46 protein-coding genes, 1 tRNA gene, 1 other RNA gene and 1 pseudogene are annotated in these 53382 nt (G+C 55.5%); 23 read left to right on the forward strand and 26 right to left on the reverse strand.

The features are described 5' to 3' along the window. Positions 1-696: 696 nt before the first annotated feature. The 4 genes from V8L70_RS22975 to V8L70_RS18225 form a co-directional block, all read right to left on the reverse strand. Positions 697-918, reverse strand: coding sequence for a DUF6538 domain-containing protein (locus V8L70_RS22975; protein ID WP_431313232.1), 222 nt, complete (start codon positions 916-918; stop codon positions 697-699). Between the two features lie 74 nt (positions 919-992). Next, an RNA gene (ffs, locus tag V8L70_RS18215) (signal recognition particle sRNA small type) lies at positions 993-1089 on the reverse strand. Positions 1090-1141: 52 nt separating this feature from the next. After that, a tRNA-Met gene (locus tag V8L70_RS18220) sits at positions 1142-1218 on the reverse strand. A gap of 86 nt (positions 1219-1304) precedes the next feature. Continuing rightward, a complete protein-coding gene (locus V8L70_RS18225) occupies positions 1305-2240 on the reverse strand; it encodes a choline ABC transporter substrate-binding protein (protein ID WP_008956649.1) in 936 nt (311 codons plus the stop codon). A 191-nt stretch (positions 2241-2431) separates the two neighbouring features. Here V8L70_RS18225 and betI point away from each other — a divergent pair, with 191 nt between their 5' ends. The 11 genes from betI (at position 2432) to V8L70_RS18280 (ending at position 17305) form a co-directional block, all read left to right on the forward strand. Then, positions 2432-3052, forward strand: coding sequence for a transcriptional regulator BetI (betI, locus tag V8L70_RS18230; protein ID WP_198555986.1), 621 nt, complete (start codon positions 2432-2434; stop codon positions 3050-3052). A 23-nt stretch (positions 3053-3075) separates the two neighbouring features. Beyond that, entirely contained in the window at positions 3076-4545 is a 1470-nt protein-coding gene (gene betB / locus V8L70_RS18235; protein WP_101145340.1) for a betaine-aldehyde dehydrogenase, read from the forward strand. Positions 4546-4757: 212 nt separating this feature from the next. Then, positions 4758-6431, forward strand: a complete 1674-nt coding sequence (gene betA, locus V8L70_RS18240) for a choline dehydrogenase (protein WP_101145341.1) — start codon at positions 4758-4760, stop codon at positions 6429-6431. 202 nt (positions 6432-6633) lie between these two features. Continuing rightward, positions 6634-9120 carry an acyl-CoA dehydrogenase gene (locus tag V8L70_RS18245; RefSeq protein ID WP_101145342.1) on the forward strand — a complete coding sequence of 829 codons (2487 nt, stop codon included), beginning with the start codon at positions 6634-6636 and terminating at the stop codon, positions 9118-9120. Positions 9121-9384: 264 nt separating this feature from the next. Next, entirely contained in the window at positions 9385-10482 is a 1098-nt protein-coding gene (locus tag V8L70_RS18250; protein ID WP_008956660.1) for an ABC transporter ATP-binding protein, read from the forward strand. Further along, positions 10475-11575, forward strand: coding sequence for an ABC transporter ATP-binding protein (locus V8L70_RS18255; protein WP_101145343.1), 1101 nt, complete (start codon positions 10475-10477; stop codon positions 11573-11575). Before V8L70_RS18250 ends, V8L70_RS18255 begins: the two co-directional genes overlap by 8 nt. After that, the gene (locus V8L70_RS18260) at positions 11568-12455 is read left to right on the forward strand and encodes a carbohydrate ABC transporter permease (RefSeq protein WP_101145344.1); all 888 of its coding nucleotides are present in this window, start codon (positions 11568-11570) and stop codon (positions 12453-12455) included. The genes V8L70_RS18255 and V8L70_RS18260 overlap by 8 nt, the downstream gene beginning before the upstream one ends. A 1-nt stretch (position 12456) precedes the next feature. Further along, positions 12457-13353 carry a carbohydrate ABC transporter permease gene (locus V8L70_RS18265; protein ID WP_008956663.1) on the forward strand — a complete coding sequence of 299 codons (897 nt, stop codon included), beginning with the start codon at positions 12457-12459 and terminating at the stop codon, positions 13351-13353. 12 nt (positions 13354-13365) lie between these two features. Beyond that, positions 13366-13638 (forward strand): DUF2160 domain-containing protein, encoded by a 273-nt coding sequence (locus V8L70_RS18270; protein WP_008956665.1) that lies wholly within the window; start codon positions 13366-13368, stop codon positions 13636-13638. A 118-nt stretch (positions 13639-13756) separates the two neighbouring features. Beyond that, on the forward strand, positions 13757-15508 hold the full coding sequence (locus tag V8L70_RS18275) for an ABC transporter substrate-binding protein (RefSeq protein WP_101145345.1): 1752 nt from the start codon (positions 13757-13759) through the stop codon (positions 15506-15508). A gap of 153 nt (positions 15509-15661) precedes the next feature. Next, positions 15662-17305 (forward strand): glycerol-3-phosphate dehydrogenase/oxidase, encoded by a 1644-nt coding sequence (locus V8L70_RS18280; RefSeq protein ID WP_101145346.1) that lies wholly within the window; start codon positions 15662-15664, stop codon positions 17303-17305. Between the two features lie 71 nt (positions 17306-17376). Here V8L70_RS18280 and V8L70_RS18285 read toward each other — a convergent pair whose 3' ends face one another. The 5 genes from V8L70_RS18285 to V8L70_RS18305 form a co-directional block, all read right to left on the reverse strand. Beyond that, the gene (locus tag V8L70_RS18285; protein WP_101145347.1) at positions 17377-17601 is read right to left on the reverse strand and encodes a hypothetical protein; all 225 of its coding nucleotides are present in this window, start codon (positions 17599-17601) and stop codon (positions 17377-17379) included. A 498-nt stretch (positions 17602-18099) separates the two neighbouring features. Then, the gene (gene glpK / locus V8L70_RS18290) at positions 18100-19587 is read right to left on the reverse strand and encodes a glycerol kinase GlpK (protein WP_008956669.1); all 1488 of its coding nucleotides are present in this window, start codon (positions 19585-19587) and stop codon (positions 18100-18102) included. A gap of 127 nt (positions 19588-19714) precedes the next feature. Then, positions 19715-20473 carry a DeoR/GlpR family transcriptional regulator gene (locus V8L70_RS18295; RefSeq protein WP_101145348.1) on the reverse strand — a complete coding sequence of 253 codons (759 nt, stop codon included), beginning with the start codon at positions 20471-20473 and terminating at the stop codon, positions 19715-19717. 124 nt (positions 20474-20597) lie between these two features. Continuing rightward, positions 20598-22547, reverse strand: coding sequence for an SLC13 family permease (locus tag V8L70_RS18300; protein ID WP_101145349.1), 1950 nt, complete (start codon positions 22545-22547; stop codon positions 20598-20600). A 261-nt stretch (positions 22548-22808) separates the two neighbouring features. Further along, positions 22809-23786: an NADPH:quinone reductase gene (locus tag V8L70_RS18305; RefSeq protein ID WP_101145350.1), complete on the reverse strand. Its 978-nt coding sequence runs from the start codon at positions 23784-23786 to the stop codon at positions 22809-22811. A gap of 197 nt (positions 23787-23983) precedes the next feature. Here V8L70_RS18305 and V8L70_RS18310 point away from each other — a divergent pair, with 197 nt between their 5' ends. The 3 genes from V8L70_RS18310 to V8L70_RS18320 all read left to right on the forward strand — a co-directional run bounded on the left by V8L70_RS18310 (position 23984) and on the right by V8L70_RS18320 (position 27178). Continuing rightward, on the forward strand, positions 23984-24739 hold the full coding sequence (locus V8L70_RS18310; RefSeq protein WP_101145351.1) for a glycerophosphoryl diester phosphodiesterase: 756 nt from the start codon (positions 23984-23986) through the stop codon (positions 24737-24739). Positions 24740-24786: 47 nt separating this feature from the next. Then, positions 24787-25650 carry a deoxyribonuclease IV gene (gene nfo / locus V8L70_RS18315; protein WP_101145352.1) on the forward strand — a complete coding sequence of 288 codons (864 nt, stop codon included), beginning with the start codon at positions 24787-24789 and terminating at the stop codon, positions 25648-25650. 106 nt (positions 25651-25756) lie between these two features. Further along, a complete protein-coding gene (locus tag V8L70_RS18320; RefSeq protein WP_101145353.1) occupies positions 25757-27178 on the forward strand; it encodes an amidase in 1422 nt (473 codons plus the stop codon). A 63-nt stretch (positions 27179-27241) separates the two neighbouring features. On the opposite strand, the gene V8L70_RS18325 is transcribed toward V8L70_RS18320, so the two are convergent. Further along, a complete protein-coding gene (locus V8L70_RS18325; protein WP_101145372.1) occupies positions 27242-27676 on the reverse strand; it encodes a hypothetical protein in 435 nt (144 codons plus the stop codon). 279 nt (positions 27677-27955) lie between these two features. Here V8L70_RS18325 and V8L70_RS18330 point away from each other — a divergent pair, with 279 nt between their 5' ends. Continuing rightward, complete coding sequence (locus V8L70_RS18330; protein ID WP_101145354.1) at positions 27956-29674, forward strand: proline--tRNA ligase; 1719 nt, start codon at positions 27956-27958, stop codon at positions 29672-29674. Positions 29675-29738: 64 nt separating this feature from the next. Further along, positions 29739-30281 (forward strand): transglycosylase SLT domain-containing protein, encoded by a 543-nt coding sequence (locus tag V8L70_RS18335; protein WP_431313233.1) that lies wholly within the window; start codon positions 29739-29741, stop codon positions 30279-30281. A gap of 11 nt (positions 30282-30292) precedes the next feature. On the opposite strand, the gene V8L70_RS18340 is transcribed toward V8L70_RS18335, so the two are convergent. Both V8L70_RS18340 and V8L70_RS18345 read right to left on the reverse strand, forming a co-directional pair. Next, positions 30293-31513: a PqqD family protein gene (locus V8L70_RS18340; protein WP_101145356.1), complete on the reverse strand. Its 1221-nt coding sequence runs from the start codon at positions 31511-31513 to the stop codon at positions 30293-30295. Between the two features lie 46 nt (positions 31514-31559). Beyond that, positions 31560-31832 carry a hypothetical protein gene (locus tag V8L70_RS18345; protein WP_157826454.1) on the reverse strand — a complete coding sequence of 91 codons (273 nt, stop codon included), beginning with the start codon at positions 31830-31832 and terminating at the stop codon, positions 31560-31562. A gap of 380 nt (positions 31833-32212) precedes the next feature. Here V8L70_RS18345 and V8L70_RS18350 point away from each other — a divergent pair, with 380 nt between their 5' ends. From V8L70_RS18350 to V8L70_RS18365, 4 genes are all read left to right on the forward strand, one after another. Beyond that, entirely contained in the window at positions 32213-32890 is a 678-nt protein-coding gene (locus V8L70_RS18350; protein ID WP_101145358.1) for a carboxypeptidase regulatory-like domain-containing protein, read from the forward strand. A gap of 49 nt (positions 32891-32939) precedes the next feature. Continuing rightward, complete coding sequence (locus V8L70_RS18355; RefSeq protein WP_101145359.1) at positions 32940-35294, forward strand: putative bifunctional diguanylate cyclase/phosphodiesterase; 2355 nt, start codon at positions 32940-32942, stop codon at positions 35292-35294. 12 nt (positions 35295-35306) lie between these two features. Then, positions 35307-36206, forward strand: coding sequence for a DUF3034 family protein (locus V8L70_RS18360; protein ID WP_232774542.1), 900 nt, complete (start codon positions 35307-35309; stop codon positions 36204-36206). A 63-nt stretch (positions 36207-36269) separates the two neighbouring features. Then, entirely contained in the window at positions 36270-36704 is a 435-nt protein-coding gene (locus tag V8L70_RS18365; protein WP_101145360.1) for a group I truncated hemoglobin, read from the forward strand. Here the strand turns inward: V8L70_RS18365 and V8L70_RS18370 are convergent. The 4 genes from V8L70_RS18370 to V8L70_RS18385 form a co-directional block, all read right to left on the reverse strand. Then, the gene (locus V8L70_RS18370; RefSeq protein WP_101145374.1) at positions 36688-37836 is read right to left on the reverse strand and encodes a GGDEF domain-containing protein; all 1149 of its coding nucleotides are present in this window, start codon (positions 37834-37836) and stop codon (positions 36688-36690) included. The two genes, V8L70_RS18365 and V8L70_RS18370, sit on opposite strands and share 17 nt — an antisense overlap. Further along, the gene (locus V8L70_RS18375) at positions 37833-38333 is read right to left on the reverse strand and encodes a hypothetical protein (RefSeq protein WP_101145361.1); all 501 of its coding nucleotides are present in this window, start codon (positions 38331-38333) and stop codon (positions 37833-37835) included. The genes V8L70_RS18370 and V8L70_RS18375 overlap by 4 nt, the downstream gene beginning before the upstream one ends. 221 nt (positions 38334-38554) lie before the next feature. Continuing rightward, positions 38555-38710 carry a cytochrome c oxidase subunit CcoM gene (gene ccoM, locus V8L70_RS18380; RefSeq protein WP_157826455.1) on the reverse strand — a complete coding sequence of 52 codons (156 nt, stop codon included), beginning with the start codon at positions 38708-38710 and terminating at the stop codon, positions 38555-38557. Between the two features lie 120 nt (positions 38711-38830). After that, on the reverse strand, positions 38831-39349 hold the full coding sequence (locus V8L70_RS18385) for an FKBP-type peptidyl-prolyl cis-trans isomerase (protein WP_101145362.1): 519 nt from the start codon (positions 39347-39349) through the stop codon (positions 38831-38833). A gap of 97 nt (positions 39350-39446) precedes the next feature. Here V8L70_RS18385 and V8L70_RS18390 point away from each other — a divergent pair, with 97 nt between their 5' ends. Continuing rightward, positions 39447-40808 (forward strand): AmpG family muropeptide MFS transporter, encoded by a 1362-nt coding sequence (locus V8L70_RS18390; RefSeq protein WP_101145363.1) that lies wholly within the window; start codon positions 39447-39449, stop codon positions 40806-40808. Between the two features lie 48 nt (positions 40809-40856). On the opposite strand, the gene V8L70_RS18395 is transcribed toward V8L70_RS18390, so the two are convergent. Together V8L70_RS18395 and V8L70_RS18400 are read right to left on the reverse strand one after the other, a co-directional pair. Further along, complete coding sequence (locus tag V8L70_RS18395; protein ID WP_101145364.1) at positions 40857-42674, reverse strand: SEC-C domain-containing protein; 1818 nt, start codon at positions 42672-42674, stop codon at positions 40857-40859. Positions 42675-42780: 106 nt separating this feature from the next. Beyond that, positions 42781-44022: an ABC1 kinase family protein gene (locus V8L70_RS18400; protein ID WP_101145365.1), complete on the reverse strand. Its 1242-nt coding sequence runs from the start codon at positions 44020-44022 to the stop codon at positions 42781-42783. Positions 44023-44230: 208 nt separating this feature from the next. Here V8L70_RS18400 and V8L70_RS18405 point away from each other — a divergent pair, with 208 nt between their 5' ends. Next, positions 44231-46147 (forward strand): DNA topoisomerase III, encoded by a 1917-nt coding sequence (locus tag V8L70_RS18405; protein WP_101145366.1) that lies wholly within the window; start codon positions 44231-44233, stop codon positions 46145-46147. A gap of 114 nt (positions 46148-46261) precedes the next feature. On the opposite strand, the gene V8L70_RS18410 is transcribed toward V8L70_RS18405, so the two are convergent. Further along, positions 46262-47161, reverse strand: coding sequence for a LysR substrate-binding domain-containing protein (locus tag V8L70_RS18410; RefSeq protein WP_101145367.1), 900 nt, complete (start codon positions 47159-47161; stop codon positions 46262-46264). Positions 47162-47281: 120 nt separating this feature from the next. Here V8L70_RS18410 and V8L70_RS18415 point away from each other — a divergent pair, with 120 nt between their 5' ends. After that, complete coding sequence (locus tag V8L70_RS18415; protein WP_008956695.1) at positions 47282-47983, forward strand: FMN-dependent NADH-azoreductase; 702 nt, start codon at positions 47282-47284, stop codon at positions 47981-47983. Positions 47984-48144: 161 nt separating this feature from the next. Here V8L70_RS18415 and V8L70_RS18420 read toward each other — a convergent pair whose 3' ends face one another. The 7 genes and pseudogenes from V8L70_RS18420 to V8L70_RS18450 all read right to left on the reverse strand — a co-directional run. Continuing rightward, the gene (locus V8L70_RS18420) at positions 48145-48384 is read right to left on the reverse strand and encodes a hypothetical protein (protein WP_008956696.1); all 240 of its coding nucleotides are present in this window, start codon (positions 48382-48384) and stop codon (positions 48145-48147) included. Between the two features lie 70 nt (positions 48385-48454). Further along, positions 48455-49819, reverse strand: coding sequence for a S8 family serine peptidase (locus V8L70_RS18425; protein ID WP_101145368.1), 1365 nt, complete (start codon positions 49817-49819; stop codon positions 48455-48457). Between the two features lie 105 nt (positions 49820-49924). Next, positions 49925-50731 (reverse strand): type I methionyl aminopeptidase, encoded by an 807-nt coding sequence (map, locus tag V8L70_RS18430; RefSeq protein ID WP_101145369.1) that lies wholly within the window; start codon positions 50729-50731, stop codon positions 49925-49927. Beyond that, positions 50724-50930, reverse strand: coding sequence for a ParD-like family protein (locus V8L70_RS18435; RefSeq protein ID WP_101145370.1), 207 nt, complete (start codon positions 50928-50930; stop codon positions 50724-50726). The genes map and V8L70_RS18435 overlap by 8 nt, the downstream gene beginning before the upstream one ends. A gap of 85 nt (positions 50931-51015) precedes the next feature. Beyond that, on the reverse strand, positions 51016-52386 hold the full coding sequence (locus tag V8L70_RS18440; RefSeq protein ID WP_101145371.1) for a CHAD domain-containing protein: 1371 nt from the start codon (positions 52384-52386) through the stop codon (positions 51016-51018). A 53-nt stretch (positions 52387-52439) separates the two neighbouring features. Then, positions 52440-52928: a GGDEF domain-containing protein gene (locus V8L70_RS18445; RefSeq protein ID WP_336270324.1), complete on the reverse strand. Its 489-nt coding sequence runs from the start codon at positions 52926-52928 to the stop codon at positions 52440-52442. A gap of 219 nt (positions 52929-53147) precedes the next feature. After that, positions 53148-53382: pseudogene (locus V8L70_RS18450) on the reverse strand (IS1380 family transposase); the annotation flags it as partial.

A 53382-nucleotide genomic window follows, 5' to 3' on the forward strand; every position in this document is an offset into this window, starting at 1 on the left:
CGGCGATTCCGGAAAACTGCCCAAAATCGGTCACGATAAAACGGAATGCGCGGTCACCATCATCCAGAACAGACGGTCACGTTCAAACGGAATGGGCGGTCACGATAGGGCGGAATACGCATGTAGAATCCCAAACAGAGAAGCCAGCGTTTAAATGGTATGTTCTCTCCCTGAACAGCCTTAAATAGTCTTTCAAGCTCAGTTTGAGTGAACACAGAGCGAAAGCTGTTCAACTTACGGCGCTTTTTCAACTTCATTCCGCTGAATGGATTTCTCTCAATACACTCTCCCCTGATAGCATACTCGAAGAGAGTTGATAGATACTTGATGTAATTGTTGTAGGTAGTTATCGAGATTGTCTTGTCAGCCTCTTCAATTACTTCATCGAGAGTCTTGTTGTGTAGAAGGCTTGTGACCCATTGGAGGGAGCTGTAATGCTGTCTCTCTGAAGCTCTTGGCATGGCTCAAGGAGACTTCTGAGATTGGTCTATTACCAATGATGCGAACAAGCAGACTTGCACAGCTTTTTTGTCATCAATCGTCTTCTCTGAGACGCCTTCTAGCCTCTGGCTCTTACTATAGGCATTCATCAGGCCAGTGATAGAGGGAGTGTCTCTGGTAGGCATCTGGAACAGTCCAGCATTCCCGCCAGCATCAGCAATAGGCGATATAAGTTCAGACGTGAGGGTTCTGAGGTCAGGACGGGTTCCAGCGTATGCAGCTTCTATCTATAAGCCTACAAGCGTTCACCACAAGCGGGTTTGCTTTCAGGATTGCTTCTCGTTTGCTTCTAGTTCTCAACGAACGCCGTACCTCACGCTTCCCAACTATGGGCTGCAACGGGGCAGGAACTACGATACGAAAATAGAAGACGCCTTGGCGGGTCTGGATGACGTAAGGAGGGAGGTTGCTAGGCATTTTGTATCACCGGATTGTGTTAATTGACGAATCCAGTGGTAGAAAAACCCTTAAAATTAAAAGCTTGGAGGCGACCCCAAAAGCCACATCCCGGCACACGCAGCCACCACTACCGTTGCTCCCTTCCGGGCCTGGCGGGGTTCGCAGTTTAGCGTTGCGGGAGGACCTAAGGGGCCACCATAACGGCACACTCGGTTGTTAAGTAAGTGTGCTAATGCTGATGTGGTGGCTACGCCCTGATTTGAACAGGGGACCCCATCATTATGAGTGATGTGCTCTAACCAGCTGAGCTACGTAGCCTTTCCTCATCAACGGGTGCAGATTATGCCTACCTTAACGATGAAAGGCAAGCCGGATTCCGGCTTGCCGCTATCACCAAAATTGACTTATTGAATAGCAGTACGCACGGCCTCAGCACCAGGCTCGCCGTTGCGTGTGGTCACGCCGTCTAACCACTCGTCCAGCACGCCATCATTGGCCTTCAAGTAATCACGCGCGGCATCACGAGGGTCTTCGCCATCATCCATGATCGCGCTCATTAGCTGGTTTTCCATTTCCAGGGTAAACGTCATGTTGCGCAATAGCGTGCCCACATTGGGGCACTCCTCCACAAAGCCCGCACGGGTATTGGTGTGCACCGTGGCGCCGCCCAGATCTGGGCCAAAATAGTCATCGGCATCAGAAAGGTAGGCCATCTCAAAGTTGGAGTTCATGGGATGCGGCTCCCAGCCCAAAAACACCATCCACTGCTCGTTGGGTACTCGGGCGCGCAGTTCTGCCAGCATTCCCGCTTCGCTGGAATCTATTACCTGCCAATCGCCAAGGCCATAAGCGTCATCATCGATCATCTGCTCAATCATCTCGTTGCCATCGTTACCCGCCTCGATGCCGTGCAAGCTGCGATCAAACTGGTCGGCATGCTCCGCTAAATCGTTAACCGAGGTCACGCCAGCGTCGTAAACATACTGGGGCACTGCAAGGGTGTACTTCGCCCCTTCCAGGTTAGCCACCAGGCGCTCAACCTCACCACGCTCGATATAGGGGTCGCTGATGGAAGCCATTGAGGGCATCCAATTACCCAGAAAGACATCAAAATCATTGTTGCGCATGCCTGCGTAGGCGATCGGCACGGAAACCGTATCCACGCTTGGCTCGTAACCAAGCCCTTCAAGTACTTCACTGGCTAGCGCCGTCGTCGCGGTGATGTCCGTCCAGCCCACTTCTGCAAAGCGCACGCTGCTGCACTCGTCGGCGTAAGCCACCGCTGGTAGGCCTGCTGCCAGCAATAAAGCACCTGCGTAGCGTGAAGAAGTTCTGCTCATGATCGTGGTTCCCCTTAAACGTCTGCTGCGAACACTCATTGATGGCAGAGGTCGCATCCAGTGTAAATGTCGGCGCCTTTTTATTGATTGAACGTTCAATAAAAAAATGCCATCATGGTTAGGTAATCATGCCTGCGCCTGGGTTTCAAGCATCTACCCAAGTTAGGCATTCAACGAATTAGGAGAACGCTGTGCCAAAGGTGGGAATGGAACCGATACGCCGCCAGCAGTTGATCAACGCGACCATGGTAGCCATTGATGAAGTCGGTCTGGCAGAAGCCACCGTCATGCGTATTGCACGTCATGCGGGCGTTTCAGCGGGTATTATCAGTCACTATTTTGGCGGCAAGGATGGCCTGCTTGAGGCCACCATGCGGCAAATCTTGACCGACCTTACCAAGGCCGTGGCAGTGCGCCGCCATGCGCTGGAAGACAACGCCCCGCGTGCTCATATCGGCGCCATTATCGAGGGCAACTTTGACCGCACCCAGGTCACCGGCCCAGCCGCCAAGACTTGGTTAGCCTTCTGGGCCAGCAGCATGCATAAACCCATGCTACAGCGGTTGCAAAACGTCAATGATCGCCGCCTTTACAGCAATTTATGTCACCAGTTTAAACGCGTCATGCCCCCTACCGAGGCCCGTAACGCGGCCCGCGGCTTGGCGGCCATGATTGATGGCTTATGGCTGCGCGGCGCCCTGACGCCTGAAGGTCTTGACGCGGCAGAAGCTCGCCACCTTGCGCACACCTATCTCGACCAGCTTTTTGCTCATCATGGATGCACTACGAAAGCATCCAATATTTATAGTTAATTAACTTATTCATGGAGACCGACATGGCCGCTCAAAACATACAGCCACTCTATATTGATGGTCGCCAGGTAGACGCCACATCAGGCGACACCTTCACAGTCACCAACCCTTTTGATGGCAGCTTGCTGGCCACGATTGGTCAGGCAAGCCAAGCGGATGTCGACACGGCTGTAGAAGCCGCTCTGCGGGGCCAGCGTGAATGGGCTGCAATGACCGGCATGGAACGCTCGCGCATCTTATTGCGCGCTGTTGCGATATTAAGAGAGCGCAATGACGAGCTTGCCGAGCTTGAAACCCGCAATACCGGCAAGCCGATCAGCGAAACGGCTAGCGTCGATATCGTCACCGGCGCAGATGCGCTCGAGTACTACGCTGGCTTGGCGCCTGCAATTCAAGGCAGCCAGATTCCCCTACGCGACAGCTCTTTTGTGTATACCCGCCGCGAGCCGCTCGGCGTGATTGGCGCGATTGGTGCTTGGAACTACCCGATTCAGATTGCCTGCTGGAAAGCGGCTCCCGCACTCGCGGCAGGCAATGCAGTAGTGTTCAAGCCCAGTGAAGTTACCCCGCTCACTGTGATGAAGCTGGCGGAAATCTTCACCGAAGCCGGTCTGCCCAACGGCGTTTTCAACGTGGTGCAGGGCGATGGCCGCGTAGGTGCCATGCTCACCGAGCATCCTGGCATCGCCAAGGTATCGTTCACCGGCGAAGCAGGCACCGGCAAGAAAGTCATGGCCGCCGCCGCTAGCTCGACGCTAAAAGACGTCACCATGGAACTGGGTGGCAAATCGCCGCTGTTGGTTTTTGCGGATGCCGACCTTGATCGCGCTGCAGACGCCGCCATGATGGCCAACTTCTACTCCAGCGGCCAAATCTGTACCAACGGCACGCGGGTATTTGTTGAGCGCAGCGTTAAAGACGCCTTTGAAGCCAAGCTGGTAGAGCGCGTCAAGCGAATCAAAGCAGGCGACCCCATGGATCCCAGCGTTAACTTTGGCCCCTTGGTCAGCTTCGAGCATCAGGAGAAAGTGCTCTCCTATATTGCCCTGGGCAAAGAGCAAGGCGCTCGCCTGCTCGTGGGTGGCGACGATTGGAATACCGGCAGCTATGCAGAGGGCGCCTGGGCCGCACCGACGATCTTCACCGACTGCACCGACGAAATGCGCATTGTGCGCGAAGAGATCTTCGGCCCGGTGATGTCGGTACTCGCCTTTAATGACGAAGCGGAAGTCATTCGACGCGCCAACGACACCCCCTATGGCCTGGCCGCGGGTGTCTTCAGCGAAAGTTTGAACCGCGCCCACCGTGTCATTCACCAGTTGGAAGCGGGTATCTGCTGGATCAACACTTGGGGTGAGTCACCATCGGAGATGCCGGTAGGCGGCTATAAAGAGTCGGGTATTGGTCGCGAAAATGGTGTTGAGACGCTCAATCACTACACCCAGACCAAGTCGGTACAAATCGAGATGGGGCCGTTTGAGTCAGTGTTTTAGTCCCTGAATTAACACTCTCAAACACTGCGGCACAGGTAGGCGTGAAAGCGAAGCGTCTTTTTCAGGGCCGGAAAGAGCTCCATGCAATTCCGGCATTCCCGCCATCCATGGCGGTCAGATGAGAAAGCCGAGCGCCCATGGATGGGTTCACAGCGTTTTCGTGTCACACCTACCTGTGCCAACTCATTACCATCTTGATGAGGGAAGCATTGATGCCTCAACCACGCGAATTTGATTACATCATTATCGGCGCCGGCTCCGCGGGCAACGTGCTCGCTACTCGCCTCACCGAAGACAGCAGCGTCAGCGTACTGCTGCTAGAAGCGGGTGGGCCGGACTACCGCTTCGATTTCCGCACTCAAATGCCGGCGGCCCTCGCCTTCCCGCTTCAGGGTAAGCGCTACAACTGGGCCTTCGAGACCGACCCCGAGCCGTATATGGATAACCGCCGCATGGAGTGTGGCCGCGGCAAAGGCCTGGGCGGCTCCTCGCTGATCAATGGCATGTGCTATATCCGCGGCAATGCACTCGATTACGACAACTGGGCCAAACAGCCCGGCCTGGAAGATTGGGACTACCTGAGCTGCCTGCCCTACTTCAAAAAGTGCGAAACCCGCGACATTGGGCCCAATAGCTATCACGGCGGCGATGGACCGGTGAGCGTGACCACGCCAAAGTCCACTAACAACCCGCTCTATCGCACCTTTATTGAAGCTGGTAAACAGGCAGGCTACCCAGAGACTGAAGACGTCAACGGCTACCAGCAAGAGGGCTTCGGCCCCATGGACCGTTTCGTCACGCCCAAAGGCCGCCGCGCGTCCACGGCCCGGGGCTACCTGGACATTGCCAAGAAGCGCCATAACCTTACTATCGAAACACATGCCGTTACCGATGTGATTGAGTTTGAAGGTAAACGCGCCGTTGGTGTTCGCTATGAACAAAAAGGGGAAAAACAGCAGGCCTACGTACGCCGCGAAGTGTTGCTATGCGGTGGCGCTATCGCCTCGCCGCAGATTCTGCAGCGTTCAGGCATTGGCAATCCAGAACTGCTGAACGAACTGAATATCGAGACGGTTCACGCCCTGCCCGGCGTGGGTGAGAATCTCCAGGATCACCTGGAAATGTACATCCAGTACGAGTGCAAAGAGCCCATCTCACTTTACCCGGCCTTGAAGTGGTACAACCAGCCTAAGATTGGCGCCGAATGGCTATTCAATGGCACCGGCGTTGGCGCCAGTAATCAGTTTGAATCCTGTGGCTTTATTCGCAGCCGGGATGAAGAGGAGTGGCCCAATCTGCAGTACCACTTCCTGCCCATCGCCATCAGCTACAACGGCAAGAGCGCGGTGCAGGCCCACGGTTTCCAGGCCCACGTCGGCTCGATGCGCTCTGAAAGTCGCGGCCGTATCCGCCTGACGTCAAAAGATCCACATGCGGCGCCCAGCATCCTGTTTAACTACATGGCCAAAGAGAAAGACTGGCAAGAGTTCCGTGATGCTATCCGCCTCACTCGTGACATCATCGCCCAGCCAGCCTTTGAGAAGTACCGCGGTCGTGAAATAGCGCCCGGACCGGACGTGCAGTCCGACGCCGAACTCGACGCCTTCGTCAAAGAGCATGCCGAAACCGCCTATCACCCCTGCGGCAGTTGCCGAATGGGCGAAGGCGAGATGGCGGTCACCGACGGCCAGGGGCGCGTGCATGGTATTGAAGGTCTGCGCGTGGTCGACGCCTCGCTCTTCCCGGTGATTCCTACCGGCAACCTGAATGCCCCCACCATCATGCTGGCGGAAAAGATCGCCGACCGCATCAAGGGTAATGAGCCGCTGCCCCGGGCGAGTGTGGACTACTATGTCGCCAACGGCGCGCCTGCCAAACGCGCCTGAACATTCCGTCTATTCGCCACTCAAAATGCCATGGCTTCACGTCATGGCATTTTTTTATATCTAACAAGGCATCCGGGTGTAAACATACCTAAAGGCTTGCATAAAACCGCGCCTATCTGCCAATATTCAAACAAGTGTTCGATTAACGCGCTCATTAACAACAGCAGGCTGTCGTTATAGGCCTGAAACAGAGAGAACTATTATGCTCACCCTACTCCTTATCGTGCTCGCCGTTGGTGGCCTGCTCGTGGTCATGCGTCGCGAAGCAGGCGCCCCCGCGGCGCTTGTGGTGCTTGGCGTATTGGGCCTTGTCGGCCTGCTGTTAGACGCTGAAGTGATCGGCGTTCTGCTATTGATTGGCGCCGCCGCTGTCGCCGTGGCAGGCCTGCCCGCCTTGCGTCGCAAATGGCTGACACCGCGCCTCTTCACCACCTTTAAAAAAGTGGCGCCCAAAGTGTCCGCCACCGAGCGCACGGCCCTGGAAGCGGGCAGCGTTTCTTGGGACGGTGAGCTATTTTCGGGCAAACCCCAGTGGGAAAAGCTGCTCGCCTTTAAAGACGAAGGCTTGCGCGACGATGAAAAAGCTTTCTTAGCCAATCAGTGTGCCAAAGCCGCTGGCATGTGCAACGCCTGGGATATCGCCCAAGAGCGCGCAGACCTGCCCCAGCAGCTGTGGGACTACCTGAAAAAAGAGGGCTTCTTCGGCATGATTATTCCGAAGGAGTACGGCGGCCTGGGCTTCTCGGCCAAAGCGCAGTCCATGGTGCTGCAAAAGCTCTCCGCCAACGAAACCCTGATGGTCACCGTGGGCGTACCTAACTCCTTGGGGCCTGGCGAGCTGTTGCTTAAATACGGTACTCAAGAGCAGAAAGATCACTACCTGCCACGCTTATCCGATGGCCGTGAGATTCCCTGCTTTGGCCTCACCGGCCCTCGTGCAGGTTCTGATGCCACGTCACTGCCCGATACCGGCGTTGTATGTAAGCAGACTATTAATGGCGAAGAAGTGCTTGGCCTGCGCCTTAACTTCGAAAAACGCTGGATCACGCTGGCGCCCATCGCCACAGTCGTCGGTCTTGCCTTCCGTCTCTTTGACCCTGAAAAGCTGCTGGGTGATGAAGAAGATCGCGGCATTACGCTGGCACTGATCCCCCGCGATACCGACGGCATGGAAATCGGTCGTCGTCACCACCCTATCGGCAGCCCGTTTATGAACGGCCCGATTATCGGTAAAGATGTCTTTGTACCGCTGGATACCATCATTGGTGGCCCGGACATGATCGGCCAGGGCTGGCGGATGCTGGTCGAGTGTCTCTCGATCGGCCGCTGCATCACGCTGCCCTCGGGCGCTACCGGCACCGCGCGTTATGCCCTGGGCTGGAGCGGTGGTTTCACTCGCGTACGTCGCCAGTTCAACGTACCGGTGGCCGAAATGGAAGGTGTGCAAGAGCCTCTTGCCCGCATGGCGGCATTGGCCTATATCTCCCAGGCCACCGTGTATCAAACTGCCAATATGATCGATCACGGCGAAAAGCCTGCGGTGCCCTCAGCCATTCTGAAAAGCCAGTTGACCGAATTCCAGCGCGTGCTGCTTAGTGATGCCATGGATGTTCACGGTGGCAAGGCGGTGACACTAGGCCCGCGCAACTACCTCGGTATCGGCTATAGCGCCAACCCGGTAGCAATTACCGTGGAAGGCGCCAATATCATGACCCGCAACCTGATGATATTTGGTCAGGGCGCGATCCGTTGCCACCCTTACGTGCTTGAAGAGCTGGCCGCAAAAGACGCCAATGACATGAAGGCGTTCGATAAAGCCTTCTTTGGTCATGCAGGCTTGATCTTTGGTAACGCCGCGCGCGCCTTTACCCTCGGCTTTGGCATCGGCAAATCCAGCGTTCCCTTTGATGGCCCAGCCACCATCTATGCTCAGGATATTGCCCGCCTTTCCGCTGGCTTTGGCCTATGTGCCGACGCAGCCATGGCAAGCCTGGGTTCAGCGCTGAAGAAACGCGAAATGATCTCCGCCCGGCTGGGGGATGTGCTTTCTAACCTCTACCTGACCTCCATGGTGCTCAAGCAGTGGCAAGCGGGCAGTAAAGTAGAAGGCGAAGAAGCGCTGCTGCACTACAGCTGTCGTTTCCTGCTTCAGCGTGCAGAACAGGCGTTCGTTGAGATTTTCGATAATCTACCCAACCGCGCCCTGGGTAAAACCCTCAACGCCGTAGTGATGCCGACCGGCCGCCGCTGGAACAAACCCCACGATGATTTGGCTCGCGATATCGCTAAGCGTGTTTCTACACACAGCGCCTTGCGTACCAAGCTGCTGGAAAACACCTGGGATGCGGATGACGGTGAGCAACGTAACCCGCTGGCGCGCTACAACGCTTTGCTGGTCGATTATGACCGCGCCGAAGCAATCTACCGCACGGTGAACAAAGCCTATGCCAAGGGCGAGCTACCGCAAACAGCACTGCATCCGGAGGCACGTGTAGAGGCCGGCTTGGAAAAAGGCCTTATCAATGAAGAAGATGCCGACTTCATGCGCATCTTTGAGGCCGAGGTTCTGGAAATGCTCACCGTGGATGATTTCGCCTATGATGCCTTCGCCAAGAACAAGTCCACGCTGATCGATCACAACGGCAAACCTGTGCCTGCGCCGAAACAGGCGGAAGAAAATATTAAGTAACACCTTCTTTTCAAGGAGTTACCTCAACATCAGCCGACTACTGCGCGCCAGTAGTCGGCTTTTTTGTTTTCGCTTTCTACGCCTAAATGCCTAGTCCTATCGCCCAAAAACGCGTTGCAAGTTCGCAAGTGATCAACTAGCCTTTCGTAAACGAAAGCAATTAATCTTATTTAACTGTATTGTTAACAGCATTCTCCGAGAGCGATCCCCCAACCGCTTCTCAAAATAGCTTTCTCCAATAACAATGACGCTAGCGAGATCGGCATGTCCTTACATTTGCAAAATATCGATCACATCGTTAACGGTGTGCCTCATATCAGTGGAATAGACCTAGCGCTTGAGCCAGGCTCATTCAATGTATTGCTAGGGCGGACGCTGGCCGGAAAAACCACTCTAATGCGTCTTATGGCGGGACTTGAGCCCCCTACCCGCGGAAAAATCATCATGGATGGCAAGGACGTCACCAACGTCTCCGTGCGCAAGCGCAATGTTTCCATGGTGTATCAGCAGTTTATCAACTACCCCAGCCTCACCGTTTACGACAACATTGCGTCGCCGCTGAAACTGGCCAAACACCCAAAAAGCGAGATTGATAAGCGAGTAGGCGAAATTGCTGAAATGCTGCATATCGAGCACCTGCTTAACCGCTACCCGCAAGAGCTTTCCGGCGGCCAACAGCAGCGCACCGCCATGGGGCGGGCCTTGATCAAAGATGCCGACTTAATTCTGTTTGATGAACCGCTGGTCAACCTGGATTACAAACTCCGCGAAGAGCTGCGCGACGAGCTTCGTGATCTCTTCAAAGCGCGCAACTGCATCGCGGTGTATGCCACTACCGAGCCCAACGAAGCGCTGGCGCTGGGTGGAAACACCGCCGTCCTGCATGAAGGCAGATTGCTTCAGTATGGCCCTACCGAACAGGTTTACCGGGAGCCAAACGGCCGCTTCAGCGCTGAAATGTTCTCCGAGCCGCCAATTAACATTGTTCCCGGTCGGCTTACCGATACCGAAATCACTTTCGATCAAACGTTACACTTTCCCTGCGATGACAAGTTAAAGCGCTTGGAGCCAGGTGACTATGATTTTGGTGTCCGCGCTTCGCACCTCACCTTGCAGCCACAACGCGCCGATGACCTGACGCTGGACGTCCATGTGGATGTAGCAGAAATCAGCGGCTCTGAAACCTTCCTGCATGTTCACCACGAACGTTTCCCCTTAGTGCTGCACCTAGCGGGCATTCACCAGTTTAGTGTTAATGAACCCCTGAAAGTTTACTTCCCCACCCATCAACTTTACGCCTTCGACAAACAGGGACATACAGTCCATATTCCTGCGCGTCAGGGAGGAGCTGCCCATGGCTGAGATCACTTTAAAAGGTCTGGCGCACTCCTATGAAAAAACGCCCAAGGGTGCAGCGGATTACGCTATTCGGCAGATGGATCACGTGTGGCATCAAGGCGGTGCCTATGCGCTTTTGGGGCCATCGGGTTGCGGTAAATCAACGCTACTCAATATCATTTCCGGTCTGCTTGAACCCTCAGAGGGTGACGTACTTTTTGACGGCCAGCGAGTTAACGAACTCCCCCCTGAAGAGCGCAATATTGCCCAGGTTTTTCAGTTCCCGGTGATCTACGACACCATGACGGTGTTCGACAATCTCGCCTTTCCCCTGCGCAATATGAATACCCCCGAGTATCGGGTGAAACCCAAGGTGCTTGAAGTTGCCGACATTCTGGAACTGACGCCGCTGCTGAACCGCAAGGCGAAGAACCTGACCGCCGATGAAAAGCAGAAAGTTTCCATGGGGCGTGGGCTGGTACGCGATGACGTGACGGCCATCCTGTTTGATGAGCCGCTGACGGTGATCGACCCACAGTTAAAGTGGAAGCTGCGCCGCAAGCTCAAGGAGATTCACGAACGCTTCAATATCACCATGATCTACGTGACCCACGACCAGTTGGAGGCGTCTACCTTCGCGGACAAGATCGCCGTGATGTACGACGGTCAAGTGGTTCAGTTCGGCACGCCCCGGGAGCTGTTTGAACGCCCGGCCCACACCTTTGTGGGGTATTTTATCGGCAGCCCCGGCATGAACTTCATGGCCATCGAGTATCGAGATGAGCACGTCATGTTCGGGAATCAATCACTGCCGGTCAGCGAGTCGGTAAAACGTGTGATTGCGACTGCCAGTTCCCGCAATATCAAACTGGGTATCCGTCCCGAATTTATTGCCATAACCACCAGCCCGACCGCCGACAGCGTACCGATTGAGGTCGTCAGCGTTCAGGATTTGGGCACTTACTCCCTGCTGACCTATAAGCTCAACGCACAAACCTTCAAGGCACGCCTTCCCGAAGGGCACTCACCCGTGGGGGAAGCGGCGTTTGCTGAGTTCGATACAGCAAAACTCGCCCTCTATATCGATGAATACCTCGTGGAGACCGGCCATGAATAACAAGGTACCCAACAACAAAGCGTGGCTGCTGGTGCTTCCCATGCTGGTATTGGTGGCGTTCTCCGCCATCATTCCACTGATGACCGTCGTCAACTACTCGGTGCAGGATGTGCTCGGCCCTAACGCCAGCTTTTTCACTGGCACCGAGTGGTTTAAAACCATGCTCAACGATGAGGCGCTACAAGCGGCGTTTCTGCGCCAGATTTCGTTCTCATTGATTATTCTGGCTATTCAGATTCCGCTGGGAATAGGGATCGCCCTGATCATGCCCAAACGGGGCTGGCAGGCCTCCGCCGTGTTGATATTGATCACGCTGCCGCTGCTGATTCCCTGGAACGTGGTGGGCAGCATCTGGCAAATCTTTACCCGTGGTGATATTGGCTTAATGGGCTGGGGGCTGCGCGAACTGGGCATCAGTTACAACATCACCGGTGACGCCAGCGATGCCTGGGTAACTATCGTGCTGATGGATGTATGGCACTGGACCCCGCTGGTGGCCATGCTTTGCTACAGCGGCCTGCGCTCGATTCCTGAAGCTTACTATCAGGCTGCACGTATCGACCGTGCCTCCAAGTGGGCAGTGTTCCGCTACATCCAGTTGCCCAAGCTCACCAACGTGCTCGTTATCGCCGTCCTGCTGCGCTTCATGCACTCGTTCATGATTTACGCCGAGCCCTTCGTGTTGACCGGCGGCGGCCCTGGCAGCTCGACAACCTTCCTGAGTCAGTCGTTGGCCACTATGGCGATCGGCCAGCAGGACCTGGGGCCTTCTGCCGCGTTCTCGCTGATCTACTTCCTTGTCATTCTGCTGGTGAGCTGGGTGTTCTACACCACCATCATGCACATGCAGAAAGACAAGCCCCCGCATGGAGGTGCCTAACATGAGCTACCAACTCGAAAACACCCAGCGCGGTGAAAAGTACAACACGATTTTTAGCAAAGTTTCACCTGCCAAGCGGCGTAACCGCACTGCTCGGGCGCATTGGCGCTCACGTATCCTGCTGGGCCTTTATCTGGCGCTGATGATCCTGCCCATTTACTGGCTGATCAACATGTCGCTGCAGACCAACAGCGAAATTCTTGGCTCGATGACGTTGTGGCCGCAAAACCTGACCTTTGACAACTATATTGGCATCTTCACCAACTCAAGCTGGTACATGGGCTACGTCAACTCAATGCTCTACGTGGCCATGAATATGCTGATCACCATTTGCGTCGCGCTACCGGCCGCTTACGCCTTTAGCCGCTACACCTTTATCGGCGACAAGCACCTGTTCTTCTGGCTGCTGACCAACTTGATGGCTCCCCCCGCCGTCTTCCTGCTGCCCTACTTCCAGCTTTACTACTCGGTAGGCCTTTTCGACACCCACATTGCCGTCGCGCTGGCCCACTGTCTTTTTAATATCCCGCTGGCGATCTGGATTCTGGAAGGCTTCATGAGCAGCGTGCCCAAGGAGATCGACGAAACGGCCTATATCGACGGCTATAGCTTTCCGCGCTTCTTCGTCAAGATTTTCATTCCGATGATCCGTTCGGGCATTGGCGTCACGCTGTTCTTCCTGTTCATGTTCTCTTGGGTGGAACTGCTCCTGGCACGCACGCTAACCGCCACCGATGCCCAACCAATCGGCATGATTATGACGCGCACCTCGACAGCCTCCGGAATTGACTGGGGCACCCTGGCCGCCGCCGGTGTGCTGACCATTATTCCCGGCATTCTGGTGGTCTATTTCGTCCGTAATCATATTGCCAAGGGCTTTGCCCTGGGCCGTACCTGAGGAGAGCGCACCATGTCTTGGATGGTATGGACCATGCCCACCGCCATATTCTTTTCATCAATCGCTGCCATGCTGGCGGGGATGACGATATGGGAGATCCTGTCTCCCACCATAGAGCGCAAAGGGTTTTTACCCATTGCCACCACTCGCGGAGACCGGCTGTTTATCGGCCTGCTCTCGGCGGCCTTTATCCACCTGGGAGTGATTGGTTTCACTTCATTATCCATCTGGATTGCACTAGCGGTATCAGCCGTATGGCTACTGGTTTTAATGCGCTGGGGCTAGCCCTTGAGACAGCCTCTTGAGATAGCCCTTAACAAGTTGTTGAAAAAGCACTTCAGCGTTTATTCGGTATCAAGGACGGCCAAGCCATCAAGGAAGAACACAACAAAACGAGGTCACCATGCAAAAGCACTACAACAAATTCAAACTGACAACCCTCGCCGCCAGCTTGCTGTTGGCATCGGGTACGCTGTCAGCGCAGGAAGAGGATGCCCGCGCCATTGCTGAACGCTTGGTCGATGAGCACTTCCAGAACTCGACGCTAAGCCGTGAAGAGCAGATCGAAGAACTGATGTGGTTTGCCAAGGCTGCCGAGCCTTTCCGTGACATGGACATTCAAACCGTGGCGGAAGGCCTCACTACCCACGTTTATGAAAGCGAAGTGTTAGCGGAAGCCTTTAGTGAGCTGACCGGCATTAACCTGACCCACAACATCATTGGTGAAGGCGATGTCGTGGATACCATGCAGAACCAGATGCAGTCGGGCAACAGCATCTATGACGGCTTCGTCAATGATACCGACTCCATTGGCACGCATATCCGCTATGGCACCACCATCAACCTCTCTGAAGCGATGGAGAACGAGTGGGCCGACTACACCCTGCCCACGCTGGACCTGGATGACTTCATCGGTCTGCAATATGGTACCGGCCCAGATGGCAGCATCTACCAACTACCGACCCAGCAGTTCGCCAACCTTTACTGGTTCCGCCATGACTGGTTCACCGACCCCGACCTGATGGCCCAGTTTAAGGAAATCTACGGCTACGAACTCGGCGTACCGACCAACTGGACCGCTTACGAAGATATCGCCAAGTTCTTCACCGAGGACGTGGGTGAGATAGACGGCACCAAGATTTATGGCCACATGGATTACGGTCGTCGTGATCCGTCACTAGGTTGGCGTTTCCACGACTCCTGGCTCTCCATGGCGGGCATGGGCAGCCAAGGGGTTCCCTTCGGCAACCCAGTGGATGACTGGGGTATCCGCGTCAATGAAGATAGCCAGCCGGTAGGCGCCAGCGTCAGCCGTGGCGGTGCTACCAACTCGCCGGCCTCCGTGTTTGCGATGCAGAAAGCCGTCGACTGGCTACGCGATTACGCACCTGAAGAAGCGCAGGGCATGACTTTTGGTGAAGCAGGCCCCGTGCCCGCGCAAGGCCATATTGCCCAGCAAATCTTCTGGTACACCGCGTTCACAGCTGACATGACCGACCCCGCCGTTGCGGTGACCGATGATGAAGGCAACCCGCTGTGGCGCATGGCTCCTTCCCCCACCGGCCCCTACTGGGAAGAGGGTATGAAGGTTGGCTACCAGGACGTAGGAGCATGGACATTCTTTGACTCAACGCCCGAAGACCGCCGCACCGCCGCCTGGCTGTTTGCCCAGTTCACCGTGGCAAAAACCACCTCGCTGGAAAAACTCATGCATGGTTTAACGCCGATTCGTGAGTCTGACATCTTCTCTGAGCAGATGACCGAAATGGCACCCAAGCTGGGTGGCCTGGTGGAGTTCTACCGCAGCCCCAACGAATCCAACTGGACACCGACCGGTACGAACGTACCTGACTATCCGCGCATGGCACCACTGTGGTGGCAGAACCTTGCACCGGTCATGAGTGGTGAAGTCACACCCCAGGAAGGTCTCGACAAGCTAGCGGCAGACCTGGACAGCACCATGAACCGTTTGGCCCGCGCTAACGTCTTCGACAGCTACGCGCCTGTACTTAACGAAGAGCAGGACCCACAGGTCTGGCTGGATCAGGAAGGCGCCCCGAAAGCCAAGCTGGATAACGAAATGCCGCAAGGCACCACCGTTCCTTACGATGAAATGATGGAAGCCTGGATGGCCGCCGGTACGCGCCAAGAATAACTAAGCTTAATAACTAAGTTTAGGAAAACTACGCGTCAAAGCTTGCAGGGCGGGCGACTGCCCGCCCTGCCAAGGGTTTCATTGGCGGTATGCCAGAGCAAAAGAGAGAACACCCACTGCAACCGGGCTATTGATTGGTTAATTGGATCCGCTATGAAACTGCGAAATAGAAACATTGAAAAGTTACCTAACGAAACCTTTGATGCTCTGATTATCGGCGGCGGCATCAATGGCGCGGCCACCGCAGCAGCGCTGGCTGGTAAAGGCGCAAAAGTTGCACTAATTGACCGCGGCGACTTCGCCGGCAGTACCAGCATGCACTCCTCCAACCTGGTATGGGGAGGCATCAAATACATGGAAAGCAAGGATTTTGCCCTGGTTCGCAAACTATGCAAAAGCCGCAATCACTTGATCAAGAGTTACCCTTCCACGGTGCAGGAAATTCGCTTCCTGACCACTATTTCAAAAGGTTTCCGCCACTCTCCACGCTACCTGTGGGCGGGCACCTGGCTTTACTGGCTGATGGGCAACGGCTTCACCAAACTGCCGCGCCTGCTCTCGCCAAATAAAATCAAGCAGGAGGAGCCCATCATTGATATTGAGGGGGCCGTTGGCGGTTTCGAGTATTCTGACGCCTACCTGCACGATAATGACGCTCGATTTGTCTTCAACTTTGTTCGCCAAGCGCTTAACTATGGGGCGATTGCCGCCAACTACGTCGAATCACTTGGCGCCGAGCGCCAGGATGGCCTATGGGTGACCAAGGCACGCAACGTGATGGATGGCAGCACCTTCGATATACGCGCCAAGGTACTCATTAACGCGGCCGGCCCGTGGGTGGATCAGCATAATGAGCTGACCGGCCAAAAAACCACTCACCACCACCTCTACTCCAAAGGCATTCACCTCATCGTTCCGCAATTAACGGATTCCCAGCGGGTGCTGGCGTTTTTTGCTGACGATGGCAGATTATTCTTTGTCATTCCCATGGGTAACCGTACCTGCATCGGCACCACGGATACGCATATGGAGCATCCGGAGGTGGAGGTCACCGCTGACGATATCGCCTTTGTGCTGGAAAATATCAACAAGCGTTTGACCCTGGCCAAGCCATTGAGCCAAGACGATATTATTTCTACCCGCTGCGGCGTACGGCCGTTAGCGATCAAAGATGATCAAGGCAACGATCGAGACTTCCTGCAGCTATCGCGCAAGCATGTAGTCGACACCAATGCCGAAAGCGCGCATATCAGTATCTTTGGCGGCAAGCTGACCGATTGCTTGAATGTGGGTGATGAAATTGCCGAAGAGATCAGCCAGTTGGGCGTTTCCCTCACAGACCCTAAATTCCACTGGTACGGCGAACCACCCAACCCCGTCAAGCAGCAGTTTATGGATCAGGCCAAGCGCATGAACCTGGATGCCATGACCGCCCAGACCTCATCTGAGCTGCTCTCCACACGGCTCTGGCGGCGTTATGCCGACCAAGCTATTCAGATGTTGGAGAAAATCCGCCAGGATCCTGCCCAGGGTGAAATTCTAATCGAGGGCACCGAGTATATTCGCTGTGAGCTTGAGCATGCCCGCGATCACGAAATGATCACTCAGCTTGAAGACTTTCTACGCCGTCGTGCCAAGGTCTCGCTGGTTGTTCCCCATGAGCAGTTGCGCCATTCAAACGGTCTGAAAGAAGCCTGCCGGGTATTATTTGGCGACGATGCAGATGAACGTTTTAACAGTTACTTTGAACAACACCGGGACACATCGCTGCCTTTTACACCCGTAGCCAATGCTTAATCGTTGATAAAACTAAAAAGCCCCCTTATATCAATAAGGGGGCTAAGGGTTATTTAAGCAATTGTTCTATTTTACTCTTCATCTTCAATACGAAGTTGAGAGTCTCCCGCGAGCACTTCATCCCAGGCTTCTTCCAGTGTGTAGCCTGAACGACTATCCACCGTGTCGATAACCTCAACCGCATGTTGCAGTGACTCACGATTACCCTTCAGCGCCACCACTAACCTGGCGAGATCTTGCTTGCTGAAGGAGCTGGCGATGCTATTGGCTTGTTGGCTCAGTTCGATGCAGTTCATTAGTACTACCTCATGGTATGGTCATCCGCTGCCTAACCGCCAATCGGTTTAAAAGCAGCCATCTTAATTAACGACGTATGGTGACGTTGCTACTCATGCTGGGCCGGATAAGTGCCCAGTTCGGTAACTGCGAAACGGTCACAAGCGTTACAAGACCTTCGCCCTTTAGCGCTAGGGTAATACTGAAGCGCTATCGTTCTGTAGCAGGGATTAGTTCAGTGATTCGGGATAACGAGTCACCTTCCTGATCCATGACCTCACTATGGGCTACAGCAGGAAAGCTCACAATGCGTCATTGGCCGCAGGCATGGTTGTAACTCGACTACATAAACGCTCAATAAGCGTTAATGGTGTTAAAGACTTTCATGAGGGGCGCTAAAAGCGAAGAAAGGCGGCCAATTGCTTAATTGGCCGCCGCATTATAAAGAATCGAAAGAGTGAATAGATAGTGTGCTTAAGTAGGAAGGCTGCACTTATTAGTTGAATTCAGGTCATTATCTAAGGCGTGGAGCGGACTCTCGACACCGCATCCAACCAACCCTGGTAAAGCTGCTCACGTGTAGCTTCTTCCATGGTGGGCATAAAGCTCTTCTCGCAGCGCCACAGTTGTTCGATCTCTTCCAGGGTTTGATACCAGCCCAGACGCAGACCCGCTAAATAAGCAGCCCCCAGCGCAGTGGTTTCCAATATGGTGGGGCGATCCACCTGCACGCCCAGCATATCGGCAAGAAACTGCATCACCCAGCTGTTTTTCACCATACCACCGTCAACCCGTAAATTGCCCGGCGGCGCCTCCATATCGTCATTCATGCAGTGCTGCAGGTCACGGGTTTGGTAGCACACCGCCTGGAGCCCCGCGGCGACTATTTCAGCAATACCGGTATCGCGGGTTAAACCAAAAATCGCGCCACGTGCTTTTGGGTCCCAGTGCGGCGCCCCTAAACCGGTAAAAGCGGGCACCAGATAAACGCTATGCCCGCTACGGGTCTTCTGAGCCAGCGCTTCGGTTTCCGAGGCATCGGCAAACAGATTCAGACCATCGCGCAACCACTGCACCGTCGCCCCGGCCACGAAAATACTGCCTTCCATCGCATAGGTCGGCTTACCGTTAAGCCGGTAGCCAATCGTGGTCAACAAACGATTACGCGAAAGCGAGGGCGTCTCACCGGTGTTCACAATCATAAAGCAGCCGGTACCGTAGGTACTCTTGCCCATCCCCGGCTGAAAGCACGCCTGCCCGACCAACGCAGCCTGCTGGTCGCCTGCTACCCCTGCGATGGGAAGCGGTGCGCCTAGCCAGTGCGCCTCGGTAGTACCGAAATCATCGCTGGAATCTTTCACTTCGGGCAGTAAATTGGCGGGTATATCGAATAGTGCCAGTAGCTCGTCATCCCACTCTTGGGTATGGATATTGAACAGCGCGGTTCGAGACGCGTTGGTAGCATCGGTGACGTGCTGCTGGCCGCCGGTCAACCGCCAGATTAGAAAGCTGTCGACGGTGCCGAAGGCCAGTTCCCCCCGTTCGGCGCGCTCACGTGCGCTCTCGACATTCTCCAGCAGCCAGGCAAGCTTGGTCGCCGAGAAATAAGGATCAATCAGCAGGCCGGTCTTGGCTTGAACGATCTCGGTATGCCCTTTATCCCGCAGCGACTGGCACAAATCCGACGTGCGGCGATCCTGCCAGACAATGGCGTTATACAGCGGCTTGCCGGTTTTTCGATCCCACAGGATGGTGGTTTCACGCTGGTTGGTAATGCCTATACCGGCAATCTGGTCTGGCGTAATCTCGGCACTGGCCATCACTTCTCGGCAGGTGGCCACTACCGTTTCCCAGATATCTTCGGGGTTGTGCTCAATCCAGCCGTCATGAGGGAAGTGCTGGGTGAATTCCTGCTGAGCGACGGCCGCCACCTGACCTTCGCGGTCAAAGAGAATAGCGCGCGAGCTGGTGGTACCCTGATCAATGGCGAGTATATAAGAGGACATGTCGAGTTCGCTTTGTTGTATTGTCTTTCGATTTTGTTGACTTGCTTTCGCTTTATTATGTTTTAAGGCTACTCCAGCCGCTCTAAATGCTCAAGGATGAAACTGCGACAAAGACGGCTAGGCTAGGCTAGGCGATATGCAGCGCTACATCGTGCTGGGTCAGCAAGCGCTGGATCGCTTCCGGCGGTTTGCGATCGGTGAAGAGCGCATCCAACTGGTCCAGATTGCCCTGCCGCACCACCGGGTTACGGTGAAATTTGGAGTAGTCTGCCGCTAGGTAGATGCGCCGCGAATTGGCAATAATCGCTTGGGCGACACGTACTTCCTGGTAGTCAAATTCCAGCAGTGAGCCATCCTCGTCAATGCCACTGATGCCGATGATGCCGTAATCCACCTTGAACTGATTGATAAAGTCGATGGTGGCTTCGCCGATAATCCCGCCATCGCGAGAGCGCACCTGCCCCCCGGCGATGATTACGGTAAAATCCTCTTTATGCTGAAGAATGGCCGCCACATTCAGGTTGTTAGTAATGATCTCGAGACCCTGATGCTCCAGCAACGCGTGGGCAATCACTTCATTGCTGGTACCGATGTTGATGAACAGCGATGAGTGGTTGGGTATGTGTTGCGCCAAGCAGCGGGCAATGCGCTCCTTCTCTTCCAGGTGAAGCGTCTTGCGCGTGCTGTAGGCGGTATTCACCGTGCTGGATTCGATGCCTACACCGCCATGCACACGGCGCACACGGCCTTCATCAGCCAGGGTATTCAAATCCCGCCGAATGGTCTGCGGTGTCACCGCAAAGTGGTCGGTGAGCTGTTCGATACTCATGTAGCCGTGCTGACGAACTAGCTCGACAATGGCATCCTGACGAAATTGTTGGTTCATAAGCCCGGCCTGTTCGATTTTCTTGGTTTCTGAACGTAATAGGTTAGCAAAATTTTCGAAACCTAATAGCCTTCATCCCCTCTTCGCTACCATCACACCGACAGGCCGGACCGTTAGACGTTTTTTAAAGCGGCCATACCAGCAGAATAAGCGGGATAGCGGCAGCCAATACTACCAGTGAAAGCGGTAGCCCCAGTTTCCAGTAATCGCCGAACCGATAGCCGCCAGGGCCCAGCACCAGTGTATTCGACTGATGGCCGATGGGAGTTAAAAACGCACAGGAAGCACTTACGGCCACCACCATCAAGAACGGATCGAGCGAGACATCGAACCCATTGGCCAGGCTGACTGCAATCGGCGCCATCAGCAGCGCAGCCGCCGCGTTGTTGACCACATTCGAGAGCAGCATAGAGAGCAGGAACAGCCCCACCATGGTGACCACCACCGGCCAGTCGCTGCCAAAGCGCAGCAGTGCATCGGCAATCAGGTCGGCGCCGCCACTGGTTTCAAGCGCCTCCCCCACGGGTATCATTGCGGCCAACAGCACGATCACAGGGCCGTCGATGGCTTGATACCCTTCGCGCAACGGCAATACGCCAATCAGTAGCGAAATCAAAGCAGCGGTACTCATGGCGACTGCCGCAGGCAGCAGATCGAACAGCATGGCAATAATTGCTAAGGCAAAAATGGCGATCGACATTGCCAGCTTGCGCGGCTGCCCCAGATGCAATTCCCGGCTCGCTAACGGCAGGCAACCGAGGGAGGCCAGACTGTCGGACATTTCATTCTCACTGCCCTGCAGCAGCAACACATCGCCGTTCTTAAAGCGGATATCACGCAGACGCTGCTTCAAGCGCCCACCGTCACGGGCCACGGCCACCAAGTGCAGGCCAAACTGGTGATTCAGGCGTAACTGGCGCACGCTGCGGTTAATCATCATGGAATCATTGCGTACCACGGCTTCAATTAGCTGCAAGCCTTCGGTATCCACCGGCTGCCGGTCCTGTGCCGCATCTTTCGCTTCACCCATGCCAGCTTTCTCGCCCTCTTCGCCGCTTGCGGTGTGCTCAGGGCCGTCCGCCTCCTCTTCCAGTTCGGCTATCGCACTAAGCCCTACCTTATCTTCCAGCATCTGGAGTTCATCGGGTCCTGCTTCCAACAGCAGGATATCGCCCTCTTCCAAGGCGCCGTGGAAGTTATAGCCAGCACGACGGTTATCATCGCGAACGACCGCTAACACGGGGATGGTTTCGTCCAGCTCATCGCGCAATTGCTGTAACGTTAAGCCTTTGGCTTTCGACTCTTCACCTACTTTCAATTCCACCAAATAGTTGGCGGTATCGAACATTTCATCGGTAGAGGCTTGGCCGCTGCGCTTCGGCGTCAAGCGCCAGCCCACCAACACAATAAACACAAGCCCCACCAGCGCCACCGCAATCCCGACAGGCGAAAAGCTAAACATGCTAAACGCTTCACCCGTCACATCGCGCCGGTAACTAGAGATAATGATATTGGGTGGCGTGCCAATTAAGGTTGTCAGGCCGCCCAGCAGAGACCCGAACGCCAGCGGCATCAGCAGTAAAGAGGGCGAGGTATTATGTTCACGAGCCAACCGCATCGCCACCGGTAACAGCAGTGCGAGAGCGCCCACATTGTTCATAATGCCCGATAACAACACGACGGTACCCACCAGCACTAATAGCTGAAGCAGCAGGTTTTCACCCACTTTTACCACTTGATTGGAAATAATATCGACCACACCGGAGCGTTCAAAGCCCCGGCTAAGTACTAGCACGGCGGCCACTGTAATAACCGCCGGATGGCCGAAACCCATAAAGGCATTCTCGGCAGGCACTAGCCCGAGCATGACCGATCCCAGCAACGCCGCCAACGCGACTAGATCGTAGCGAAAGCGCCCCCATATGAACGCAACCAGCGTCAGGCCAAGCACGATAAAGACCAACGTACTTGGCGAAAGCGCCAACCACTCAAGCCCTAGCGCTTCAAGATTAAGACTCTCAACTCCTGAGCCCTCAGCACCTGAGCTCTCAACACTCATGTCCTCAGCCGACATCCTTTTCCTACTCCCTTGCCACCGTTTGATAGCGGCAGCATACGATTGATGCACTCCACGCCACAGGCATGGCTATTCCCCACGCACATTAGACGTTTACTATACACAGATATAGTCCCTGCATACGCACCGCCCGTTGAATAGCCGACCGTGGCATTCGGCCCTGAGCAGCTTGCCAATAACGTGGCAAGCGATGAGAGCCGAATGCGTCAGCTGAGTGTGTATGTAGGTGCGTATGTAGGGTATTTATGTAGGTAGGAATTAGGGCAAGAGAATAGTCGAGCCGGTAGTTTTACGGCTCTGTAGGGCGTCCTGGGCCTTACCCGCTTCTGCCAGCGGATAGCGGTTGGCGATGTCAATCTTGACCTTTCCGCTCTCGAGCATGGCGAAGAACTCCTGGCACATCATCTCCAGACGCTCGCGCGTGTCGGCGTAACCGTTAAGGCTGGGGCGGGTCACGTAAAGCGCGCCCTTCTGGTTGAGGATGCCGATATTAACACCATCCACCGGGCCAGAAGCGTTGCCGAAGCTCACCATCAAGCCGCGCGTCTTCAGGCAATCCAGCGACATCTCCCAGGTATCCTTGCCTACCGAGTCATACACCACATCGCACATCTCGCCGTTAGTCAGCTCGCGCACCCGCTCGACCACGTTCTCTTCGCTGTAATTGATCGTCGCCCAGGCACCATTGGCCATAGCCAGATCCGCTTTTTCCTGGGAACTGACAGTACCAATTAGCTTGACGCCTAATGACTTCGCCCACTGGCAGGCAATCGACCCTACCCCACCGGCAGCCGCATGGAACAGAATGGTTTCGCCGCCTTTCAGCTCATAGGTCTGGCGCAGCAGGTATTGCACGGTCAGGCCCTTGAGCATACTGGCCGCTGCCGTCTCGAAATCGACAAAATCGGGGAGCTTAACCACTTTCGCCGCAAGCAACGTATGCAGTTCTGCATAAGCGCCCAAAGGCCCTTGGGCATAAGCGACGCGATCACCGACGCTTAAGTGCGTCACGCCAGCGCCGACAGCATCGACTACACCAGCGCCTTCGGTGCCAAGGCCAGAAGGCATCGCGGGGGCAGGATAAAGCCCGGTACGAAAATAGATATCAATAAAATTGAGGCCAACGGCTTTATTGGCAATACGCACTTCGCCCTGGCCGGGTTCAGCGGGGGTCACGTCGACCAGTTCAAGCACCTCGGAACCGCCGGTCTGGGCAAATTGGATACGCTTAGACATTAGGGTTTCCTTTCATTGTTGGGTTTGTACAAGATAGTCAAGACAACAGGTGCCGCTATACAAGCGCGTCGCGTGCTATAAATCAAGCTAGTACGCTATCACCGGTTGCGGCTGAACACTGGCGCGATGAAATCCTGTTGTCATGCACTCATGTTAGAATCAATACTCCTTTATCGTCCAAGACTTAGAGCGCTGTCATGACGCATCCCGCTATTCAAGTTCCCTCGCTGATTGCCCACCGCGGCTACTCTGCCGCTGCTCCCGAAAACACCTTGACCGCAGTGCGCGCCGCCCATCAGGCGGGCGCCACCTGGGTAGAGCTGGATCTGCAATTGCTCGGTGATGGCACCCCGGTCATCTGGCACGACGCCGACGTGTCACGCTGCTCAAATGGCCGCGGTAGCCTGGCCTCAATGAGCTGGGCAACAGCGCAAACGCTGGATGCGGGCAGCTGGTTTGGTGATCGCTTTGCAGGTGAAAAAATGCCCAGCTTGGGAGAGATGCTGGCGCTGCTTAACGAGCTGGAAATGGGCGTCAACATGGAGATCAAGGTTAACAAAGGGCGCGATCCCATCGCGCTGGTTGAGCGCGCCCTACCTGAGATGCTGGATACCCTGCCTTCCGAACGGCTGATCATCTCCTCCTTCAATACCGAGGCCCTGACCCACTGCCGCCAGTTAGCGGGCAAGGAGCGTCTGGCGCTGGGCGTGCTGTACAATGGCGTACCCAAAACTTGGCGAGCACAGTGCGAAGCCATTGAAGCTTTTAGTGTGCATCCGTCCTGGTCACGCCTGAAGCGCGCCCAGGTTGAGGCCATGCAAAAGGACGGCTATCAGGTCCTGTGCTATACCGCCAATGACCCCAGTGCCTTCCATAGCCGCTGGGCGTGGGGTGTCGCCGGTGTGATTACCGACGAACCCGCCGTGTTCAAGCGCTTTCTAGATAGCCATTGATCCATTCAGATACTTGAATACGTTCAAACAATGACAAGGAGTCCGTTGTGAAATACCTGGGAGCCCACGTGAGCGCAGCTGGCGGCGCAGACCAAGCCGTTCACCGGGCGGTAGAGATCGGTGCCGATGCCTTTGCGCTGTTCACCAAAAACCAGCGCCAATGGAAAGGCAAGCCGCTCACCGATGACGCGATTCAAGCCTTTCGTGACGCCTGTGCTAAACACGATTTTTCACCTGGGCAAATTTTACCCCACGACAGCTACCTGATTAATCTGGGTCACCCGGAGCAGGAAGGCTTAGCCAAATCACGGGAGGCCTTTTTAGATGAAATGCAGCGCTGCGAGCAGCTCGGCCTCACGCTGCTCAACTTCCACCCAGGCAGCCATCTAAACAAGATCAGCGAAAGCGACTGTTTAAAGCGTATTGCCGAGTCCGTTAATGAGGCGCTTACACATACCCAAGGTGTCACGGCAGTGATTGAAAACACCGCTGGGCAAGGCACCAACCTGGGCTGGCGCTTCGAGCATCTGACCGAGATCATTGACCATGTAGACGATAAAACCCGGGTAGGCGTATGTATTGATACCTGCCATGCATTTGCCGCTGGCTATGACCTGCGCAGTGCAGAAGCCACACAGGCAACGCTCGATGAGCTGGGTAAAGTGGTGGGGTTCAACTACCTGCGAGGCATGCATTTGAACGATGCCAAAAGCGGATTCGCCAGCCGTGTGGACCGCCATCATAGCCTGGGCAAAGGCAATATCGGGCTACCCGCCTTTACCACCATCATGCAGGATGCCCGGATTGACGGTATCCCCTTGATACTGGAAACCATCGAGCCAGCTATATGGGCCGAGGAGATCAGTTGGCTGCGCGCCCAGGCGCCCGAAGAAGCCACGCCGAGCCATTAAACTCTGCACGGCTGCGGCTTCTGCATGGCGCGGCTTTTGCACCCCAGGCAATGCTTGCCTACCCTTAGACTCCTTTCCCAAGCCCAGCCGACGTAAGGAGTATGCAATGAGCGGTACCGATCTTGGCAGCCTGGATGCCCAAACCTTAGCTCACTTGTTCGAAAGCCGTGAGGCTTCACCCCTCGAGGCGACCCGAGCCGCCCTTGAGCGGATTGAGCGCTTCAATCCGGACGTGAACGCTTATGTTCACGTGGATACCGAAGGCGCCGAATCAGCGGCAAAAGCCTCGGCAAGGCGCTGGGGGCAAGGTAAACCGCTCAGCCCCATCGATGGGGTGCCGGTATCGCTGAAAGACCTGACTCAAGTGGCAGGCATGCCATGTCGGGAAGGGTCACTGACCTCCTCCGACGCGCCATGCGATACAGATGCGCCTCCGGCCCGCATGTTGCGCGAAGCAGGGGCGGTGATACTGGGCAAAACCAATACGCCCGAATTCGGCTGGAAAGCAGTCACCGACAACCGCGTCTTTGGCGCCACGACCAACCCCTGGAATACCCGTTTGACCCCTGGCGGCTCCTCCGGCGGAGCCGCTGCAGCCGCAGCTCTCAATATGGGCGTGCTTCACCAGGGCGGCGATTCAGGTGGCTCGATCCGTATTCCTGCGGCGTTTACGGGGGTATTTGGCTTCAAGCCCACCTACGGCTGGACACCTCAATGGCCGCCCGCAAAAGAGCCCAGCCTTTCACACCTGGGACCACTGACGCGCACCGTGCGCGACGCGGTCAGCATGCTAAATGTAATAGGCCGCTACGATTACCGTGACCCTTACGCCACGCGCGGCCAACCCGATTGCTGGGGGGTCGACCTGGAAAAAGGATTAACCGGCTTGCGAATTGGCTACTCCGCAGATCTTGGCTACGCCACGGTAGACCCGCAAATTGCTGAGCGCGTGCATGAAGCGGCGACTCGATTAGAAGCCTTGGGAGCTGAAATCGTCGAGGTAAACCCAGGCTTCTCATCGCCACTGGAGACCTTTCGTAAGCTGTGGTTCACCGCCTCGCTAGAGCAGTGGTCGCAAACGGGGCAACACCAGCGCACGCTCTTGGATCCCGGCATGGTAGCCAATGCCCGCGAAGCGGAGCCCTGGAAAGCCGTTGAGCTGTTTCGTGCCCTGGCCGACCGTGCAGCATTAACGCAGCATCTGGAACACTTCAATCAAGAGTACCATCTGCTGATGACGCCCTCAGTGGCGGTCAGTCCGTTTGAAATCAACCATGAAGTTCCCCCCGGCAGTGATATGCAGGACTGGGAAGAGTGGGCGCCGTTTAGCTACCCTTTTAACCTCAGCCAGCAACCCGCCGCATCAATACCCTGCGGATTTACCGATAACGGCTTGCCGGTGGGGTTTCAACTCGCTGGCGGTAAATTTGATGACATTCGCGTTCTGCGCGCCTGCCACGCTTACATGGAAGCACATCCACCGCGCTTTCCCAGTGCTCCCAATCCCGCCAGCATGCGTAACGCATAGTCAACATGAAAAAACCCAGCCAAGCGTAACGCCAGGCTGGGTTTTGCAATTAATGGATAGTCGTTACATCGTAGACAGCTTTTCTTCGTCCAGTACGCCCGACATGCGCACCATTGCGAGCGCTTCATCAAGGCTATCCATTTCTTCGATCATGACCAATTCGCTCTCCAGGCTCACCGGCTGGCCAGCCTTTTCAGACAGCAGTTTTTCCAGGGAGGCTACATCCATAGCGTCGTCTAACTGGTGAACATCCACTGAGGCGCTGTTGCGGCCGGGTAGGTAGATGGTGCCATTAGAGAAATCCACGGCGTAAGCAATTACCCCAGGAACGATAAAGAACAGTAACCCCACCCCATTGGCAATGGCGACCACCGGATCAATATCACCGCTCATTTGGCCTTTGCGCTCAGGATGAAAAAGTGTACCGCAACCACTCAGTGACACAATGGAGACGCCAACCACGGCGCCTGTCAACCAGCGACGAACGGCTTGATGCATGAAGGTTTCCTCAATCAAAAAAGTAACGGTAGTCGGTGTAACATGTTGTGATGAAGCCATTTCTAGCGGCTCATTGCTACCGACCAGCACGCCCTAAAACCTGCTTAGTCTAGCACACCCGACCAAAAGCACAGGGTTGAGATGATCATGCGGATTTTGCCGCTTTAAGCGCTAGGCCGTACAATGCCTACATTCAACGTAAACGGGGCCACTGCCCCGCTTCCAGGCACACTTTCTTCTAAACGCTATTTTTCTAAGCTCTAAGGAATGCTCACGCCCATGCGCGCCAGCCAATTATTGATTGCCACTCTGAAAGAGACCCCGGCCGACGCCGAAGTCATTAGCCACCAGCTAATGCTCCGCGCCGGGATGATTCGCCGTTTAACCTCAGGGCTCTATACATGGCTTCCGCTAGGCCTGCGCACACTGCGTAAAGTGGAAGCCATTGTGCGCGAAGAGATGAACCGCGCCGGTGCCCAGGAGGTTCTCATGCCGGCCGTGCAACCGGCTGAGCTGTGGCAGGAGTCCGGCCGTTGGGAGCAGTATGGCCCTGAGCTACTACGCCTGAAAGATCGCCACGACCGCGATTACTGCGTTGGCCCAACCCACGAAGAGGTCATTACCGACCTGGTGCGTAAAGAGATCGCCAGCTACAAGCAGTTACCAATCAATTTTTATCAGATCCAGACCAAGTTTCGCGACGAGATTCGTCCGCGTTTTGGCGTGATGCGCTCACGTGAGTTCATCATGAAGGACGCATACTCCTTTCACCTTGATGAAGCCTCGCTGAAGCAGACCTACCAGGATATGTACGATGCCTACACACGCATTTTCACGCGTTTAGGCCTCGACTTCCGCCCGGTGATCGCAGACAACGGCTCCATTGGCGGTACGGGCTCCCACGAATTCCACGTACTGGCGGGCTCCGGCGAAGATGACATCGTGTTCTCTAACGCCTCCGACTACGCGGCCAATATGGAAAAAGCCGAAGCTCTGCCTGCTCCTCTGGGCAGCGACATACAGCGCGAAGCACCTACCCAAGAGATGCATCTGGTAGATACACCTAACGCCAAAACCATCGCCGCCCTGGTTGAGCAGTTTGATCTGCCGATCGAGAAAACGGTCAAGACCCTGATTGTACGTGCAACTGAAGGTGGCCTGATTGCCCTATTGGTGCGCGGCGATCATGAGCTGAACGAGGTAAAAGCCGAGAACCTTCCCCAAGTGGCGGCGCCGCTGACCATGGGCAGCGAAGAGGAAATTCGCGCAGCAGCCGGCGCAGGCTTTGGCTCGCTTGGCCCGGTGAACCTTGATATGCCCATTATTGCCGACCGCAGCGTTGCCCTGATGAGCGACTTTGGCGCGGGTGCCAATATTGAAGGCAAACACTATTTCGGGATTAACTGGGAGCGTGATGTGGCCCTGCCCGAAGTAGCGGATCTTCGCAATGTGGTGGAAGGCGACCCCTCTCCAGATGGCCAGGGCACGCTCTCTATCAAGCGCGGTATCGAAGTTGGTCACGTTTTCCAGCTTGGCCAGAAGTACTCCCAGGCCATGAACGCCAACGTGCTGGGCGACAACGGCAAGACCAGCCACCCGTGGATGGGGTGCTACGGCATCGGCGTGACCCGCGTGGTCGCCGCCGCTATTGAGCAGAACCACGACGAATCGGGGATTATCTGGCCTAACGCTATCGCACCGTTTCAAGTGGCGCTGGTGCCGATGAATGCGCACAAGTCTCAGCGTGTACGTGAAGAGTCCGAGCGCCTTTACCAAGCGCTGAGCGCTGCGGGTCTCGACGTATTGCTGGATGACCGTGACACTCGCCCTGGCGTTAAATTTGCCGACCTGGAACTGATGGGCGTACCCCATCGCTTGGTGATTGGTGATCGCGGCCTGGATAATGGCGAGTTGGAATACAAAGGCCGCCGGGATAGCGAAGCAACCATGGTGCCCGCCGACAAGATCGTCGACTTCCTGCGTGAGAAGGCGCGCTAACCCCGCCAAGGCAGCCACCGCGTCTCGTGGATTGTTTAGCGCTACGCGGTGGCTAACCCTTAAGGTGGCGCTGGGCCTACTCCTGCTCAGCACCGCAGGGCCTGCAGCAGCACAGCCACTGCCGCCGACCCTGCGCCCTACCCTTGAAGCCGCCAATCAGTATCACCAAACGCCTCAGCAACAGTGGGCAGCGCGCCAGTGGCGAGCACGCATGGACGCGCCGCTGGCGCGTTTTATCAATGACGCCGCCCAGCGACGAAGCCTGCTTACGCGTATCTATCAAGAAGCCAGGCTGGCAGCCTTACCGCCAGAGCTGGTATTAGCCTTGATTCAGGTGGAAAGCGCCTTCAAAGCCGATGCAATCTCTTCGGCAGGTGCCGTCGGCTTGATGCAAATCATGCCCTTCTGGGTCAGCGAACTGGGGCTTCCGATAGACGATTTGACGCAGCCTTCGCGTAATCTGCGCTATGGCTGTACGATTTTGGCGCACTACTTAGCTATTGAAAATGGCGATTTTACCCGTGCGCTAGCGCGTTATAACGGCAGCTTAGGGAAAACCTGGTACCCGGAGCGAGTCATGCATGCTTGGCGAGATACGTGGCGCTAGCCTAGATCGCGTTAAGAGGCGCTTGCAACGGGCTCAATTAAGCCAACGGCTAAGAACTGCCCCAGCAACTCAGCCATGTCGCTACGTACTTGCTCAAGAGAGACCGGCATAAAAAATGCCACCAGCGTTTGGCTTAGCTCCTCGATGGTCAGTGCTTCATGCTGCAGTAATGCCCATGCCGCTCGGCTAGTTACGTTCATACGATGGATCTCGCCCCCCTCCTCCACGATCACGAATAGCTCATCGCCGAGAGGATACTCATGCGCCGTTGGACGCGCTCGCCACTGGCGCAGATCGTTTCGATCAAGCGCCGCAGCCTCAGGCATTGCCGCGGCCTGTGAAGGCGATGTGTAAGTAGCCGGCTGGGCGTGAAGCGCCTCTTTTAGTTCGCGCCCTACAAAAGCGGCCGCTTCGTATGCATCTGAATAGCGCAGCAGGAAACAGGGCATGCGCTGTACCAGAGGCCAGAATTTATCAATCAGTTCCTGGTCGGAAAGCGTGTCGGCAAAATTCTGCTTTAACAGTTGCCACAACCCTTCTCCATGTTGCAGCGACGTAAGCTGGGGACGAGCAACACTGTTATCCCGGTCAATCAATATAATGGCACCGACCGGGCACTGCTCTCCGTGGCGAGCCAGCAATGTTTCGTCCAACGCGACATAGCCATAGCGATCATCGCTCGGCCCTCGGTGCCGATGAATAAAGTCCTGTAACTCGTCCGCAATCGTGGTGGGAAGCGGTAAACGCAAACGTGGCGCGACACCCAGCGAAACCCCCTTTCCTTGAGGCGTCAGCGCCACGACATCATCCCCAAAAACACGGTATCCAGCGGCTGCAAACGCACACGTCAGCGTACTTTTACCGGCACGGTGAGACTCAGGAAAAATGACTAATTGACCGTCTATCTCAGCCGCACCGCAGTGCAATCCAATATAGGCTGGATGCTGGCGCAAATAGGCCCCAGACATATCTGCAATAACGCTGCACGCCGTGCTGACTGGCGTTTCCAGCCACATCCCCTTGGGCAATGCCGGTGCCTGCTGCCAAAACCCCTCTTCCTGCTGCCAAACACAAATATCTGGCTTGTTTGGCTGTAACGGACATGGGGTAAGCGGCCAGCCTGGCATGGCAGCTTGAAGAACCGGCAGCAGTGGCTGAGCATTCACCAGGCGAATACACGGCCCCAGACCGGTGAGCGCGTAATCAACAGCTTCGGCGTCAGACGTCATCATCGGTTTCACCAGCCGCGTGGGAGTAGGCGGCTGATACGCAGCTCAATCACACCATCACGTTCCCAACGAGGACGTTCGTCATATCGCTGGGGACGCGAATAACCGTTGCGAGAATAACCAGGCTGTGAATAGTCTGGCCGGTCGTAGCTTGGCCTGGAATAGTTCGGCCGGTCATAGTGAGGTCTGGAATAGTTCGGCCGTGAATAATGGGGTCTTGAATGGTCAGGCCGTGAAAAGCTGGGCTTTGAGTGGCGACGCCCCGAATGATGTTGATGTTGATGCTGATGGCGGCCCTTAGGGCGAGAGCGCCCGCGTTCATGTGCTTCAGCCTGCCCCGTTGAAAGCAGTGTAGGAGCCACGTAAAGCGCCGCTGCGCCAAGCCCTAGACTAGCCAAGACCTGTCGGCGTGAACGCCGCTGTTTTAGCATTGTGGTGACTTCATCCTGAGTGCTCATATCACTTCTCCGCAGTTATCGAACACCGTTTTCTCAGTATTCACTTTAACCACCGCTTCAACAGAGCGCCACTAATCGGGGCTGTTTTCCCTATTGTTTACTCTTTTTTGCAAGAGTTGGCTTACCGTTAAGCCGAAAGCATGACTTTCTTGCATAATCCTTTCACTATTAGCCTCAACGCAGCATCAGAAAAACACGCTGCCAATGACATATATTACCCCTCAACGTGAGATGCCGACTTCCAATGCCAATACAACGTCGCCTTTATGTTGGTTTTATCAGCACATTCACTGCTGCGCTCGTTGGGCTGGCGATAACTCTCTTTAGCACGACCGCTAACGCTGCACAGATCACCGTCAACAGCGACGAAGGCTTACCCCTTGAGGATGCCGTTGTGGAGGTCTACTACGACTCAGCATCTGCCAATCAGCCACAAGAACAGAATATCTATCAGCGCGATGCGACCTTTCATCCCAGGGTGCTAACCGTGCCCACCGGCAGTTATGTGGCATTTCCCAATCAGGACACTACACGCCACCACGTTTACTCTTTTTCACCGGCGAAAACGTTTGATTTGAATCTGTACCTACAGGAAACACCCCCACCCGTTCATTTTGATCAGGCAGGGGTCGTCGTATTGGGATGCAATATCCATGACCATATGCAGGCCTTTATAGTAGTCAGCGATGCGCCCTATGCGGCAATAACGAATGCCGACGGCACGCTGACCCTACCCGCTTTACCGCCAGGCCAGCATCGTGTACGTGTTTGGCATCCTCGCCTTGATGACAGCCAACAACGGTGGTGGGAAGGCACGATTACCGACACGGATCAGTTGGACGTCCGTTTAGAGCTCAACGCGTTGCCGCCGCCCGAGCCAATGCTGTCTCCTCTTCAGCAGCGGTTTAAAGATGCCAGTTAAGCACTTTCCAGTGTTTAAAATACGCTGATCCGCCATTTTCGAGGTTGCTATGCGCTTTCGAACACGCCTCATGCTAGTACTGCTAACGGTGGTGATTGTTTCGCAATTTGCCACCGGCGTGGCGTTTCTTCGCGCTACGCAAAATGACATCCTCGCCAAAGGGTCCCAGCGTTTAGAGGTAGGCGCCAACGTATTGCAGCAATTGCTGGATTCACGCGGCGAACAGTTAAGAGATAACGTCGCGATCCTGGCCGATGATTTCGGCTTCAAGAGCGCCGTTTCCACCCAGGATACCGAGACGCTCTACTCCGTGCTGGCCAATCACGGTGATCGCGCCAAAGCCGACATGGTGCTTTTAAGTAGCCTTGATGGCCATATTTTGGCAAGCAGCCATCATGTACAAAATAGCCCGATGCCTTTCCCGCAGCTCTTGGCGCGCGCGCGCCAGGAGGGCACCGCAGTTAGCGTCGTGATTGCCGAGGGTCAGCCGTATGAGTTCGCCCTGCTGCCTGTGCGTGCGCCGAATCTGATTGGTTGGGTGGGGATGGGCTTTTTAATCAACGAAGCAGTGACCGAGGAGATTAATGCGCTAACCGGGCTTGAAATAAGCGTGGTCAACTATCGCGATAACGGCGAGATAAGCTACCTCGCAAGCTCCCACCAAGAGCAATTAGCACGGCAGTTAATGAGCGGCAGCGGTGACGAACTCATGAAAGGGGAATATTCATCCACTAGCCAAATGACGCCCGATGCTGAGTATTTTTCCTATGCCAGCCCGCTCTATGCTGATGACACCAATCAAACCTACGCATTACTGCAACTTTCGCGCAACGAGCTACTGGGGGCTTACCGCTCACTGCAATGGCAGCTACTCGGTATTGTCGCGTTAATCCTGCTTTTTACCCTATTAGTGGCCATGTGGAGCGCGCGAAGCATGAGCAAACCGCTCATAGAGCTGGCCAATGCGGCGCGGCGTATCGGCCAGGGTGAGCGTATTACTCGCTTATCAATTGGCCAAGAGCGTAGTGAAACGGGCTTATTGGCATCAACACTGCTCTCTATGCAGGAAGATATTATTCAGCGGGAGGCCGTACTTCATCATCAATCCCGCCACGACTTACTCACCGATTTACCCAATCGCATTAGCGCTCAGGAAGATATTTGTCTCTCAATCCAACGGGGCGAGCCCTTCACGCTACTGCGCCTAGCGATCAATAATTTTCGCGATATTAATGACACCTTTGGCTACGCGCTTGGGGATCATCTATTGGCCACTCTGGCCAATCGTTTGCAACATTTGCCTGCGCCAGAGAACAAAGCGTATCGGCTAGATGGCGATGAACTGTTACTGCTCGTCAAACAACCCAGTAGCAGCATTGCATGGCGGACACAGCTGTTTGGCATTCTAAGCCAACCCATTGACCTGGATAAATCGCCCATCACCCCCTCGCTTTCAGCGGGTGAAACGAACTACCCCGAGCATGGCGACAGCCCTCAGCTATTATTGCGCCGTGCTGATATAGCGTTAGACATGGCACGCCGCCATCGGCATGCGCATCAATACTACCTGGAGGGGCAAGATGAACATCATTTGCGCCAGCTCACGCTCATTCGTGATCTGCAGGAAGCAGTGGGTAATGGGGAACTGTGGATGGCGTATCAACCCAAGGTGGATATTCATACGGGGTTAGTCCATCAATGTGAGGCGCTGATGCGCTGGCGTCATCCCTCACTGGGCTTTGTGCCGCCCGATGAATTTATTGGGCTGGCCGAACGCTCGGGCAATATCCGCATGCTTAGTCAATGGATGCTAACCCACGTTTGTGCGCAGATCCAAGCTTGGCAGCAGCGAGGCTATCACTTGTCAGTAGCCGTTAATCTCTCCGCCAGCGATGTTATGGATCCGCAGTTAGCGACACACCTAGCGGATCTCCTCAAGCGTTATCAGCTCACCCCCGACCAGTTGAGTTTAGAAGTAACCGAAAGTGCGGTAATGCAGGATGTGGATGCGGCCATGACCACCCTGCTAGAACTCACCCAACTAGGGTTGCGTATCGCCATTGATGATTACGGCACCGGTTACTCCTCACTGGCACAAATTAAGCGCCTGCCCGTGGATGAGCTGAAAATCGACAAATCGTTTGTGCTGGCACTCGACACCCAGCAGGACGACTTCACCATTGTTCGCTCGACTATCGAGATGGGCCACAGTTTAGGCCTGCGTTTGGTTGCAGAAGGGGTTGAGAATCGAGCCAGTGCTGAACTACTTAGCACGCTCGGCTGTGACTATCTCCAAGGCTATTGGATTGCCAAGTCGATGCCCGCTGAAGAGCTCACCGGCTGGTTGGATAATTTCGCCCCGCTGGTGCTTCCCCTCCCTGCCCTATCGCCCATGAGAATCTAAATAGAGAACCCCATGACGTTACGCTACACCGTGCCAATGCATTTAGCTTCGCTCAGCACCTTATCGAAGGCCTTACTTTGTCGTTTCTTTGTTGCCTGCTTCATCTTTAGTCTGGCGATAGCCGTCATGCCTAGCCATGCTGGCAGCCGTATTTTAGGTACCGGCGGGGTGAGTGCCATTGAAGGCGCAGCGGGGGGAGGTTTATCCCCCTGGGCGGTACTTGCCAGCACAGCAAGCGAGCACGAAGTAGGCGTTACCGCCGCCGCTACCCGCGCCTGGGTGGATGATTACCGGCTGACGGTAACCGGCGCCAGTCTGAATATTTACGATCGAGCTGAAGTCTCTGTCGCGCGTCAAACGCTTGATTTAGACACGCTGGGCGGCGAACTGGGCCAAGATATTTACGGCGCTAAAGTACGTTTACTGGGCGATGTGCTTTATCACCCCTGGGGTATTTGGAGCGTTGGGTTACAGCACAAACGGCTCGTGGACGGCACCACCCCCACCGCCCTGGGTGCCGACGAAACGCACGGTACCGATATTTATCTCAGCGCCAGCAAACTGCTGTTTAGTGCAGTTGCGGGCCGCAACGTGCTGCTCAACGCAACACTGCGCAATACCGATGCCAACCAGGGAGGCCTACTCGGTTTTGGTGGCAACCAAGATGGCCGCTCGTGGCTAGCCGAGGGTAGCGTGGGGCTGTTTGTCACTCCCCGCTGGATTATTGGCGCTGAGTATCGTCAGAAACCCGATAACCTAAGCGAGGCGAGAGAGGATGACTGGCAAAGTCTTTACAGTGCCTACTTCTTCAATAAGCATCTATCGCTCACAGGTGCTTGGCTGGATTTAGGCGACATTGCTGGCCTGCCTTCCCAGCGCGGCGGGTACCTTTCACTCCAGGCCGCTTTTTAAGTTCACTGCTTTAATTTTACTGCTTTAAGTTCACTGCGAGAGCTCATCCAAAAGGACATAACAATGCGCCGCTATTTAATGGCTTTGATGTTGACGACCATCGCCCTCTCTCTGGCCAGCTGTGCACACAATCGCAACCAAGCGACGCTCTACGAGCGCCTGGGAGGGCAGCCTACGATCGACGCAGTGGTTGAAAACCTCTTATACCGGATTGCGGATGATGCCGAGGTGGTGGTGTTTTTTGCAAACACGAATATCGATTTATTTGCTGAATCGCTGGCTAGTCAGCTATGCGATATCAGCGACGGCCCCTGCCGCTACGAAGGCCCGCCGATGGATCGTGCCCACCAGCATATGGGAGTGACGAACGTACATTTTAATCGTGTAGTGGAGCACCTCGACGCGGCGATGGAGGAGGAAGATGTTACTCTTGGCGCACGCAATGAACTGCTGGGGAGGCTCGCGCCCCTGTATGCAGAAATTATGCGTCTTCAGTAACCTGCCAACCATCACGTCCTGCTGCTTTCACCCGGTAGAGCGCTTTATCGGCGGCTTCGTAGGCGTAGGCAAACGTTGCTTCGTCGGCCATAAAACGGCTCCCACCGACACTGAAGGTAACGCCTTTTTTATCTGGATGGGCGGGGTGCGCAAAGTCAGCTGCGCGAATCCCTTCAATTAACTGACAGCAGTAGCTCTTTAGCGTTTCAGTATCGGGGCAGCGAAGGAGTGCCGCAAACTCATCGCCTCCCAAGCGGTAGAGCTGCGCTTCATCATTAAGCGTTTCACCAATCAAGGTGGCCAGCTGGCGCAGCAGGGTATCGCCTTGCGGGTGCCCGTAGGCATCGTTGTACTGTTTAAAAAAGTCGATATCGATCAGAATCAGCCCCAGCGACTGATGCTGCTTTGCCAACACATCTTGATGCAAAGCGCTGCGATTGCCGATTCCAGTAAGTGGGTCACGCATCGCGCGCTGCATCCACTCGAAAGTCTCTTGCGTTGCATGATCGGTGCGCCGTAACTGGCGCTCATGAAGCCACCAAAACACCAGCCCCATCACGAAGATCAATAGGCTGGAATACGTCAGTACTTGGTTATGTTGGCGAGTGCTTACGGAGAAATCATTGATCGCCGCACCACGCTGGTCTAACTGATCCATCTCAATGTGGGTAAGGCACTGTATTGGCCCAAACAACTCGCCTACCGCGCCGACTCGATCAATTTCGGCCACCTCTAACCGTGCTAATACACGGTTTAAAATTCTCAGGCTTGGCTCCGTGCACTCATACTGATGCCGATAAACATGCATATCGGATAAGCCGTAAGAGAGCTCAATGTCGGTGATAGCCGCAGCGAAAGCTTCCTGCTCAGGCTGGTCGGCTAGCAGCTCGGATTGGGCATTTTGTAAGTAAACCCGCGAACGGGTGGCCAGTTGCTGACCGGTCAAATTGCCCGTCTGGCTAAAATAGGCCTGTATTTCTGGGTAAACCCAGCGCGACTCATAAACAATCAGCACCATCAGCGCCAAAAAGCTCATCACGCTCAGCGACAGCCATGTGACATAGCGAGGCTGGCGAGCTAAAGGGCGTGGTTGAATGGATGGCGCCACCGCAGGCTTGGCTTTGGATATCACCACTTCGCCTCTATGCTACGAATCATCCAGATCCAGTCATTGAAATCCCGCAGGTTCGCGACATCGCGGCCACTATAGTCTCGCTCTACCAGCCGCACGGGACCTCGTGTACGAATGGTTAACGGGGCACCATCTTCTGAGGTAATTAAATACCAGGTGGGGTCGTCCCACCCTTCAAGGGTCACTTCGTAGTCATCCCAGGCGGTGAAGTGCAGCGCTGGCGGTACTTCACCAAACTGATCAATCAAAAAATCTTGAAACGCTACGCCCTGCATTTCTACATCGCGCCCCTGGTAAGGGTCGTAAAGTGTAAAAGTGGTATCAGATATAGCGTGTAAATCACTTAAAGCGATCTTCTGGGTGACATCGCCATTGATAATATCCAATGCTTGTGCAAAGGCAGACGCGGGCAATAAGGTGCTAGTGCTAATTAACACGCACGCTAATAGACCACGTGCACGAACCCATGGGCTGCGTTGTAAGACAACTGCGTTCATGGCAAAGCTTCCTGATGTGTTAATCCTTTCAACGAACTTTACCAGAGCCCGCCTAGCTTTGCTTTTCAACGCAGGCCATATAATTTCAACTCACGATGAATATGAAATATGGAATATGGAATATGAAACATAAAAAAGCCAGCCCACTGTGGGCTGGCAACAAGAGGCTCACTACGCTAGTAAACCCCCTCCCCTGACAACGTTGACGCAAGGCAGGTCGGCTATTTTTTGCGCTCATCCTTACGCAGATGATCGCGAATCACGAAGCCGACCCAACCCACCATAAAAGCGATAACCAAAGCGACGGTGACCAAACCGAAAACAACTGTGTCATCCCAATACATGGTGAATCCTCCCGCCGTGATGTATGCGTTCATACTAGTCACTCATCGGTGGGAGAATGCTGACCTAGGTCAAGTTGCGAGTGGCGGGAGTAAGCGGTTGAACAGGAAATTGATACTAGTCAATTTTTGGGCGTTCATAGCAGCGCAACCACGCTATAGAACTTTACGGTCTTCAACTTTGCTGTGCTCAGTGCCCGGCGGTAACGGGTGACCTTTGGCAAGCTCTGCGCGGGTGGCGTCGCGTACGTCCAGAATCGTTACCTGATAGTTAAGCGTGCGCCCGGCAAGCGGGTGGTTGGTATCCACAGTGACACGGTCGCCCTCCACTTCCAGCACGGTGACGATTTGCGGGCCGGCTTCGCCTTCGGTTTGAAAACGGCTGCCGGGGGTCAATTCCGCATTGCCAAAGGAGGCAAGGCTGACCTCCTGGATCAACGCCTCGTTTCGCACTCCGTAGGCATCGGCAGGCATCAGTTGAACGCTTAGCACGGCGCCCACCGCTTGGCCCGCTAGGGCACTTTCAAGCCCCGGCACAATATTGTCGTGGCCGTGAAGATACTCCAGCGGCTTATTGCGCGCCTGGGAGTCATCCAATACCTGCTTGCTGCCATCGTTGAGCACGTCGCTAAGAACATAGTGCAAGGTAACTACCTGATGCGCCGTAATCGACATGGAAAACTCCTCTCCGGTAAGCTGTCGGCTTTGTAATCGAACACTGCGTCAGTTTATCACTTGGTCATTGCTAACGTCTTTCCAGGAGTAGCGCTTAATGTTAAGCCCCACCCCCCAGCGCAGTTGGCTTGCTGCGCTGGCGATTTATTGTCGTGCGCCCGTTATCACCATGCTGTTTCTGGGGTTTTCCGCAGGCCTACCCTTTCTGTTGGTGTTCTCGACGCTCTCCGCCTGGCTACGCAGCGATGGCGTGGAAGTTGCGGCGATCGGCTTTTTTGCCTGGATCGGCATGCTCTACTCGATCAAGTTTTTCTGGGCACCGGTGGTTGACCGGCTGGCACTGCCGCTACTGACTCGCGCCTTCGGCCAGCGCCGCGGCTGGATGCTGTTAGCACAAAGCATGATTGCCGCCGGACTGGTGGGACTCGCCGGTTTGAGCCCGGTCGGCAATCTCGGCTGGGTGGCCGTCTTTGCGCTGCTGGTTGCCTTTGGCTCAGCAACGCAAGATATTGCCATCGACGCCTACCGAATCGAATCCGCGGATGACAACGTCCAGGCAGCCATGGCCTCGACGTATATTATTGGCTATCGCGGGGGCCTGCTTGCTGCTGGCGCTGGGGCGCTGTATATCGCGGCGTCTACGTCTTGGGATGTTGCCTATCTCAGCATGGCGGCACTGATGAGCATTGGCGTGCTGACCGTATTGCTGCGCCCGGAACCCAAACGCGCATCACTTTCCATTCAGCTTATTCACGAACCCAAGGTACGTGCATTCATTCGCGCCAGCCGCGGCAAACCCAAATTTTTACGCCGTATGGGCGCCTGGAGCATTGGCGCGTTAGTCTGCCCCTTTACCGACTTTTTTAGCCGCTATGGGGTAAAAGCGCTATGGATTTTGGTGTTTATTGCAGTGTTTAGAATCAGCGATTTGGCCATGGCCTCTATGGCCAATCCGCTCTATATCGATTTGGGCTTTTCGCTAGCGGAAATTGCTAACGTGACCAATATATTTGGTATCGCGATGAGCATTACTGGCGGGATTTTAGGCGGACTGCTGGTGGTGCGTTACGGCATCGGCCCGCTGCTTATCTTCGGGGCGGGGTTGGTCATGGTGACCAACCTGCTGTTTGCGGCGCTTGCGGTGGTGGGTAATCAACTACCTATGTTGGTCGTCACGATTATCGGCGACAACCTCGCCAACGGGTTGGCCAGTGCGGTGTTTATCGCCTTTCTTTCCAGCCTCACTTCACGCGCTTATACCGCGACGCAGTATGCGCTTTTCTCATCGCTTATGACGCTACCGGGGAAATTCTTGAGCGGTTTTGGCGGGCTCGTGGTTACTGCCGAGGGCTACCCGAGCTTCTTTGTCATCGCCACTCTACTCGGCGTGCCCGCCATTGTGCTTGCCATCTGGATCAACCGCGACAAGCAGTTAGTGCCTACCCCCAAGCCTGCTTAAACAGGCTTGAAGGCCAGGCTTGAAGGATTAGACGAGTGAATATTTGGGCTAGCGGTGTGATTCAAGCCAATCCAGGGCGCCCGGCGTCGTGCGCCACTGGTCGCGCATCAGCGTGCGGTACTGCCATGCTTCGGCCCGGGAGCCGGGGTCAACCTGGCCATCTGGGTGGGGCATGGAAGGCCGCGGGTTCTCGGCGCAAATCAGCTCTAGCGCATAGCGATTATGACCAAGCACATCACTAAGCGCCGTTTCAGCGGCTTCGCGCTGCTCTAAGCGATAGAGCGCCAAGGTCTTGCCCATCAGCAGCCCAAGTACCAGCGAGCCGTCGTCGTCATTATCTTCGGCCAGCGCCAGCGCTTCTTCGTTACGGTCGTCGCGCAGCAGTTGATCTAACACCAACTCACGCAGCCCCAAGCTATCTTCCTGGTCGATCAGCAATAGCTCTTCGGCCAGCTCGCGAGAGTGCTGGCGCGCGCCACGCTCCATACCGACCACCAGCGCCAGGCCGGTGCGCAGTAGCATGGCATTGTCAGCATCATCCCAACACAGGTTGCCGTCACCCTCGGCGCGGGCCTGTTCCATCCAGCGTGAAAGACGCAGTGCCAACGGCTCCAGCAGGCTAGGTGCCATCCACGGCAGGCTGCCAAAACGGCTGGTGAGTGCCAACGTTAAATCTTGCACCACCTGCGGGGCATCCAGCCATTCTGGATGTGCGCACAGCGCCGACATCCATTCAACCGCATTGCCCCAGGGGTCATCGCGGAAACCCAGCGCCACATCCTCATCCACCAGCACCTGAAACTGCTCATGCCAGGCGGCAAATAGCGTCGCTTCGCGGGCGCTGGTGTTATACAGCAACCGACCACTTTCAGAGTCAGCCTGAATATCGATTTTCGGCGCAGTAGGCAACGCTGCCAGCAACGCCTGAAGCGACACCAGCGGTGTGGCCAAGTCTTCTTCTGCACTGAGCAGTTGGTCGGCAAGCGTAGCCCCGGGGTTTTCCGCAAGAGCAGCCAGGAAATCCAGTTGGTCTTCGTCCAGTTCGCCCTGACGAACTAGGCGGCGATACCAGAAGTTGGCACGCTCCTTGGCTTCCTGCTCGTGGCCTTCATGTAGCAGCAGCATGGCTTCGATGTAAGCCAAGGTAGGCGAATCGGGCAGCGCCTGTTGGGCTTTTACAAAGGCACCCCGGGCGCTGTCTAAATCATCATTATCCAGGTGCATAAGACACAAGCGTTCGAGAGCGACGCCGCGCAGGAACAGCGGGCCACGCTCCATGACATCGTCGAGCAGATCGGCACGCTTGCGGGTAAAACCACGCTCTTGATAAATATCCAGCAGGATTTCAAACGCGGGTTCAGCCTGCTCGGGCAGCCGTGACCAGTCGCTGCCGTCAAACAGTGACTCTAGAATCTGCATGGCGCGACCGGTCTGGCCGCTTTCAGCCGCAATAAGGCCCGCTTCCAGCAGCGCTTGCGCCGGTGCCTGCTGGCTATCCAGCGCCGCTTTCAGGGTAGCGCCCTTCCACTCACGCAGCGAGAGCATCCACATCATCTGATCGGGGATGTCGGTGGGAAACTCGACTTTGTAGCAGCACTGCTTGAATTTGCGTCCGGAGTCGCACCAGCACGGCTCGTTGCGCCCCGGCGTGGCAAGTGGCTCGCAGGCAAAATTAAGCCGCTCCAGCGGCGTTTGCGACCACAGCACCGGCGCCAATGCCTGAGCCATGGCCACATCGCCTTCAAATGAGTCCGCCCCTTTGGCGCGTACCCAGGTCATGAAGTCCGGATAGTGTTCTTGTTGCCTGATTGCCGAGAGTGCCCCGGAGGCAAATCCCAGCAGCTGATCGACCCATACCGCCAGCATTGCCGTCTCCACTGTGTTTTACGATGACCCGTAATCGATGTCTAAAATGAAAGCGGCATAGTTTATCACGAAGGCCGTCGCCCCCGCAGCGGCAATCGGTTTATCGTTAATGGGCCCGTTGTAACAATGGGGTCGTACGCTCATTCATATCCAACCGAGCGCCTAAACGCACAAGATTCCAGTAGTGACCATTGAGCGCGCGTGAAAGCAGCAGTGTATCTGCAGGTGGCTGCAGGCGGTCCATGGCCGCCCAGACCTTTGGCGTGAGCTCGCGTAAACGACGGTGAACACGCACGTCGCTGAAATCCTGTTCACCCGGCGCGAACAGCGGCGCGATACACTCCGCCGATTCGCGATAGAGCGCTAACGGCGCGCCCTGCCCCTGGCGACCCCCCATCTGCATCAGCGCCTCATCCATGCCCATGGGGTCATGCTTTAGCGTAGCATCAAGCAGTTGCATCATTGCTTTGATGCGCGTCTCCGGCACGGCGATCACCGCGCCTAAATCGTAAATCACCAGTCGCCCTTGGGCATCGGCAGCGAAGTTACCCGCATGGGGGTCAGCGTGCAGTTCGCCGTAGGTAAATAGCTCCTGGGTAATCCAATCGGCTAATGTTTGGGCAATGCCCTGGCGCGTCGCATCATCGGCGTCCGCCAGCTCTCGCAATGGCGTCCCGTCGACAAAGCGCATTGCCAACACATGTTGGCCGGAGAGCGCTGGCAAAGGCTCGGGAATCACCAGTCGGGGATCGTCTTGATAGCGTTCACGGTAGCGGGCCAACGCGGCAGCTTCGGCGTAATAATCCAACTCCCCACGCAGGCTTTCAGCGAGCTCATCAAACAGCGCATCCAGCCGCGCCTGAGGCACTTTAAACCAGCGGCCTAACCGCTTAATGCGCCGCACCTGAATCAAATCGCTCTCCAGCACCTCGGCAAGGCCAGGGTACTGCACCTTGAGCACAATCGTTTCGCCTTCGTGGGTAGTCGCCCGATGCACCTGCCCCATGGAAGCGCTGGCAAAGGGTCGCTCCTCGATCTCACTGAAATAGTGGTCGATGTCACCGTACTGCAGTACCAACGCTTCACGGATACGCGGCCACGGCATGGGTTCGGCCTGGCGCTGCAGGCGAGCTAGCTCCTCCGCAAGATCCGGGGGCAGCAGGTCATCCCATTGAGACATGATTTGCGCAAGCTTCATGGCCGGCCCTTTCAATTCGGAAAGCCCTTCGAACAACGCTTCTCCCAGGGCGCGCCAATCCGCCTGACCGCCCAAGCGGGTTTTCAGCAACGCCCCACCAGTACGTGCGCCCAAGCCCATCAAGCGCCGTGTTCTACCTTGTTCACGCATTGGTCATGCCCTCACGTCACTGTCTCTATAGCTAACGACAGTGCCAGCAAATAAAATTATCTATACACAATTTATACAAGTTAACAGCATTGACCACTTCTCGCATCACACTACGTATCTCAACCACACAAACCAATCCCGGTCACTAACGATGAAGGCGTCTGCTACCATAGGCGCCATCAAAGGATACGATAAAGGCTTCGCTGCTATGCGCCTGATAATTGCCGAAAAACCCAGCCTCGCCCAAGCCATTGCTGAGGCATTACCGGGCACTAGCCGACGCCAGGATGGCGCAGTGGTGTGTGGTGACACCACCGTCACTTGGTGCCTGGGGCATTTATTAGAGCAAGCGCCGCCGGAGGCCTACGATCCCGCCGATAAACAGTGGCGTTTAGATCGTCTCCCGATTGTGCCGCACCAGTGGAAATTGATGCCTCGTTCAAAAGCACGCGGCCAACTGGCGGTGATTCGCAAACTGATCAAACAGGCCACCGATGTCGTGCACGCTGGCGACCCGGACCGAGAGGGCCAGCTATTGGTGCAGGAAGTGATCGAGTACATGAAGTATCGCGGCCCGGTACAACGCCTGCTGATTAGCGACCTGAACAAGCCTGCCGTCAGCCGAGCGCTTGCCAAGCTACGCTCCAACGTTGAGTACCAGCCGCTCTTTCTAGCAGCCCAGGCGCGTTCCCGTGCCGACTGGCTGTATGGCATCAATCTAACCCGTGCCTGGACACTCACCGGCCGCCAAGCGGGGCACGACGGCGTGCTTTCCGTAGGCCGTGTGCAAACCCCGGTGCTGGGGCTGATCGTGCGCCGCGACAACGCCATCCGCGACTTTGTACCCCACCCGTTCTATCCACTATGGGTGGATCTCAACGTCGCCCAGGGTCAACTGCGCGCCTGGTGGGCCCCCAAAGAGCATGAGCCTCTCGATGATCAAGGGCGCTTGGTTGATCGCACGCCCGCGGATGCCCGAGCAGCACAGTTACCCGGCGCATCAGGGCAACTGACCAAACTCGACCAGCAGGAGAAACGCCAGTCACCGCCGCTGCCCTATTCACTCTCTGCCCTTCAGGTAGACGCCGCCCGCCGCCATGGACTTTCCGCGCAGATGGTGTTGGATATTTGTCAGCGACTTTATGAGCGCCATAAACTGATTACCTACCCCCGCTCCGATTGCCGCTACCTGCCGGAAGAGCATCTTCAGCTTGCCCAACGCAGCCTGACCAGCGCCTGCCAAAACGATCAAGCACTACAGCAGTGGCTTAATGGGGCGGACTTCACATTGCGCTCCAAAGCGTGGAACGATAAGCAGGTGGGCGCGCACCATGCGATCGCACCCACCGGCAAACTGGCAGATTTCAGTCAGCTTTCCGACACCGAAGGCCATGTTTTTAGATTGATCGTGCGCAACGTGATGGCACAGTTCTATCGCCCGCTGCGCACTTTTGAAGTCAAAGCGGAGTTTACGCTACTGAATGAAGCCTTCCGTGCCCGCGGCCAAAGCATTCTCGACCTCGGCTGGAAACCGCTCTTCACCACCCGCGATGAAACCCCACCGCTGCCCCCTCTCACCCAAGGGGAGCCCAGCCAAGCGCTAGGTGCAGGGGTTGAAGAGAAGGAAACCCGCCCGCCAGAACCGTTCACCGATGCCAGCCTGATCAAGGCCATGATGAACATTGGCCGTTACGTGGATGATCCGGACGTACGCCGCACACTCCGCGACACCGACGGCCTAGGTACAGAAGCCACCCGGGCGGGCATTATCGAAACCCTGGTACAGCGCGGCTACTTAGCTCGCCAGCAAAAAGCCCTGCGCGCCACCAAGCTTGGCACTGCCTTGATCACCGCCCTGCCCAGCGCCGTGAGCACGCCTGAACGAACCGCCCTTTGGGAACAGCGCCTACGGGCGATTTCCGAACAACAGGACGACCCTGGCGCGTTTCAGCAAGCGCTGCTGGATGATCTACGCGGCCTGCTCACCCACAGCGACGCGGCCAAGTTAAGGCAGAGCCTGCAGACCGCCCAGGGGGAAACCAGCACGCCAGCGAAGCGCACGGGTAAGACAAGCAAGCGTTATACCAAAAAGAGAAGTACCGTCAGTAGAAAGAAGACGAGTTAACAACATTGGGTGAAATGATCCGCTGTTCAATCGTTATGCACTCGATAGGCAGAAAGGTGGCCCGGATAGATAACCCACTCAAGATAACGGTATAAACTGGATTCAAATATAAGTTTACTGTTTTGATTTAACTCCCGGTACCGCCATCACCCACTCCCGGATAGCCAGAAGGGTCGGATCGTTGCGGCGGCTTTCTGGGTAGACCAGGAAAAAGGCGCGGTCATTTAGTTCGGGGCCAAAGGGTTGCACCAGACGGCCTTCGGCCAGCTCATCCTCAATCAGTTGTCGGCTCATCAGCATCACACCCTGACCACCAACAGCCGCCGAGATAGCGTGGCTTTCATCAGAAAAAGCCAATCCTGCGTCGATACTCAATCCCGGTATCTGCGCTACTTTTTGATAGCCAACCCAATCCATTGGCGAAATCAATATGCCCTGAGGACGAAAGTGAATCAGCGGATACTTCGTGAAATCGCCTGCAACGTGCTTCACAAGTTGCGGGCTGCAGGTTGGAATCAACGTGGTATCAAACAGTTTTTCAGCCACTAACCCAGGCCAGCGTCCATCGCCATGGCGAATGGCGAGATCGGCAGTAACGCCATCCAGCGCAACAGGCTCATGGGAGGCATGAATGCGCAGGTCAATGTCGGGATGGGCGTCACGCAGCAGGCAAACCCAAGGCAGTAGCCAGCGCACTGCCACGACTGGGGTGGTCGTAAGGGTAATGCCACGGCGTTCCGGCATGGCACTCAGGCGCTCGATGGTATGACTAATATTGTCGAACGAAGCTTCCAACACCTGCTGCAGCTCCCGCCCGCGCGGAGTAAGTTCAAGTTGCCTGGGCTTGCGAATAAACAGCGCAATGCCCAGCGCCTCCTCAAGCCCACGAATTTGATGGCTAATGGCAGTAGGTGTCACCGAGAGCTCTAGCGCCGCCTGCTTGGCACTTTGATGGCGGGCAGCCGCTTCAAAGGCGCGAAGTGCTGACAGTGAGGGTAATCGTCGAGTGCTCATGAATGAGTTTTGCTCATCTATTACAGCAAGAAAAGATCGTTTGTTTGGGCCACTGATCAAGGCCTACGCTAAGTCTGTCGTTAATCATAGATGAGTTTAGCTCATAACTGGAGTTTCTCCATGTCTCATATCCTGCACATAGACGCTAGCGCACGCCCCGGAATTGCGGGAAAAGATGAGCACGGCTCCCACAGCCGCCACCTGTCTCAGCGATTCATAAACCACTGGCAATCCAGTCGTCCGAAAGACACCGTCACCTACCGGGATATCGGCCAACACCCACCCTCTTTTATCAACCATGACTGGATTGCGTCTGCGTTTACGCCTGAGGAACATCTAGAGCCTTGGATGAAAAATGCGCTGGCAGAAAGCGATCAGTTGGTAGATGAACTGATTGCCTCAGATATTCTCGTTATCGGTACCCCACTCTACAACTTCGGCATGCCAGCCGCTCTTAAAGCGTGGATCGATCTAGTAGTGCGCGCTGGCCGAACAGTGGATATTGACGAGAGCAACCCGACCGACCCTTACATTCCAAAACTGGATGACCGCCCAAGGCAAGCGATTGTTCTTACGGCTAGAGGTGGCGTCAATATGGCCCCCGGTGAAGAAATGGCCCATATGAACCATCTTGAACCACACTTGGCCACCGCGCTGGCGTTTATCGGTATCACTCGCGTTCACTACATCGCGATCGAAGGACAGGAAGCGGGTGGGGAGGTGTTGGATAAATCGATTGCTGAGGCTCTGCGCGATGTTGAAACTCTGGTTGCTGACTTACAGAAGGAAATGGTGGCTAATGCAATAGCCGAATCAGCCTAGTAATTGAATTCAACAGCCTCTTGTTTGGTGCGGAGATCGCTAGCCTAGGATATCCGCACCTACTCTCAAGAGTGCGCCAGTCTTTCCCCTATCACCACCTAAGGTTGCGACTAATCTCCTCTTTTTGGCAGCTCCACTTCTATGTTGAAAGGTGAATAAGCTTACCAAGTCTCATCCGCCCCCGGCGGCCCTACATCAATCTGCATATCGGGCGCAATATCCACCACGCCCTGTATATGCTTCAGCCGTTCCGCCGTGACATCGTCTGCGGAGCCGGTTATACAGCCGATCTCTTCGAGGATATCCTTGATGGTCAGTCCTTCCTCACTGAGGCGTGTAGCCATTTCATTTATCGGTTGATCGCTGGAAATAGTGATCACCCATAGCGCTACCGTTGGCATCTGGCATTATCTCCGAAGTGAGTGCACCGGGCGGCCTGAAAGAAGTGGCTGCCCAGCACGCCGCCTATCGTTAGGGCGCTTGCACCAATCCTGCTCCCACGCTGGATTCCGGTAATGGCAGTTCCTGCACCGAAGCTATCAGCTGCTGCCACAGTTTCCTTCCCCGCAATGTGTCATCAGACTGTGCCCAAAGGGCTGCGCAGCCTGCCACGTGTGGTGCCGCCATGCTGGTGCCACTGATCGACTTATGCCGAGTAGGCCGTGGCCATGAGGAGAAGATATCGCGCCCAGGCGCAGCAATCTCAATCTTGCCATGATTGGAAAAGCTGGAGGGCTTTAGGTTCGGATCGAGAGACGCGACTGACATCACGGTAGGCGAGTTGGCAGGTGCGCCGGTATTGGTCGCAGAATTCCCCGCCGCGGCGATAATGAGGCACCCATTACGCAGCGCCGCTTCACCCGCATGGGTGTAGGCGGCCTGCACCGGGCTCTGGCTACCAAGCGACATCGAGATCACCTCACACCGGTTGGCGATAGCCCAGTTCAAGCCAGCCAGCACGCCCGCCCCGGTACTGCTGCCCGAGTTAGTCAGCACCTTCCCGACGAAGACCTCCGCTTCATATGCGATACTGTAACGCTGCGTGCTTTCACTTGGCGCCTCGGGTCCACAGGCCGTGCCGATACAATGCGTACCGTGACCATTCATATCTTGCACCGGCTCCCCGACAAATGAGCGGGTAACGAACTCCCTTCCAACGAAATCCGGGTGGCCAAGATCCATTCCGGTATCCAGCACGGCCACCTTAATACCTGCACCACTCCAACTACTTTGCGGCACCCTGCACCGGGTTAGCCCCCATGTCGACTGCTGAGCGTCAGACTCAAGCTCCTCATCGGCATCATACTTATCAAGGTCGACACCCAGGTCGCGCGCGATGGTGCTCGTTGCCCGCAAGAAGCCGCGAAGGTATTCCGAGTTTTTAGAACCAGTGTTTTTAAAATCAGAGCTTTTAAAACCAGAGCTCTCGGAAAACGCAAAGTACTCCGGCTCAATGATTTCGATAGGACTATCCGCTGACACCTTATCCAACACACTCATGCCATGTTGCTCCAAGGCATCACCACCCACCAGTGCCACGCCTAGCTCGGGAAACACCATCGCTTCGGCATCCCCAGCGTCTTCCAGGCTGACGGCCTGATCGGTAAAGTCACGGGCATCGGCCACCCGAAAGTTCTGGGCTTTTAACGACTTGATACCCTCTTCCATCCATCCGTCACGAAAGCTGATAAGAAAGCGCCCTGTTTCCAGACAGCTGCCTCCCCGCTCCAGGGCCGCCAACAGAAGTTTTTCGGTGCTACACGATACGGTGGCAAGCGCCCCGTTTTCTCCAGTGGGTGTGTTACCGTTTCCGCGGCCTGTCGGTTTTTTAGCCATCGCTGACCTCCATTTCGTCTGGCTTTCAAACGTTACTGCTCAAGTGCTTACCCATAGAAAGCAAAGTCTCTCCATGCAGAAAGTCGTGCTTTCAGCTTAACGCACCTAATGATCTTCGCCAGATTGATTGAGTTCATCGGGAAGACGCTCTTCAGCCCGAAGGGTGAGCACTTCAAAACCGGAAGCAGTGACGGCAATCGTGTGCTCCCACTGGGCTGACAATGTCTTGTCACTGGTCACCACCGTCCAACCATCCCGCTTGGTTTTGATCTTGGCCCTGCCCTGATTAATCATGGGCTCGATGGTAAACACCATGCCCTCTTTTAACGCCAAGCCTCTGCCTTTCTTTCCGTAATGCAGCACCTCCGGCTCTTCATGCATTTCCCGGCCAATGCCGTGGCCGCAATACTCACGAACCACAGAGTAGCCATGCTGTTCGGCATGTTGCTGAATCGCATAACCCACATCGCCCAAGGTGGCACCGGGCTTGACCGCTTGAATCCCTTGCCACATGGCTTCATAGGTTTTATCGACCAGTCGCTTGGCATAGGGAGTGACATCACCAATCAGGTACATCTTGCTGGAGTCAGCAATAAAGCCGTCTTTCTCCAGGGTAATGTCGACATTGACGATATCGCCTGATTTGAGCGTTTGCTTGTCGGATGGAATGCCATGGCACACTACGTGGTTCACTGAGGCATTCAATACGTATTGGTAATCGTATTGCCCCTTACTGGCCGGACGAGCCTCCAGTTGATCGACGATATAGCGCTCGGCCCAATCGTTAATATCCATGGTGGATACGCCGGGCGCAATACGTTGGTCAAGTTGGCTGAACACCAATCCGAGTAGCCGACCGGCTTCCCGCATTAAGCGCAACTCCTCCTCGTTTTTGAGCGTTACCTCACTCACCGACCACCTTCCTTACTTCAACGTCGGCTTGTTTCATTTGCTCACGCATAATCTCAGAGAAAGTCATGCTCGGATTGGCCTCAGCGAGCATACCTACTTTTATCCAGTACTCCGCCTGGGCATTGATAGAACGCACCATCACCGAGCTCGCTTTGCGAATATCTTCGTGCAGCTGATCATTGATTTTTACGATACCCATCACACCACCCAGTATATGAAACGAATATAAATCATATACGGATGATATATCGCGTAACGACTGGCGGCAAGGCTACCTTGTTACGTTAAGCTGTAACGTTTGAGAAAGGTTTCAACGCCAATACTTTCTTGCGCAGCGCCAGCTTCGGCTTCTCTAACGAAGCGCGCCACTGGGTACACTCCTGCTGTTGTTGCGGGTCGTTATCGGGGCTTGCGCTAAACGCATCCAGCCAAGCCTGACGGGTACACAGGTCTTGATAGTCGCCGAGCAGGCCCTGGCGGTGCTTTAATTCAGTCAGGAACGGCTCAGGAGTCTCTGGGTTTAAATCAGCCAGGTAACGAATCCGCTTCACGCCCTTGCGCAGTTCATGGAACTCGGCGTCGTGAGCGTCCAATGAGAGTGCCGCCAGATCCTCATCGTGGCGTGTGATGCGCTCATCCAGTACCGCCTTGATGCGTTTTAGCGTGAGTTTTGACAGCGCCTTTCCAACATCATCGGAAGCGATAAAACTCTGCCAGCCCTCAAGCTCTTCAGCGTACGCCGGTGCATTTAACTGCTGGCACAGCGTCTGGTGCCGTTCCCGCTGGCTAGCCTGCAGCCACTGCGTTAACCCCTTTCGAGTAACCGACGAGGGCGGCGGTGATGTCTTGCCCATATCCTCCAGAAACACATCAATATCACGGAGATCACTGGTGGCCTGGGCGCGATGCTTGAGCCGCTTAAGCATCTTCTTAAAACCAGGCACTTGGGCAATGGCGTGCACGGATTCACCCACTGCCCGGCTGCGGCGCAGATTCACCCGGTACTGGTGCAGAAACTCAGGATCAACACCTGCGATGACGCCAGGCTCCAAGGCTCGAATCATCTGATACTGGTGCTCCAGCATGGCGCCTATTCGGCTGGCAGTGTCGCTTTTGTGTTTGGGTGGTTGGGGGGCAAGGCGCTTGAAAAGTGGGTAACTGACCGCTTCCGGGGTCAGGCATCCCGTCAATTTGGCTCCGCCCTGCTCCACGCTTTTCCAGGCAGTGCCAGACAGCGTGAAATGCAGCACGCTACCGGTGGGCAGCGAATGCGACGCTGTCTTATCGAGCCAACGGGCCAGGTCATGCAGCGCCGGGTTATGCCCAACCACCAGCACCCTTTCGGCTTCATCCGGTAACGCTTTGAGCCATGCCTGCAGCCCGGCGCCATCGAAAGTGTAAAGGTCTTCATCGAAGTGAACCTGATCGACCAGAGTATGTTCAGGCAGTTGCACCGCGATCTCGTCGAAGGTTTCCCGCGTGCGAGCTGCTGTACTGACGTAAATCTCCCCTTCGAACGCTTGCCAGCGCTGCAGCACAGGCGCCATCGCCGCTGCCTGACGCTTACCCCGCTTTCGCAACGGCCGTTGGTGGTCGGTCATATCGCCACTGGGCTGTTTGGCCTTGGCGTGCCGCATTAGGTATAAGTGCCGCATGGGTTCGCTCACAAGTAAAGGGTGTTGAACGAAGTTTAGTACACGCGCATCAACTATTGAGTAAGATTAAAGGCGCCCCCGCCTTTGCCCTCTTTTATACCATCGCGACACACCACGACTTTGTTCCTGCCGCCGCGCTTGCCAGCATAAAGCATCTTATCCGCCCGCGTGATGAGAGAGTCTAGATCGACCTCATTACTATTCGTTGCAGCTACCCCGATGGTGACACTTGGGCTCAGCTCGCTCATTTCTTCCTTTAACGGCAACTCAGCGACCTTCTTTTTCAAGCACTCAGCGATGATTTGCGCATCGTTTGGGTTAGTGTTCGGCAGGGCCACTACAAACTCTTCACCACCAAATCGCCCTATTACATCCGATGGACGCAGAGACTCTGCGCAAACCTTAGCGATTTTGGACAGCACCCAATCCCCATGGCTATGCCCCCAGGTATCGTTAATATTTTTGAAATGGTCCACATCAATCATAAAAAGGCTAAACGGCATCTTTTCGGACTGGGAGTGCTGTAACCCCGCCTTATTCACGAGGGCGCTGATTGAGCGGTCTGAAGGTACTGGCTGTTGGCATTGCTTATCAGGATTCGCCTCTTCAGCGCGAGTGGCTGTTGAGTAATGCCAGAACGCAGCCCTTTTCCTACTTACTTATAGCTCTTTGGAATCAATGGCGGCCGTCCAAGCAGCCGTGATCGCCGACCGCCGCTCCGGTCGCTCGCTTTCTGATGCTGTGGTGGTCTCGCAGGAGCGTCAGCTCAGTGCGGTCAGCTTCGGCAACCCCTTCAGCAGCGTCGGCCACCACTTGTCGGCGGCGGCACCCAGATGAACGGTGATTCGCCGAGCGTGCAGCCTCAGCGTGGCGGTGACCTTCAGCACCTGCTCGCGCATCCGGCTGAGGCTCCAGCCTTGCCGGGTCTGCCGCTCCAGCAGGCAGCGCAGGCCATGCAGGACCTGGTAGGCGTAGAGGCTGAGCAGCAGGCTCACC

The organism is Vreelandella arctica, assembly GCF_037070215.1.
GTDB lineage: Bacteria > Pseudomonadota > Gammaproteobacteria > Pseudomonadales > Halomonadaceae > Vreelandella > Vreelandella arctica.

What these genes read in the sequence shown, in the direction of transcription:
- betA (WP_101145341.1), top strand. Translation starts at nt 4,758, where the DNA reads ATGCCTCAACCACGCGAATTTGATTACATCATTATCGGCGCCGGCTCC.
- V8L70_RS18305 (WP_101145350.1), bottom strand. Translation starts at nt 23,786, where the DNA reads ATGTCTAAGCGTATCCAATTTGCCCAGACCGGCGGTTCCGAGGTGCTT.
- V8L70_RS18225 (WP_008956649.1), bottom strand. Translation starts at nt 2,240, where the DNA reads ATGAGCAGAACTTCTTCACGCTACGCAGGTGCTTTATTGCTGGCAGCA.
- V8L70_RS18395 (WP_101145364.1), bottom strand. Translation starts at nt 42,674, where the DNA reads ATGCTGGCGGTATGGGTCGATCAGCTGCTGGGATTTGCCTCCGGGGCA.
- V8L70_RS18275 (WP_101145345.1), top strand. Translation starts at nt 13,757, where the DNA reads ATGCAAAAGCACTACAACAAATTCAAACTGACAACCCTCGCCGCCAGC.
- V8L70_RS18340 (WP_101145356.1), bottom strand. Translation starts at nt 31,513, where the DNA reads ATGATGACGTCTGACGCCGAAGCTGTTGATTACGCGCTCACCGGTCTG.
- V8L70_RS18400 (WP_101145365.1), bottom strand. Translation starts at nt 44,022, where the DNA reads ATGCGTGAACAAGGTAGAACACGGCGCTTGATGGGCTTGGGCGCACGT.
- ccoM (WP_157826455.1), bottom strand. Translation starts at nt 38,710, where the DNA reads ATGAACGCATACATCACGGCGGGAGGATTCACCATGTATTGGGATGAC.
- V8L70_RS18250 (WP_008956660.1), top strand. Translation starts at nt 9,385, where the DNA reads ATGTCCTTACATTTGCAAAATATCGATCACATCGTTAACGGTGTGCCT.
- V8L70_RS18435 (WP_101145370.1), bottom strand. Translation starts at nt 50,930, where the DNA reads ATGGGTATCGTAAAAATCAATGATCAGCTGCACGAAGATATTCGCAAA.
- V8L70_RS18390 (WP_101145363.1), top strand. Translation starts at nt 39,447, where the DNA reads ATGTTAAGCCCCACCCCCCAGCGCAGTTGGCTTGCTGCGCTGGCGATT.
- V8L70_RS18285 (WP_101145347.1), bottom strand. Translation starts at nt 17,601, where the DNA reads ATGAACTGCATCGAACTGAGCCAACAAGCCAATAGCATCGCCAGCTCC.
- V8L70_RS18295 (WP_101145348.1), bottom strand. Translation starts at nt 20,473, where the DNA reads ATGAACCAACAATTTCGTCAGGATGCCATTGTCGAGCTAGTTCGTCAG.
- V8L70_RS18355 (WP_101145359.1), top strand. Translation starts at nt 32,940, where the DNA reads ATGCGCTTTCGAACACGCCTCATGCTAGTACTGCTAACGGTGGTGATT.
- V8L70_RS18425 (WP_101145368.1), bottom strand. Translation starts at nt 49,819, where the DNA reads ATGGCTAAAAAACCGACAGGCCGCGGAAACGGTAACACACCCACTGGA.
- V8L70_RS22975 (WP_431313232.1), bottom strand. Translation starts at nt 918, where the DNA reads ATGCCTAGCAACCTCCCTCCTTACGTCATCCAGACCCGCCAAGGCGTC.
- V8L70_RS18350 (WP_101145358.1), top strand. Translation starts at nt 32,213, where the DNA reads ATGCCAATACAACGTCGCCTTTATGTTGGTTTTATCAGCACATTCACT.
- V8L70_RS18410 (WP_101145367.1), bottom strand. Translation starts at nt 47,161, where the DNA reads ATGAGCACTCGACGATTACCCTCACTGTCAGCACTTCGCGCCTTTGAA.
- V8L70_RS18365 (WP_101145360.1), top strand. Translation starts at nt 36,270, where the DNA reads ATGCGCCGCTATTTAATGGCTTTGATGTTGACGACCATCGCCCTCTCT.
- V8L70_RS18440 (WP_101145371.1), bottom strand. Translation starts at nt 52,386, where the DNA reads ATGCGGCACTTATACCTAATGCGGCACGCCAAGGCCAAACAGCCCAGT.
- V8L70_RS18245 (WP_101145342.1), top strand. Translation starts at nt 6,634, where the DNA reads ATGCTCACCCTACTCCTTATCGTGCTCGCCGTTGGTGGCCTGCTCGTG.
- V8L70_RS18345 (WP_157826454.1), bottom strand. Translation starts at nt 31,832, where the DNA reads ATGAACGCGGGCGCTCTCGCCCTAAGGGCCGCCATCAGCATCAACATC.
- V8L70_RS18415 (WP_008956695.1), top strand. Translation starts at nt 47,282, where the DNA reads ATGTCTCATATCCTGCACATAGACGCTAGCGCACGCCCCGGAATTGCG.
- V8L70_RS18330 (WP_101145354.1), top strand. Translation starts at nt 27,956, where the DNA reads ATGCGCGCCAGCCAATTATTGATTGCCACTCTGAAAGAGACCCCGGCC.
- V8L70_RS18255 (WP_101145343.1), top strand. Translation starts at nt 10,475, where the DNA reads ATGGCTGAGATCACTTTAAAAGGTCTGGCGCACTCCTATGAAAAAACG.
- V8L70_RS18385 (WP_101145362.1), bottom strand. Translation starts at nt 39,349, where the DNA reads ATGTCGATTACGGCGCATCAGGTAGTTACCTTGCACTATGTTCTTAGC.
- V8L70_RS18265 (WP_008956663.1), top strand. Translation starts at nt 12,457, where the DNA reads ATGAGCTACCAACTCGAAAACACCCAGCGCGGTGAAAAGTACAACACG.
- V8L70_RS18280 (WP_101145346.1), top strand. Translation starts at nt 15,662, where the DNA reads ATGAAACTGCGAAATAGAAACATTGAAAAGTTACCTAACGAAACCTTT.
- V8L70_RS18325 (WP_101145372.1), bottom strand. Translation starts at nt 27,676, where the DNA reads ATGCATCAAGCCGTTCGTCGCTGGTTGACAGGCGCCGTGGTTGGCGTC.
- V8L70_RS18260 (WP_101145344.1), top strand. Translation starts at nt 11,568, where the DNA reads ATGAATAACAAGGTACCCAACAACAAAGCGTGGCTGCTGGTGCTTCCC.
- V8L70_RS18310 (WP_101145351.1), top strand. Translation starts at nt 23,984, where the DNA reads ATGACGCATCCCGCTATTCAAGTTCCCTCGCTGATTGCCCACCGCGGC.
- V8L70_RS18360 (WP_232774542.1), top strand. Translation starts at nt 35,307, where the DNA reads ATGACGTTACGCTACACCGTGCCAATGCATTTAGCTTCGCTCAGCACC.
- V8L70_RS18405 (WP_101145366.1), top strand. Translation starts at nt 44,231, where the DNA reads ATGCGCCTGATAATTGCCGAAAAACCCAGCCTCGCCCAAGCCATTGCT.
- glpK (WP_008956669.1), bottom strand. Translation starts at nt 19,587, where the DNA reads ATGTCCTCTTATATACTCGCCATTGATCAGGGTACCACCAGCTCGCGC.
- V8L70_RS18270 (WP_008956665.1), top strand. Translation starts at nt 13,366, where the DNA reads ATGTCTTGGATGGTATGGACCATGCCCACCGCCATATTCTTTTCATCA.
- V8L70_RS18320 (WP_101145353.1), top strand. Translation starts at nt 25,757, where the DNA reads ATGAGCGGTACCGATCTTGGCAGCCTGGATGCCCAAACCTTAGCTCAC.
- V8L70_RS18375 (WP_101145361.1), bottom strand. Translation starts at nt 38,333, where the DNA reads ATGAACGCAGTTGTCTTACAACGCAGCCCATGGGTTCGTGCACGTGGT.
- V8L70_RS18420 (WP_008956696.1), bottom strand. Translation starts at nt 48,384, where the DNA reads ATGCCAACGGTAGCGCTATGGGTGATCACTATTTCCAGCGATCAACCG.
- V8L70_RS18300 (WP_101145349.1), bottom strand. Translation starts at nt 22,547, where the DNA reads ATGTCGGCTGAGGACATGAGTGTTGAGAGCTCAGGTGCTGAGGGCTCA.
- betB (WP_101145340.1), top strand. Translation starts at nt 3,076, where the DNA reads ATGGCCGCTCAAAACATACAGCCACTCTATATTGATGGTCGCCAGGTA.